The organism is Rhodococcus sp. KRD197 (genome assembly GCF_017168235.1).
Classification (GTDB): domain Bacteria; phylum Actinomycetota; class Actinomycetes; order Mycobacteriales; family Mycobacteriaceae; genus Rhodococcoides.
In genome coordinates, this window is record NZ_JABFAO010000002.1 from 55,930 (window position 1) to 112,481 (window position 56,552).

At 64.2% G+C, this 56,552-nt stretch carries 58 protein-coding genes and 1 riboswitch (2 of these 59 only partly in view); of the genes, 30 read left to right on the forward strand and 28 right to left on the reverse strand.

The annotated features are described in order from the left end of the window. Window positions 1-91: riboswitch (TPP riboswitch) on the reverse strand; it reaches 9 nt to the left of the window's first position. A 67-nt stretch (window positions 92-158) separates the two neighbouring features. Further along, window positions 159-461 carry a hypothetical protein gene (locus tag J1M86_RS02520; RefSeq protein ID WP_075837867.1) on the forward strand — a complete coding sequence of 101 codons (303 nt, stop codon included), beginning with the start codon at window positions 159-161 and terminating at the stop codon, window positions 459-461. Window positions 462-484: 23 nt separating this feature from the next. On the opposite strand, the gene J1M86_RS02525 is transcribed toward J1M86_RS02520, so the two are convergent. The 3 genes from J1M86_RS02525 to J1M86_RS02535 are packed head-to-tail and all read right to left on the reverse strand — an operon-like array spanning window position 485 to window position 3,685. Continuing rightward, window positions 485-1,795: an alpha-amylase family glycosyl hydrolase gene (locus tag J1M86_RS02525; protein WP_075837868.1), complete on the reverse strand. Its 1,311-nt coding sequence runs from the start codon at window positions 1,793-1,795 to the stop codon at window positions 485-487. Next, window positions 1,792-2,952, reverse strand: coding sequence for an alpha-hydroxy-acid oxidizing protein (locus J1M86_RS02530; protein WP_075837901.1), 1,161 nt, complete (start codon window positions 2,950-2,952; stop codon window positions 1,792-1,794). Before J1M86_RS02530 ends, J1M86_RS02525 begins: the two co-directional genes overlap by 4 nt. Window positions 2,953-2,983: 31 nt before the next feature. After that, entirely contained in the window at window positions 2,984-3,685 is a 702-nt protein-coding gene (locus J1M86_RS02535) for a type 1 glutamine amidotransferase (RefSeq protein WP_206508714.1), read from the reverse strand. A 52-nt stretch (window positions 3,686-3,737) separates the two neighbouring features. On the opposite strand from J1M86_RS02535, the gene J1M86_RS26785 reads away from it, so the two are divergent. Continuing rightward, the gene (locus tag J1M86_RS26785) at window positions 3,738-5,621 is read left to right on the forward strand and encodes a helicase-related protein (RefSeq protein WP_307786509.1); all 1,884 of its coding nucleotides are present in this window, start codon (window positions 3,738-3,740) and stop codon (window positions 5,619-5,621) included. Between the two features lie 73 nt (window positions 5,622-5,694). On the opposite strand, the gene J1M86_RS02545 is transcribed toward J1M86_RS26785, so the two are convergent. Beyond that, window positions 5,695-6,030: a hypothetical protein gene (locus J1M86_RS02545; protein ID WP_206508715.1), complete on the reverse strand. Its 336-nt coding sequence runs from the start codon at window positions 6,028-6,030 to the stop codon at window positions 5,695-5,697. Between J1M86_RS02545 and J1M86_RS02550 the strand changes: the two genes are divergently transcribed. Together J1M86_RS02550 and J1M86_RS02555 are read left to right on the forward strand one after the other, a co-directional pair. Further along, on the forward strand, window positions 6,025-6,762 hold the full coding sequence (locus J1M86_RS02550) for a nuclear transport factor 2 family protein (RefSeq protein ID WP_206508716.1): 738 nt from the start codon (window positions 6,025-6,027) through the stop codon (window positions 6,760-6,762). The genes J1M86_RS02545 and J1M86_RS02550 overlap by 6 nt on opposite strands. Before the next feature lie 25 nt (window positions 6,763-6,787). Then, window positions 6,788-7,891, forward strand: a complete 1,104-nt coding sequence (locus J1M86_RS02555; protein ID WP_206508717.1) for a S1C family serine protease — start codon at window positions 6,788-6,790, stop codon at window positions 7,889-7,891. Window positions 7,892-7,901: 10 nt separating this feature from the next. Here the strand turns inward: J1M86_RS02555 and J1M86_RS02560 are convergent, their stop codons facing one another. Beyond that, entirely contained in the window at window positions 7,902-8,282 is a 381-nt protein-coding gene (locus tag J1M86_RS02560; RefSeq protein WP_075837871.1) for a VOC family protein, read from the reverse strand. A gap of 91 nt (window positions 8,283-8,373) precedes the next feature. On the opposite strand from J1M86_RS02560, the gene J1M86_RS02565 reads away from it, so the two are divergent. The 5 genes from J1M86_RS02565 (at window position 8,374) to J1M86_RS02585 (ending at window position 11,903) form a co-directional block, all read left to right on the forward strand. Further along, complete coding sequence (locus J1M86_RS02565) at window positions 8,374-9,354, forward strand: LLM class F420-dependent oxidoreductase (protein WP_187346687.1); 981 nt, start codon at window positions 8,374-8,376, stop codon at window positions 9,352-9,354. An 81-nt stretch (window positions 9,355-9,435) separates the two neighbouring features. Continuing rightward, the gene (locus J1M86_RS02570; protein WP_274611661.1) at window positions 9,436-10,050 is read left to right on the forward strand and encodes an AIM24 family protein; all 615 of its coding nucleotides are present in this window, start codon (window positions 9,436-9,438) and stop codon (window positions 10,048-10,050) included. A gap of 1 nt (window position 10,051) precedes the next feature. Then, the gene (locus J1M86_RS02575; RefSeq protein ID WP_206508718.1) at window positions 10,052-10,729 is read left to right on the forward strand and encodes an AIM24 family protein; all 678 of its coding nucleotides are present in this window, start codon (window positions 10,052-10,054) and stop codon (window positions 10,727-10,729) included. A gap of 12 nt (window positions 10,730-10,741) precedes the next feature. Further along, window positions 10,742-11,485 (forward strand): AIM24 family protein, encoded by a 744-nt coding sequence (locus J1M86_RS02580; protein ID WP_206508719.1) that lies wholly within the window; start codon window positions 10,742-10,744, stop codon window positions 11,483-11,485. Between the two features lie 40 nt (window positions 11,486-11,525). Continuing rightward, entirely contained in the window at window positions 11,526-11,903 is a 378-nt protein-coding gene (locus J1M86_RS02585) for a hypothetical protein (RefSeq protein WP_075837875.1), read from the forward strand. Here the strand turns inward: J1M86_RS02585 and J1M86_RS02590 are convergent. Next, window positions 11,884-13,053 (reverse strand): macrolide family glycosyltransferase, encoded by a 1,170-nt coding sequence (locus J1M86_RS02590; protein ID WP_075837876.1) that lies wholly within the window; start codon window positions 13,051-13,053, stop codon window positions 11,884-11,886. The genes J1M86_RS02585 and J1M86_RS02590 overlap by 20 nt on opposite strands. 267 nt (window positions 13,054-13,320) lie before the next feature. Between J1M86_RS02590 and J1M86_RS26970 the strand changes: the two genes are divergently transcribed. The 5 genes from J1M86_RS26970 to argG all read left to right on the forward strand — a co-directional run bounded on the left by J1M86_RS26970 (window position 13,321) and on the right by argG (window position 19,638). After that, window positions 13,321-13,470 (forward strand): hypothetical protein, encoded by a 150-nt coding sequence (locus tag J1M86_RS26970; RefSeq protein ID WP_206508720.1) that lies wholly within the window; start codon window positions 13,321-13,323, stop codon window positions 13,468-13,470. Between the two features lie 628 nt (window positions 13,471-14,098). After that, window positions 14,099-14,686, forward strand: coding sequence for a GNAT family N-acetyltransferase (locus J1M86_RS02600; RefSeq protein ID WP_206508721.1), 588 nt, complete (start codon window positions 14,099-14,101; stop codon window positions 14,684-14,686). Between the two features lie 58 nt (window positions 14,687-14,744). Beyond that, on the forward strand, window positions 14,745-17,120 hold the full coding sequence (locus tag J1M86_RS02605) for a lysylphosphatidylglycerol synthase transmembrane domain-containing protein (RefSeq protein ID WP_206509115.1): 2,376 nt from the start codon (window positions 14,745-14,747) through the stop codon (window positions 17,118-17,120). Beyond that, window positions 17,120-18,202, forward strand: a complete 1,083-nt coding sequence (locus tag J1M86_RS02610) for a DNA alkylation repair protein (RefSeq protein WP_206508722.1) — start codon at window positions 17,120-17,122, stop codon at window positions 18,200-18,202. Before J1M86_RS02605 ends, J1M86_RS02610 begins: the two co-directional genes overlap by 1 nt. Window positions 18,203-18,219: 17 nt before the next feature. After that, window positions 18,220-19,638 (forward strand): argininosuccinate synthase, encoded by a 1,419-nt coding sequence (argG, locus tag J1M86_RS02615; protein WP_206508723.1) that lies wholly within the window; start codon window positions 18,220-18,222, stop codon window positions 19,636-19,638. A 12-nt stretch (window positions 19,639-19,650) separates the two neighbouring features. Here the strand turns inward: argG and J1M86_RS02620 are convergent, their stop codons facing one another. The 10 genes from J1M86_RS02620 to J1M86_RS02665 form a co-directional block, all read right to left on the reverse strand. Beyond that, window positions 19,651-19,944, reverse strand: a complete 294-nt coding sequence (locus J1M86_RS02620; protein WP_075839278.1) for a putative quinol monooxygenase — start codon at window positions 19,942-19,944, stop codon at window positions 19,651-19,653. A gap of 90 nt (window positions 19,945-20,034) precedes the next feature. Further along, window positions 20,035-21,096, reverse strand: coding sequence for a phenylacetaldoxime dehydratase family protein (locus J1M86_RS02625; RefSeq protein ID WP_206508724.1), 1,062 nt, complete (start codon window positions 21,094-21,096; stop codon window positions 20,035-20,037). Between the two features lie 59 nt (window positions 21,097-21,155). Beyond that, window positions 21,156-22,391 carry a GTP-binding protein gene (locus J1M86_RS02630; RefSeq protein WP_075839280.1) on the reverse strand — a complete coding sequence of 412 codons (1,236 nt, stop codon included), beginning with the start codon at window positions 22,389-22,391 and terminating at the stop codon, window positions 21,156-21,158. Between the two features lie 119 nt (window positions 22,392-22,510). Further along, window positions 22,511-23,164, reverse strand: a complete 654-nt coding sequence (gene nthB / locus J1M86_RS02635; protein ID WP_075839281.1) for a nitrile hydratase subunit beta — start codon at window positions 23,162-23,164, stop codon at window positions 22,511-22,513. 50 nt (window positions 23,165-23,214) lie between these two features. Then, window positions 23,215-23,844: a nitrile hydratase subunit alpha gene (gene nthA / locus J1M86_RS02640; RefSeq protein WP_206508725.1), complete on the reverse strand. Its 630-nt coding sequence runs from the start codon at window positions 23,842-23,844 to the stop codon at window positions 23,215-23,217. Between the two features lie 49 nt (window positions 23,845-23,893). After that, a complete protein-coding gene (locus tag J1M86_RS02645) occupies window positions 23,894-25,456 on the reverse strand; it encodes an amidase (protein WP_206508726.1) in 1,563 nt (520 codons plus the stop codon). A 336-nt stretch (window positions 25,457-25,792) separates the two neighbouring features. Continuing rightward, entirely contained in the window at window positions 25,793-27,190 is a 1,398-nt protein-coding gene (locus J1M86_RS02650; RefSeq protein ID WP_075839283.1) for an ABC transporter substrate-binding protein, read from the reverse strand. A gap of 42 nt (window positions 27,191-27,232) precedes the next feature. Further along, entirely contained in the window at window positions 27,233-27,613 is a 381-nt protein-coding gene (locus J1M86_RS02655; RefSeq protein WP_075839333.1) for a helix-turn-helix transcriptional regulator, read from the reverse strand. A 93-nt stretch (window positions 27,614-27,706) separates the two neighbouring features. Continuing rightward, entirely contained in the window at window positions 27,707-28,531 is an 825-nt protein-coding gene (locus J1M86_RS02660; protein ID WP_206508727.1) for a spermidine synthase, read from the reverse strand. A gap of 12 nt (window positions 28,532-28,543) precedes the next feature. Next, complete coding sequence (locus tag J1M86_RS02665) at window positions 28,544-29,224, reverse strand: TetR/AcrR family transcriptional regulator (protein ID WP_206508728.1); 681 nt, start codon at window positions 29,222-29,224, stop codon at window positions 28,544-28,546. 206 nt (window positions 29,225-29,430) lie between these two features. Between J1M86_RS02665 and J1M86_RS02670 the strand changes: the two genes are divergently transcribed. From J1M86_RS02670 to atzF, 5 genes are read left to right on the forward strand one after another with little or no spacing between them, the layout of a single operon-like run. Beyond that, window positions 29,431-30,981, forward strand: coding sequence for an amino acid permease (locus tag J1M86_RS02670; RefSeq protein ID WP_206508729.1), 1,551 nt, complete (start codon window positions 29,431-29,433; stop codon window positions 30,979-30,981). Between the two features lie 3 nt (window positions 30,982-30,984). Continuing rightward, complete coding sequence (locus tag J1M86_RS02675; protein WP_206508730.1) at window positions 30,985-31,782, forward strand: urea amidolyase associated protein UAAP1; 798 nt, start codon at window positions 30,985-30,987, stop codon at window positions 31,780-31,782. Next, window positions 31,779-32,402, forward strand: a complete 624-nt coding sequence (locus tag J1M86_RS02680) for an urea amidolyase associated protein UAAP2 (protein ID WP_206508731.1) — start codon at window positions 31,779-31,781, stop codon at window positions 32,400-32,402. The genes J1M86_RS02675 and J1M86_RS02680 overlap by 4 nt, the downstream gene beginning before the upstream one ends. Beyond that, window positions 32,399-34,408: a 5-oxoprolinase/urea amidolyase family protein gene (locus tag J1M86_RS02685; protein ID WP_206508732.1), complete on the forward strand. Its 2,010-nt coding sequence runs from the start codon at window positions 32,399-32,401 to the stop codon at window positions 34,406-34,408. Before J1M86_RS02680 ends, J1M86_RS02685 begins: the two co-directional genes overlap by 4 nt. Then, window positions 34,395-36,101: an allophanate hydrolase gene (gene atzF / locus J1M86_RS02690; RefSeq protein ID WP_206508733.1), complete on the forward strand. Its 1,707-nt coding sequence runs from the start codon at window positions 34,395-34,397 to the stop codon at window positions 36,099-36,101. The genes J1M86_RS02685 and atzF overlap by 14 nt, the downstream gene beginning before the upstream one ends. 76 nt (window positions 36,102-36,177) lie before the next feature. Here the strand turns inward: atzF and J1M86_RS02695 are convergent, their stop codons facing one another. Then, window positions 36,178-37,053, reverse strand: coding sequence for an SGNH/GDSL hydrolase family protein (locus J1M86_RS02695; protein ID WP_206508734.1), 876 nt, complete (start codon window positions 37,051-37,053; stop codon window positions 36,178-36,180). Window positions 37,054-37,294: 241 nt separating this feature from the next. On the opposite strand from J1M86_RS02695, the gene J1M86_RS02700 reads away from it, so the two are divergent. The 4 genes from J1M86_RS02700 (at window position 37,295) to J1M86_RS02715 (ending at window position 40,997) form a co-directional block, all read left to right on the forward strand. After that, window positions 37,295-38,134, forward strand: coding sequence for an MBL fold metallo-hydrolase (locus J1M86_RS02700; protein ID WP_075839286.1), 840 nt, complete (start codon window positions 37,295-37,297; stop codon window positions 38,132-38,134). A 2-nt stretch (window positions 38,135-38,136) separates the two neighbouring features. Further along, window positions 38,137-39,771: an alpha/beta-hydrolase family protein gene (locus J1M86_RS02705; protein WP_206508735.1), complete on the forward strand. Its 1,635-nt coding sequence runs from the start codon at window positions 38,137-38,139 to the stop codon at window positions 39,769-39,771. Window positions 39,772-39,800: 29 nt separating this feature from the next. Then, complete coding sequence (locus tag J1M86_RS02710) at window positions 39,801-39,965, forward strand: hypothetical protein (RefSeq protein ID WP_187346748.1); 165 nt, start codon at window positions 39,801-39,803, stop codon at window positions 39,963-39,965. 75 nt (window positions 39,966-40,040) lie between these two features. Next, window positions 40,041-40,997, forward strand: coding sequence for an NAD(P)/FAD-dependent oxidoreductase (locus J1M86_RS02715; RefSeq protein ID WP_206508736.1), 957 nt, complete (start codon window positions 40,041-40,043; stop codon window positions 40,995-40,997). 10 nt (window positions 40,998-41,007) lie between these two features. Here J1M86_RS02715 and J1M86_RS02720 read toward each other — a convergent pair whose 3' ends face one another. Together J1M86_RS02720 and hadA are read right to left on the reverse strand one after the other, a co-directional pair. Further along, entirely contained in the window at window positions 41,008-41,730 is a 723-nt protein-coding gene (locus tag J1M86_RS02720; protein WP_206508737.1) for a Clp protease N-terminal domain-containing protein, read from the reverse strand. Between the two features lie 55 nt (window positions 41,731-41,785). After that, entirely contained in the window at window positions 41,786-42,325 is a 540-nt protein-coding gene (hadA, locus tag J1M86_RS02725) for a (3R)-hydroxyacyl-ACP dehydratase subunit HadA (RefSeq protein WP_075839288.1), read from the reverse strand. 183 nt (window positions 42,326-42,508) lie between these two features. On the opposite strand from hadA, the gene J1M86_RS02730 reads away from it, so the two are divergent. Continuing rightward, entirely contained in the window at window positions 42,509-44,728 is a 2,220-nt protein-coding gene (locus J1M86_RS02730) for a bifunctional diguanylate cyclase/phosphodiesterase (protein ID WP_206508738.1), read from the forward strand. Between the two features lie 12 nt (window positions 44,729-44,740). Here the strand turns inward: J1M86_RS02730 and J1M86_RS02735 are convergent, their stop codons facing one another. The 8 genes from J1M86_RS02735 to J1M86_RS02770 form a co-directional block, all read right to left on the reverse strand. Beyond that, entirely contained in the window at window positions 44,741-45,418 is a 678-nt protein-coding gene (locus J1M86_RS02735; RefSeq protein WP_075839289.1) for a response regulator, read from the reverse strand. Continuing rightward, window positions 45,415-47,919, reverse strand: a complete 2,505-nt coding sequence (locus tag J1M86_RS02740; protein WP_206508739.1) for a sensor histidine kinase KdpD — start codon at window positions 47,917-47,919, stop codon at window positions 45,415-45,417. The genes J1M86_RS02735 and J1M86_RS02740 overlap by 4 nt, the downstream gene beginning before the upstream one ends. Before the next feature lie 13 nt (window positions 47,920-47,932). Next, window positions 47,933-48,571, reverse strand: a complete 639-nt coding sequence (locus tag J1M86_RS02745) for a potassium-transporting ATPase subunit C (protein WP_075839291.1) — start codon at window positions 48,569-48,571, stop codon at window positions 47,933-47,935. 1 nt (window position 48,572) lies between these two features. Beyond that, window positions 48,573-50,567, reverse strand: a complete 1,995-nt coding sequence (gene kdpB, locus J1M86_RS02750) for a potassium-transporting ATPase subunit KdpB (protein ID WP_206508740.1) — start codon at window positions 50,565-50,567, stop codon at window positions 48,573-48,575. Further along, the gene (kdpA, locus tag J1M86_RS02755) at window positions 50,564-52,249 is read right to left on the reverse strand and encodes a potassium-transporting ATPase subunit KdpA (RefSeq protein ID WP_206508741.1); all 1,686 of its coding nucleotides are present in this window, start codon (window positions 52,247-52,249) and stop codon (window positions 50,564-50,566) included. The genes kdpB and kdpA overlap by 4 nt, the downstream gene beginning before the upstream one ends. Before the next feature lie 5 nt (window positions 52,250-52,254). Further along, window positions 52,255-52,377, reverse strand: a complete 123-nt coding sequence (locus J1M86_RS02760) for a potassium-transporting ATPase subunit F (protein ID WP_083667721.1) — start codon at window positions 52,375-52,377, stop codon at window positions 52,255-52,257. Window positions 52,378-52,587: 210 nt separating this feature from the next. Next, complete coding sequence (locus J1M86_RS02765; RefSeq protein ID WP_075839337.1) at window positions 52,588-53,037, reverse strand: hypothetical protein; 450 nt, start codon at window positions 53,035-53,037, stop codon at window positions 52,588-52,590. A 7-nt stretch (window positions 53,038-53,044) separates the two neighbouring features. Then, a complete protein-coding gene (locus tag J1M86_RS02770) occupies window positions 53,045-53,593 on the reverse strand; it encodes an RNA polymerase sigma factor (protein WP_206508742.1) in 549 nt (182 codons plus the stop codon). A gap of 163 nt (window positions 53,594-53,756) precedes the next feature. On the opposite strand from J1M86_RS02770, the gene J1M86_RS02775 reads away from it, so the two are divergent. From J1M86_RS02775 to J1M86_RS02800, 6 genes are read left to right on the forward strand one after another with little or no spacing between them, the layout of a single operon-like run. Continuing rightward, window positions 53,757-54,236, forward strand: a complete 480-nt coding sequence (locus tag J1M86_RS02775; RefSeq protein WP_075839338.1) for an Asp23/Gls24 family envelope stress response protein — start codon at window positions 53,757-53,759, stop codon at window positions 54,234-54,236. After that, the gene (locus J1M86_RS02780; protein ID WP_075839293.1) at window positions 54,233-54,544 is read left to right on the forward strand and encodes a hypothetical protein; all 312 of its coding nucleotides are present in this window, start codon (window positions 54,233-54,235) and stop codon (window positions 54,542-54,544) included. The genes J1M86_RS02775 and J1M86_RS02780 overlap by 4 nt, the downstream gene beginning before the upstream one ends. After that, window positions 54,541-54,765 carry a hypothetical protein gene (locus J1M86_RS02785; RefSeq protein ID WP_075839294.1) on the forward strand — a complete coding sequence of 75 codons (225 nt, stop codon included), beginning with the start codon at window positions 54,541-54,543 and terminating at the stop codon, window positions 54,763-54,765. The genes J1M86_RS02780 and J1M86_RS02785 overlap by 4 nt, the downstream gene beginning before the upstream one ends. 18 nt (window positions 54,766-54,783) lie before the next feature. Then, window positions 54,784-54,966, forward strand: a complete 183-nt coding sequence (locus J1M86_RS02790) for a DUF2273 domain-containing protein (protein WP_075839295.1) — start codon at window positions 54,784-54,786, stop codon at window positions 54,964-54,966. Continuing rightward, a complete protein-coding gene (locus J1M86_RS02795) occupies window positions 54,956-55,297 on the forward strand; it encodes an Asp23/Gls24 family envelope stress response protein (protein ID WP_075839296.1) in 342 nt (113 codons plus the stop codon). The genes J1M86_RS02790 and J1M86_RS02795 overlap by 11 nt, the downstream gene beginning before the upstream one ends. Further along, entirely contained in the window at window positions 55,294-56,184 is an 891-nt protein-coding gene (locus J1M86_RS02800; protein WP_075839297.1) for a hypothetical protein, read from the forward strand. Before J1M86_RS02795 ends, J1M86_RS02800 begins: the two co-directional genes overlap by 4 nt. Here J1M86_RS02800 and J1M86_RS02805 read toward each other — a convergent pair whose 3' ends face one another. Continuing rightward, window positions 56,185-56,552, reverse strand: the 3' end of a protein-coding gene (locus J1M86_RS02805) for an iron-siderophore ABC transporter substrate-binding protein (RefSeq protein ID WP_307786510.1). It continues 634 nt past the right edge of the window; 368 of the gene's 1,002 nt are visible here — the last part of the coding sequence; the start codon falls outside the window, past its right edge; its stop codon occupies window positions 56,185-56,187.

Sequence of the window (56,552 nt, forward strand, 5' to 3'; positions counted from 1 at the left end):
TGCAGACATCCCTACGCTGGTGTTGACCAGATCAGGTTCGACGGGTGTGTTCTCAGCCGCTTCATGAAAAGCGGCACCCCGTGTCAACGACGAGTGTACCTATCGGGCTCTGTACCTCTATCTAGCGCTAGCAGTAGAGATGGATATAGGCTCCTACGATGCGCGAGCGAGAGTACGTCGAATACTGGTTGGACGAGAACGTCGTGCTCGTCCTCGACAACCGCATCGTCGAAATCTTCGACGCGACACAGCAGACCGTCTCGGGCCGACCCCGCTGGCACGTCGCGCACATCGGAGTCGACGCGAAGCCCCGTGGCGGCGGACTACGCGTCAAGATCGGTGCACGGTTGTCCGACGGCTCGATCTCGTACCTCGGAGGTCAAGCGGTGTTCGACGTGCCGCAGGACAAGGTCCCGCACGTGCTGGCGTTCTTCGACCGCGCGAAGCAAGCCAGAGGCTGACCCTCGATCCGGTTGCCGGGCAGCTACTTCCTACCGAAGACAGCCCAGCCGTGCGGCGGCACGGTGACGCGGCCACCCTCGACGGTCGCTTGACCAGCCAGTACGTCGCCGCCGAGCGAGTAATCGATGGGGTCGTCACCGAGATCGAGCACGACGTGGACATGATCGTCACCGGCGTAGGCGCGGTACACCAACGCGGTATTGGTCAGCTCGAGAGTCTCGGTGCGTGCGTAGTGCAGCCAGGGATTGCGCCTGCGTAGACCGATCAACTCCTGATGCAGGTGATACGTCGGCCACCCCTCCGGTGCGAGTTCCTCCTTGGTCATGGGGAACTCGGGACGAACGTCGTCGTCGCCACCGACGCGCTCCTCCTTGACACCACGGAAGCCCTGCTCGTCGCCGTAGTAGATCATCGGGGTGCCCCCGGTGGTGAAGAGAACGACCAGTGCGTGCGCGTGGTGCCGTTCGTCGGCGATGGTGCTCGCGATGCGGTTGACGTCGTGATTGCCGACGAATGTGGCGGGCACGAACGTCTCCAGCCAGTCGTTGTGCCGACCCAGTGCGTGGGAGAGTTCGAAGAAGTTCGCCTCCGAGATAGCGCTCCATGTCGCTTTCCACAGCTCGTACTGCGTCACCGAGTCCACCGTGCTGTGCTGAACGAACTGCGCGTAGTCGCCATGGATGACTTCACCGAGAAAATATGCCTCGGGATGCTGCTGCCGCACACGGGGGATCACCGAGGCCCAGAACTCCGTCGGCACAGCGTATGCCGCGTCCAGACGCCACCCGTCGGCACCGCGGCCCAGCCAATGCGACATGACGTCGGCGACGTACTGCTGGACATCGGCATTGCCGTGGTTCAGCGTCACGAGGTGCTCGTGTCCCTCGAAGCTTCGATGCGTGGGGCGCTCGCCCGAGAAGTCCAGATGGAACCACTGTGCCGCGTCCGAACCGGGGCCTGATTCCAGCGCCTGTCGGTACTTCGAGAATCCTTGCGCCACATGGTTGAAGACACCGTCGAGCATGATCTTCAGTCCGCGGCCGTGAGCGGCCTCGACGAGGGTATCGAAGTCTGCGTCGGTACCGAGCCGCGTATCGATATGAAGGTAGTCGACGGTTTCGTATCCATGCCCCTCCGAGGCGAAGATCGGCCCCAGCGCGATCCCCGAGGCTCCGAGTTCGACTGCGTAGTCCAGCCATTCGACGACCTTGAGCAGTCGATGCTCCTCCGCCAGTGATGTTCCGTCCCAATCATGGACAGGTGCCCCGGCGAAACCGAGCGGGTAGACATGCCACCAGATCGAGTGGGCGACCCAGGATGGAGTTGCGCTCATGCGGAGATCACCGACTCGCGTCCCAGTTCTGCAGCGCCGGTGTGACCGGACAGGCTGGTGACGAGATCGAATTCGGCAAGGATGCAGCGCAAGACGTGCTCCACGCCCGACTGGCCGCCGAGCGCGAGACCGTAGAGGAAAGGTCGGCCCAGCAGCACTGCATCGGCGCCGAGTGCGAGCGCTTTCGCCATGTCCGCACCTGTTCTGACGCCGGAGTCGAACAGCACGGTCAACCGATCGCCGACGGCATCGACGATACCGGGCAGGGCATCCAATGATGCTCGTGCGCCGTCGATCTGGCGGCCACCATGATTGGACACCACGATACCGTCGACTCCATGCTCTGCCGCGGCACGTGCGTCCACCTCGGTGCAGATTCCCTTCAGCACGATCGGACCGTCCCAGTGCTCGCGCAGAAAGCCGAGCTGCGACCAGTTCAATCCGGGATTGGGGAACATCTTCGCCCAATGCATCGCGGCAGCAACGGGGTTGGCCTCGACCGACTGCTCGAGCCCGGCCAGGAACGCCGGGTCGGTGAGGTAGTTCTCGATTCCGAGATTCGCCAGGAAGGGCAGGTAACCGCGATCGAGATCGGCGGGTCGCCAGCCGAGCATCGTGGTGTCCAGGGTCAGGACCAGCGTGGTGAAGCCGGATTTCTTCGCGCGGTCCAGAAAGCTGAGCAGCACCGATTCATCGGTGGGCCAATACAACTGGTACCACCGCGGGGCATCGCCACCGGCCTCGGCGATCTGCTCGAACGAGTGCGAGGCCTGGGTGGAGTGAATGTACGGCACCCCCAGTGACGCCGCTGCGCGTGCGGAGGCGAGCTCGCCCTCCGGGTGCGCCAAAGTCTGAACTCCCACCGGTGCGATCAGCAACGGCGCGGGCATCTCGGTGCCGAGAACTGTGGTGGAGTGATCACGTTCGGCGGCGCTGCGAAGCATCCGAGGAGCAATGCGCCAGCGGTCGAAAGCATCCCGATTGGCGCGAGCGGTGGACCCGCTGCCCGCGCTCGCCACGATGTACCCCAGCGCCTCCGGCGTCAGCGTGGCAGCCGCCTGCTCCTCGAGCTTCGCAAGATTCGTCGTGATCTGCGGCCGCTGATCGGTGAACATGCCCTGCGCGTAGATGCCGATCTGGTGGTCACTGAAGTTCATGACCTCCACCGTAATAGCAGAGCCGGTCCGATCAGCGCGATTGACGCCCGATCCACGCGTCGAGCAGGGCGCTGCAGCGGGCACGCGCGTCCCGTTCGCCTGCCTCGAGGTCTTCCCGAATCGCCGCGACCAGCTGACGATCGTGTTCGACACCGTCGCGTGCCCACGCGTGCGCCCAGGAGTCGAAGGTATCGACGTCGATCTCGGGGTGGAACTGCACTCCCAGGTGGGGACCTGCCGTGAAGGCCTGCTGGCCGGCATCGTTGCGAGCGATCACCGTTGCGCTGTCGGGGGCTACGAAGGTGTCGCCGTGGAACTGCATCCACGGACCGCTGCCGACCAACTCGGGGCAGTCGGACTCGATGTCTGTCATTCCGTGTTCCGGCCAGTCGGACTTGGTGACGGTTCCGCCGAGGATCTGCGCGAGCAGTTGGCCGCCGAAGCAGACGCCGAGAATGGGTACGTCGAGGCCGATGGCGCGTTCGAGGTAGGCGGTTTCGGGGCCGACCCATGGATTGAGGTCGTAGGCCGCATCGGGGGAGCCCATGACCACGACCATCGCGGCGTCGCCGAGTGGTGGTGGCGTCGATGCGGATGCGTAGTCGAAGGAGTGCACCTGCAACTGAAATCCGCGTTGCTGAAGTTCGGGTATGAACGTGCCGATGTTGCGGTAGCCCAGGGCCGGATCTCGGTCGTGGACCAGTACGACGGCTCTGCTGTTCGTCTCGGACACGGCACTCCCTCCGGTTCTGCTGCGCACGGTAACCGCAGACTACGGTGTGTCCGTGCCACCTCGTCGACGCAAGCCCACCACTAGGAAACCGGCACGCAAGAAACCTGTCCGCAAGACTGCCTCACCCGATCTGCGGCCACCGGATCCCGGTGAGCGCGTCTGGGTACTCGACGTCCCATTCGAGGACCGCAGTCTCGCCTCGGCGTCGGGCGCGCGGTGGTACCCCGGGCCGCGAGTGTTCGCCTACTACGGAACCGAGCTGCCCGACGGTCTTGTCTCGTTCGAGTCGATGCCCTACAGCCTGCAGCGCTGGATCGAGGACGACTGCAACGAAAGCTGGCGGCCCGAGACAGTTCATGAACGGTCGATGACTCCTCGCGAGACGCAGCTGGAATCGGTGCGCCGTCAGCTGGGTGCCATGGCCGCCGGCTTCCCGTATTTTGCGCAGATGGACTCGACGGGGCTCGGGAAGACACTGGCCGTCTGCGAGGCCGTCCGCCAGATGGATGACGACACGACGAACACAGTCCTCGTCGTCGCTCCCAAGGGCGCACTTCCTGGCTGGAGGCGCACCATTGCCGACTCAGAGGCCGATCTCGATCCGGCCGACCGCAGGCGCTGGTTGCTGGTGACGTATCAGTCGACGAAGAAGCTGCTGACGGTTCCGGAGGACATCGACCTGGGCAAGCGCAAGAAGACCCAGAACAAGCGGACCATCGCGCTCGGTGAACTCCGCTTCGACATCGACGTCGTCATCGCCGACGAGTCGCACGCGCTGATGAACATCGAATCGCAGCAGTCACAGATCGTATGGCGATATCAGGAGGCTGCGCGGGCGGTGGTGTGGATGTCGGCGACGCCGGGGTACCAGCCGATGCACTTCGCTTACATGGCACGGGCCATCGAACAGAGCCGCGGCACCACGATCATCGGCGACGAGGACACCCTCGGTTACGCCGTCACGACCAAGTGGGCGACGTTTCTGCAAGCGGAGGAGTTCGCGCTGAAGGAAGGCAAGGCTGCCGGCCTGAAGACCTGGAGGTGGGAGCCCGAGGACGCCGCCCGACGCGAACGCGACATCGGTGCCATCCACGGTTGGCTGGCGGGCGGGTCCGTGCCGTGGTCGATCTCCCGGCCATCACCGCCGACGCCCCGGGAGCCTCTCGGCCAGGAGCTGACCGCGGCTCAGAAGCGTCTGTACAACTCGGCGTGGGTGGACTATCGGCGAGAATTGGGCCTGCCGCTGTGGAAATCCGTCGGCGGTAGGCGCGTACTGCAGAAGAATCCCAGTACGCGCGCCGCTGCCCTTCGTTTCCGGCAGAAGTGCTCGTATCTTCGGATCCCGGCGACTGCCGACCAGGTTCGAGCCTGGATCCGCGAGGGCAATCAGGTGTTCGTCTCGATGTTCTACCGCGAGTCCGTCGCTGCGCTGGCCGAGACGTTGCGCGAGGAGGGTCTCGTCGTCGCTGTCGTCGACGGCAGCATGAGCAGTAGTGATCAGGAACTGGAAATTCGACGGTTCCAGACCGGCGCGGCCCCGGTGATCGTCTCCACCACGACGAGTGCGATCAACCTCCACACCAACGAGCTGCTACTGCCGGACAAGCATCATCAGGTCACTCCGCAGGCTCCGCTCCAGTCCGTGTCGACCGCGGCCCCGCGCGTGACGCTCATTCATGATCCGCGGTGGACTCCCATCGACATCCGCCAGATCGAGGGCCGCGCGAACAGGATCGACAACGACCACAACCACACCACTTCGACCTGCTACTACGGCTACGCCGAGGGCACCGTCGAGGAGGAGATGGTGTTGACGGGTATCGAGCGGATCGCCGATCTGGGCTCCATCGTCGGACAGTCGGACCTCATCGATCCGGAAGCCTTCCTCGCTGCACGAGCGGACGACCGGAATGGGAACATACGTTCGATATCGTGATAGTCTCGCAAAGCCGTCCGAGAGCGACCACTCGCGGACGGTCCAAACAAGATGCGGACGGTCCAAACAAGATTCAGGGCGGTAGCGACCATGGCGGGTGCCGAGGATGTCGACGCCAGATGCCGCCGGTGACTTCTCGTCGACCCTGCATCGATCGGGCGATCGATGGATCGAGAGCGCGCCCTCGCGGTGCGCCCGCGGTCATGCCCTCGGCCCGCGAACCGTGCTGGTCGGTTCGAGGGCATGCTCCTGCGGCCGCGGACATCACCGCACCCACGTGTGCCGCAGGTGCGAGGACGTCACGTTCACTCCGCCCCTCGGCCCCGCCTGCTCCGACGCGAGTTTCGACTCCCGAGCGAGCGACCGGCCGACGTGAGGTCCGCGTAACGGTAGCGTCGAGGTCGTGCACACCCCTGAGGAGTTGCTTGCAGCCGCCCAAGGCTCACCCGCCGCTGTCGCGGTGCACGATCGTCGGGCGTGGGTAGACCTGTATGCGGACGCCGGCGAGGTCAATGATCCCGTCGGATCACGGCCACACCGCGGCCGCGAAGCCATCGAACGTTTCTACGACACCTTCATCGCGCCGAACACCATCGAATTCCACATCGAGAGCGAGGCCGTTTCCGGCATGTCCGTGGTACGCGACCTCAACCTCGTAACCGTCATGTCCACCGGCGCGAGGCTCGAGGTGCCGATGCATCTTCGCTACGACTTCGTCGAGGAGAACGGAACGCTGAAAATTGCCCGACTCGCTGCGCATTGGGAACTCGCGACGATGATCGGGCAGCTGCTGCGCGCAGGCATTCCTGGGCTCGTCGCGTCCGCGAAGCTCACTCCGCAGCTGATCGGAAATCAGGGTCTGAGCGGCGCGATGGGATTTCTGGGCGGATTCCGTGGCGTCGGGAGAAAGGGCAAGACCGTCGCCGAGCATGAGCTGCGCGCATTGCACCGGCCCGCCGATGGAGCGGATGTTTCCGCCGAGGAGCTGCGCCGCGCACGCTTCAAGAAGTGGATCGCAGCAGGCAGAACAGTGAGTGTTTCCGCCGAATTCGACTCCGGCCCGGGCATCGTGTTCGTCGAATTCACCCAACGCGCCCTGCAGGTCGAGACCATCACGGTATTCAGAACGCACCCGGTGTGAATCGGTGACGGCATAATCGACTGACATGCAGGCAGTCGGTCGGTACGCATTCGTTCTTGCGCTGACTTTCGCTGCGTCCGCGCTGGCCGCACCCCTGGGTCCAGGAGTCCTGGACGCGCCCGAACAAACCCCGCCGGCAACTGCCCCACCCGTCGCTCTGCCGCCACCGCCACCGCCGGCACCACTGACCCTCGAACAACTCTCCGCCCAAATCGATCCGACTATTGTCACCCTCTCCGCCGAGTTCGGGCTCTACGGCGTCGCGGGCACCGGCTTCGTCGTCGACCCCGACGGGTTGGTGCTCACCAACTTCCACGTTGTCGAGGAGGCGACCGACATCACGGCCGTACATCAGGGCAACGGACTCATCTACGACGCGTCGGTGCTGGGCTACGACAGAACGCGCGATCTCGCCGTGCTGCAGTTGGCCAACGCCTCGAACCTCCAGGTCGCGGCGATCGGCACCTCGGCGAACGTGGCGGTGGGCGATCCGGTGACCGCCGTCGGGAACGCCGATGGCGCGGGCGCCCTGGTGCCTGCACCGGGCAAGATCGTTGCTCTCGATCGGTCGGTGCTGGCGCAGAGCTCGGTGAACGGCTCGCGCAACGAACTGACCGGGATGATCCAGATCGATGCCGATGTGCGGTCCGGTGATTCAGGTGGCCCACTCGTCGATGCGTGGGGGAGCGTCATCGGCGTCGACGCTGCCGGTCTGTCCGAAGAGGCCCGCCAGACCCAGGCGCCCGAGGCGTACGCCATCCCCATCGACGACGCCATGGCTGTTTTCGAGCAGGTACGCACGGGCCGCTCGGGAGGCACCGTCCACGTCGGTCCGACGCCCTATCTCGGTATCGGAGTGCGCGACGTTTCGGCCTTCCGCGCAAGCGGGCCGACCCAGGGCGCAGTGATCGCGTCCGTCGCATCCGACTCACCGGCAGAACGCTCAGGTCTCCTGAGGGGCGATGTGATCGTCTCGTTCGACGGTCGCGCTGTCCGCAACTCGGACGAGCTGACCGGAGAGATGATCGGACGTCGCCCCGGCGACCGCATCGATCTCGAATGGGTCAGTGAGCAGGGCGTACTTCAGCAGCGCACGGTCACTCTCGAACAAGGCTCGCCCACCGCCTGAGGGTGCACCTTCACGCTTGCAGCACGGACAGCACGTTGCCCGCCGGATCGGTGAACCAGGCGATCAGCGGACCACCCTTGCGGAAGATGCCCCGCTCGTCGGTACCCATCTCCGGATACTGCTGACAATGCACCCCTTTCGCATTCAATGCATCCACCGCCGCGTCGATGTCCGCGACGGGAAAATTGAGAACAGTGTGCTGGGCCGGCTTGTGGTGCTCACGCGGGTAGATCAACACCTCACACCCTTCGCCGAGTTGCAGATGCAGCAGTCCCATCTCGCCGTCGACGACGGTGAGTCCAAGGGTGTCCGCGTAGAAGGCTCGGGCGGCGTCGATGTCATCGACCCCGAAGCCCGAGAACGGCGGTCGAGTGAGCTCGAGTGTCGGCATGACTGTGATTGTTCACCCGCCGATCGGCGGCTGCAACGGAATCCGGATGTTCGAGATGGCAGACTTCGCGGACGGGAGTAGCGTTTGAACGGTGACTATTCGTCTCGGTTACCAGATGCCCAATTTCAGCTACTCAGGCCCTGTCGCAGAGCTGTTTCCCAAGGTCATCGCGCAAGCGCGCGAGGCCGAAGCAGCCGGATTCGACACTGCATTCGTCATGGACCACTTCTACCAACTACCCGGGATCGGCAAGCCCGACGAACCGATGCTTGAGGCGTACTCGGCACTGTCCGCGTTGGCCACCGCCACCGACACCATCCAGCTGTCGGCACTCGTCACCGGGAACACCTACCGAAACCCGGCGATCCTCGCCAAGACAGTCACCACCCTCGACGTCGTCAGCGGCGGACGCGCGATCCTCGGCATCGGCGCAGGATGGTTCGAGCTCGAGCACACCAGTTTCGGCCTCGAATTCGGTACGTTCACCGATCGTTTCGAACGCCTCGACGAGGCGCTGCAGATCATCGAACCGATGCTGCGCGGGCAGCGTCCCACCTTCGACGGCCTGTGGTACCAGGTCGAGGAGGCCATCAACGAGCCGCGCCTGCGTGACGACCTCCCGATCATGCTCGGCGGCGGTGGTGAAAAGAAGACCTTCGGTCTCGCTGCGCAGTTCGCCGATCACCTCAACATCATTTGCAACGCAAGCGAACTGCCTCGCAAGGTCGAGGCCGTGCAAGCGCGCTGCGAGGAAGTCGACCGCGACCCGAAGGATCTCGAAACCAGCTTCCTCGCGTTCGTCATCATCGACGAGGACGGCGACAAAGCACGCACGCTCCAGAACGACTACCTGCTCTCGAACGGTATCGACTTGTCGAATCTGTCCGAGGACGAGAAGACCGCCGCTACCGACCGGGCTTTCTGCGGAACGCCGGACGACGTCGCCGAACAGGTGCAGACGCGTGTGCTCGACCACGGCATCGACGGAGTCATCATCAACCTGGTCACCAACGGCCACGAGCCCGGCATCGTCGAACTCGCAGGAAAGGCACTGCGCCCACTGATCCAGTAGGACCGGAGGTCCAGTTGCACTGCAGGTCCAGTTGCACTGACACGGGGGGACTGTGCGTGGCATAGTCTTCCCGTGGCTCAGCTGACAACCAACGGGCACCGCGTGCTCGTCGCGAATCTCACTGGCGATTCGCTGCGCGCGATCTCCGGATCGATGGTCGCGTACGAGGGCGACGTCGCCTTCAAGAACGCCGGCATGGGCGGGGGTGGGGGCCTGCGTGCCGCGCTCAAACAAAAGGTCACCGGCGAATCCCTCTCCCTCATGGAGGTTTCCGGGAAAGGCATCGTTTACTTCGCCGTCGATGCGCAGGACATCACCATCGTCGAATTGGCGAACGACTCGATGCACGTCGAGGCTTCGCAGTTGCTCGCCCTCACCGGTCAGATCAAGACCGAAGTCAAGTTCTCGGGGCTTCGCGGAGCATCCTCGGGTCAGGGATTGTTCACCACCATCGTCAGCGGAACGGGTTCGGTGGCACTGCTCTCTGCGGGTGGTCCGCTCATCGCCCTGGCGGTGGACCCGCAATATCCCCTCGTCGTCGATCCCGATGCATTCGTCGCGCATCGCGGATCACTGAATCAGAGCTTCGTCACCGACGTCACCTGGCGATCGGCTATCGGCGGCGGAAGCGGCGAGGCGTTCTCGCTACGGTTCGACGGCCAAGGCGTCGTCTACATCCAACCCGAGGAGCGTTGACGTGCCACTCGAAGCGGTGAACGGCAAGGTCGTGAAATCGACGCTCGCACCCGGACAGAACGTGTTGGCGCGCAAGGGCGCAATGTTGTACTACACCGGCGACGTCCACTTCATCCCGCATTCGATGGGCGGGTCCGCTGCCGGAATGCCCAGTTTTGGTGGCGTCGCCGGGATGGCGGGTCGGATGATGTCCGGCGAACACGTAGCGATGATGGCGGCCGAGGGTCAGGGTGAGGTGTTCTACGGTCACGCTGGGCTCTACGTCGAGGTGATTCATCTCGACGGCTCATCCATGCTCACCGTCGAAGCCGATCGACTCCTGGTGCACGACGGCTACTTGCAGAGCTCGATCGTCGCACTCACCTCCCAGGGTGGAGTACGCGGCGCCGTCCGCGGCGCTATGACGGGGCAGGGGTTGTTCACGACGCAGTTGACCGGGCAGGGAAGCGTCGCAGTCCTCTCGCACGGCGGCGCAATCCCACTTCAGGTCGGGCCGCAGCACCCCCAGGTCGTCGTCGATCCGCAGGCGTACGTCTGCCACATCGGCAATATCAGCGTCGACATCTCGGCGAACGTCGGTTGGCGTGACGCCGTAGGGCGTGGCAGCGGCGAAGCGATCCAGCTGAAGATGACGGGTACGGGCACCGTGTGGGTCCAGGCCTCCGAGCAGAAGTTCTGACAGGAGCATCACATGGGCCTCGAAATCCACACCCCGTATACCCTGCCGGTCGACGACAACGTCCCCGGCAACGACTACGCATTCTGCGTCGAACTCGCCGGTCAGCCATGGTTCACATCCAAGGGCGCGATGATCGCCTACTACGGCAATGTACGGTTCGAGCCACTCGGTCAGACATCGATGCCGGCCATCGTCGCCGCGCGCTTCTCGTCGCCGCTGTACTCGAACGACTGGGTCCTCGCGCAGGGCCAGGGCAAGCTGATCCTCGGTGATCGCGGATTCAACATCAACTCGTACGACCTGGACGACGGCAACCTGACCATCCGGGCATCGAACCTGCTCGCATTCCAGCCGACCCTGGATCTGAAGCAGTCCATCGTCCCCGGATTTCTGACGCTGCTGGGCACCGGCAAGTTTCTGGCCTCATCCAACGGGCCCGTGATGTTCGCCGAACCACCACTGCGCATCGACCCGGAGGCTCTCGTAGGGTGGGCCGACTGCCCGTCCCCGTCACACCACTTCGACGCCGGCTGGATGCAGAATTTCCTCGGCGCGGCCCGCGGGTTCCTCGGCGCCAACAGCGGGGAGGAACGCCAGTTCGACTTCACCGGCGCCGGGACCGTCCTGATCCAGTCGAGTGAGAAGGTACTCGACGACGGTCACCTGCTCCGGCACATCGAGTCGCAAACCGTCACCCTCGGGCAGAACAGCCTCAGGGCGCTCCACAACAGCATCGGGTCGCAGTTGCAGCAGTGACCCCAGTGCTTCCGGGAGCGAACAGGCGCACACTGGAGAGATGACCAACAATGGACCGTTCAATATCGACCCCGAGGACTTCGATCGCTTCGCCAAGGAAGCGAGCGACGGACTGCGGGACGTAGTCGATCAGGTAGGCAAGATCATCGGTGGGTCCGGAGCCGTCGGCCCGTGGGGCGCGTTCTTCGGGGAAGCGGCCACACCGCGCGCCAAGCCGGCGCCCGAACCGGAGACCACCGGCGAGAAGGGTGACGGCGTGTGGGCCATCTACACCGTCGACGAGGACGGATCTGCCCACATCGACCAGGTCTACAGTTCCGAGCTCGATGCCCTGCGCGCCCACAAGGACAACGTCGACCCCACGCGTCGGCTGCGTTTCCTGCCCTACGGCGTCAGCGTCAGCGCGCTCGAAGGCTAGCCTCGACCTGGTCTGCTGCTTTGTCGACGCCGCCGTGTTCGCGTACCTCGGCGCCGACTGTGGCCAGGCGCGCCGCAATCTCGGCCGACCCGGCCACGTGCTCCACCGCGTTGCGCAGACTCTCCGACGTGACGTCCTCGGATGCGAGCTGAACCCCGACCCCGAGTTCCTCGAGCGCGTTGGCATTACCGAATTGATCGACCGCCTGGGGGATTGCGACGGTCGGCACACCGAACCACAGTGCCTCGGTACACCCGCCCATCCCGGCATGCGTGACGAAGGCCGCTGCCGCCTCGAGTACGGCAAGTTGCGGCACCCTGGTGTGGATCTCGATATTGGCCGGGACGTTGCCCAGCGCCGGTATGTCGACGCGGTCGCCGACGGATATCACCACATGCCACGCCGAGCCGTCGAAGGCGTCGATGCAGGTGCGGTAAAAATCGGGGCGATCGTTGAAGCCGGTTCCGAACGAGACGTACAGGACGCGGGCATCGGTGCGCGGGGGCGTCCAACTGCGGTCTGTCAGACGCGCCGGATCGATGCAAGGGCCCACGAAGGCGACCGTGCGGGGCACCGCGTCGGCGTTCGGCTGCAGCACGCGCGGGATCAACGAGATGACGCTCTCGGGGTAGGTGATCCATTGCCACGGGTCGGCGTCAATGCCGTTTTCCCGTAGCCACTCCGAGTAGGCGGCGTGATAATTCCTACCGGCCTCGGATTCACGCAACGGAACGATCACCTCGGCGAGATCGCTCTCGTATCCCTCCCAGGCGACCATGGCGGGAGAGAGCTGCACGGCGTTCACTGCATATCGCCGGCCGAGAACGGGTGCTGCGAGGCCGCCGATATCGTAGAGCAGCAGGTCCGGGCGGTCGGTGTCGTAGAAGTCGGTGAGCACATCGAAGCAGGCGCGTGCCTCGTCGAGGAACACCCGCATCGCATCCGCCGGATCGTCCGGCCAGTCCTGCTCGCCCTGCGGGAGGATCGAGTGAAACCGCACGGCCTCGGCGCCCGTGGGTTCGACGAGATGGGCCAGCGAGTCTCCCACTGCGTACGTGACGCGATGGCCTCGTCGCACCAGCTCCGCGATCAGCGCCAGCGATGGATAGATGTGACTCGGCGCTGTCGTCCCGATCATCGCGATGTGCATTTCCCGACGCTAACCCGACGCCGAATTCCGATCCAGCGAATTACCGTCGCTCGTTCGCAAGGAGGTCCGGCAGGCCAGGGAAGCGTTCGTTTTCGCGGTCCACCTGAAATATCGGCCCCGACTCGTGCAGGACTCGAAAGTGATGCGTCAGAGTCGATTTTGATACGCAAAGGTCGAACCCGGCATGTTGCATACCGATGGGTTTGTTAGGGGTTGTAACTTTTGAAGTTGTCACCGCAGCATCGAATCCGCTCTGCAGCAGGGTGGTTGTTCACCGAGCATTCCTGCCCACTGCGGAATCCAAGCCAGTTCAGCCGATTTGAAACCGGTAACATTTGCTGGTCCCCCAACACCGTTGCACACGGTGCGATCCTTTTTCGATGGGTCGCTGCAACCAATTTCATCGTCACCGCATGAAGGCGTCACCCGTCTTGCGTGTGAGCCAGGCGACCCTCGCGCTATCGGCAATCGCGCTGGCAGTGTTCTACCTGTGGGATCTGCTTTCCTTGAGACTTCAACATCAACCGACGTGGTGCATCGATCACTATGGAACCCCTACCCGCTTCGACTATCTACTTCCCGGCAACGCGGAGAGGCTAGGGGCCGGTGTTACGGACTTCTGGGGGTGGCTACCCCCAGGCGTGAGCTGTACGTTCACCGACGTAGTGACCAAAGAGAGCGAACAGTGGCACCGGCCGCCGAGCGATCATACGTCGTCGTATTCCTTGTGGTGTTGATTCTGGTCTCATCTGCCGGCGTCTTGTTCGCCGGTCGGAAGCGCGTCTGAACATCACCTAAGTTTTGTTCAGCGACTTCGAGTGACTGCGTGGGCGGAGCCCACCGATGTCCTGATAGCACCCGCTGATCCCGACACCACCACGTTGCGAACACGATTTCACGAAGTCGCGTCGAGGAAGCGAGCGGTTCTTGCACCCTCTCAGCTCGGAAGACTCAGCCCGCACTACATGCACAACCTCGCGGTCTGATCCTGGTCCGAAGATCCACTTCCAAGGAGGTGAGATCCACTTCCCGTATCGTCCCTGATGTGACCTTTCTGCACCCGGTAACGCTCAGGGACGACTTCGTGACGCTCGAGCCGCTGAGCCACGAGCATCTCGAGGGCCTGTGCGACGCCGCTCGCGACGGTGACTTGTGGAATCTTTGGTACACCGCTGTTCCGAGGCCCGAGGAGATGGCGGCCGAGATCGACCGACGCCTCGGGTTGCTCGAGGCACAATCGATGCTTCCGTTCACTCTGCGCCGCAACGACACCGGACAGATCATCGGCATGACTACGTTCATGAACGCCGATGCAGCCAACCGTCGCGTGGAGATCGGTTCCACCTGGAATGCGGCGTCGGCGCACCGCAGTGGCACCAACACTGCCAGCAAGTTGCTTCTTCTCGGCTACGCCTTCGAGGAATTGAACTGCATTGCAGTGGAATTCCGAACGCACTGGATGAACATGCAATCCCGAACCGCCATCGCGAACCTGGGCGCGAAGCAGGACGGCGTATTGCGCAACCACCAGCGCATGCCCGACGGCTCCCTGCGTGACACGGTCGTGTACTCGATCGTCGACTCGGAGTGGCCGGCGGTACGAAACGAGCTTCGCCGGCGTCTGGCGCGCTAGGTTGACTCCCAGCGTTGGCCGACGCATCTCGAGGCCGCACCGAAAGATCCGTCAAACGATACGAGTCGACGGGCGGGAAATCCCGGTGACGGGCCGGCTGCTGCAACCGCCCATCCGCCGCACGAGCGACATTCTGCGAGTAGTCCTGTCGGCCCTGTTGGTGGCGGCAGTCATCGCAGGGTCCCTCATCACCCGCAATCAATGGGCTGCGCTGGAAAGCTCCGTATCGGGCATCGTCGGGGTGCTCAGCCCGGATCAATCCGACCTGGTCTACCTTCTCTACGGCGTGGCGATTCTGGCCCTTCCGTTCGCCATTCTGATCGGATTGATCGCCGGCCGTAAGTGGAAGCTGCTCGCTGGTTACGCGGCGGCGGGCCTGCTCGCTGTGCTCGCGTTGTCGATCACCGGCACCGGTATCTCCACCCCCGAGTGGAATCTGGACGTGCCGGAGCGACTGGATACCTTCCTCGCACAGTTCCTCGACGATTCGCGCTGGATCGCGATGCTCGCCGCGATTCTCACGGTGTCGGGCCCCTGGCTTCCCGCTCGCTGGCGTCGTGCCTGGTGGTTCCTGCTTCTCGCATTCGTGCCGATGCACCTTTTCGTCAGCACCGTCGTTCCGGCACGGTCGCTGCTGGGATTGGCGGTCGGCTGGTTCATCGGCGCGTTGATCGTGCTCGTCGTCGGCACACCGGCTCTGGAAGTCCCATTGGACGGCGCTGTCCGGCTACTGGCAAAGCGTGGTCATCCCGTCACCTCCTTCACCGTTCTCAAACCGGCCGGACCGGGACCGCTGGTGCTCTCCGCTACCGCCGAGGGCCCGGAACCGGAGATCGTCGTCGAAATGTACGGGCAGAACCAACGCAGCGGCGGGGTGATCAAGCAGGGTTGGCGATGGCTGACATTTCGTGGCAGCGAAAGCGTGCCGATTCACGCCTCGATGCGGCGAGCCGTCGAGCACAGGGCTCTGATGGGCATCGCGATCGGTGAGCTGGGTATCGCAAGCAGTACACCCCTCGCGGTCTCCGTCCTGGACCGCGGCTGGGCACTGTTCGCACACAGTGCACCGCGCGGAAAGGCCGTCGACGAGTCCTCCGAGGATTCGCTGGCGGTGACCATCTGGCACGGCTTGCAGACACTGCACGAGAGACAGATTTCGCACGGCGATCTGCGGAGCGCCGAGATCTGGGACGACAACGGCACCGCATTGTTCGGGGGTTTCGCTTTCGCCGAGCTCGGGGCCTCGGACGCGCAGATGCAGTCCGATGTTGCGCAGCTACTCATCTCCACCTCGACGCTGTTCGGGGTCGAACGCGCCGTGCGCATCGCTATCGAGACCCTCGGTGAGGACACCGTCGTCACCGCCGCCGGACGGTTGACCAAAGCCGCCATCCCGACGCGGGTCCTCAAATCCGTTCCCGACGGCACCGCCACCATGAAGGCCGTGCGCGAGGAGGTCCTGAACCAGACCGACACCCTGAAGATCGAGCTGGAACAGGTCACGCGATTCTCCCGCTATCAGATCATCCAGCTCGTCCTGCTGATTGCGCTCGTCTACGTCGCATATCCGTTCATCAGTGCGGTACCGACATTCTTGACCGAGCTCCGCACCGCCAACTGGTGGTGGGCACTGCTGGGCCTTGCAGTGTCTGCGCTGACTTATATCGGTGCCGCGGCAGCACTGTGGGCCTGCGCGTTCGGCAAGGTCAGCTTTTTCAATCTGGTGATCATGCAGGTGGCCAACACTTTTGCCGCGACGACGACCCCGGCGGGCGTGGGTGGCCTGGCGCTGAGTGTGCGCTTCCTGCAGAAGAGTGGCCTCGGAGCCGTCCGGGCCACTGCGGCGGTGGCGCTGGAGCAGTCGGTGCAGGTGATCACCCACGTCAGCCTGCTGATCATGTTCTCCATCGTCGCGGGCACATCCTCGGGGCTCGAGCGCTACGTGCCAGACCCGACGGTGCTGTATCTGATCGCTGGCGTTGCGCTGGGAGCCGTCGGGGCGGCGCTGTTCCTGCCGATCCTGCGTCGGTGGCTACGCGACGCGATACGACCGCAGCTCAAGGAGGTGCTCGGTGAACTCGCTCAGCTCGCGATGGACCCGAAGCGCTTCTCGATCATCATTCTCGGCTGTGCGGCAACAACTCTCGGAGCCGCGCTAGCACTGTGGGCCAGTGTCCAAGCGTTCGGCGGCGGGACGACGTTCATCACCGTGACCGTCGTGACCATGATCGGTGGCACCCTCGCCGCGGCAGCCCCGACCCCGGGAGGCGTCGGTGCCGTCGAGGCGGCCCTGATCGGCGGACTCGCCGCGTTCGGTCTTCCCGCGAGTGTCGCGGTACCGTCGGTGCTTCTCTACCGTGTCCTGACGTGCTGGCTTCCGGTGTTCTTGGGCTGGCCGATTCTGAGATGGATGACCAAGAAGGACATGGTCTGATGCCGACTGCAGACGAGCTGCTCGGCGCGAATGTCGTCCACAATCTGGTCGACTGCCTCGGCGGCGACTTGCCGGCGACCTCCGCTACGGCAGGCGAGTTCGACGGCCTGAGCCTGAGTGATCGCGCCCGCATCGTCCGCGACGCCTTACTCGCCGAACTACCGGCGGACTACCCGCAGTTCGAGGCCGCTATCGAAGCCGCACTGACGAACGACGAGTTCACCGGTTGGATGATCTGGCCGATCAGCGAGGCACTCGCGGTACGTGCGACTTCGGAGGGTGTAGCCGAATTCGACTCCGGGCTAGCCCTTCTCGCCCGGCTGACCTCTCGCCTGACGGGTGAGTTCGCGATCCGGACGTTCATGGACGCCGATCTCGATCGAACCCTCGATACGGCCCTGGAGTGGACTCACCACCCGGATCCGCACGTTCGCCGACTGGCGTCCGAGGGAACCCGCCCATTTCTGCCATGGGCCAGGCGGGTCGAAGCGCTCACTGCCCGACCGGACGCCACGACCGCGATTCTCGACGCGCTCTACCGCGACGATTCCGAGTTCGTACGCCGCTCGGTTGCAAATCACCTCAACGATCTGAGTCGGACCGATCCCACACTGGTCGTGGATCGGGCTGCGGCGTGGATGGCCGATCCGGACGCACACACCACACAACTCGTCCGACGCGCACTGCGCTCGTTGATCAAGAAGGGCGATCCGGGCGCCCTGTCGCTTCTCGGTTTCGCACCGACCGAGGGTGTCGAGGCCCGAGATCTGACGGTGACGCCGAACGAGGTACCGACGGGTGGGTCCGTCACGATCCGCTTCGATCTCGCCAACACTGCGGACTCCGAGCAGTCCGTGGCCGTCGACTACGTCATCCATCACGTCCGTGCCAACGGCAAGCGAAGTCCGAAGGTGTTCAAGCTGACCACCCGCGCGCTCGCGCCCGGATCGACCACGACGATCACGCGGACGCACTCGTTCCGTCCCATCACCACGCGTCGCTACTACCCGGGCGAGCATGTGCTCGAAATTCAGGTCAACGGGTCGATCCTCGCCGATGCCGTTTTCGAGCTGACCGAGTAGACCGATACCATGCTGGCGTGACCAAGGTACTGCACGAACTTCCCGTCGGTGAGCGCATCGGCATCGCATTCTCCGGCGGCTTGGACACCTCCGTCGCGGTGGCGTGGATGCGCGAACACGGCGCTGTCCCCTATGCCTACACCGCTGACATCGGCCAGTACGACGAACCCGATCTGTCCGACGTGCCCGAGCGCGGTCTCGCGTACGGAGCCGAGCAGGCCCGCCTCGTGGACTGCCGCGAAGCACTCGTCGAGGAGGGTCTCGCCGCGCTGACGTGCGGCGCCTTCCACATCAGATCGGCCAACCAGGTTTATTTCAACACCACCCCACTCGGCCGCGCGGTCACCGGCACCCTGTTGGTGACGGCCATGCGCGAGGACGACGTCTCCATCTGGGGCGACGGATCCACCTACAAGGGCAACGACATCGAGCGGTTCTACCGTTACGGTCTGCTCGCCAACCCCAATCTGCGGATCTACAAGCCCTGGCTGGACAAGGCGTTCGTCACCGAGCTCGGTGGCCGCCACGAGATGTCCGAGTGGCTCACCCACCGCGACCTGCCCTACCGGGATTCCGCGGAAAAGGCGTACTCCACCGACGCCAACATCTGGGGCGCCACGCACGAGGCCAAGAGCCTGGAATACCTCGACACCTCGCTCGAGATCGTCTCGCCCATCATGGGTGTCCGCTTCTGGGACCCCGAGGTCGAAATCGAGACCGAGGACGTCACCGTCGAATTCGACAAGGGCCGTCCGGTCCGAGTCAACGGCAAGACCTTCGCGAGCCCCGTCGACCTGGTGATGGAAGCCAACGCCATCGGGGGTCGCCACGGCCTGGGCATGAGCGATCAGATCGAGAACCGCATCATCGAGGCCAAGAGTCGCGGCATCTACGAGGCTCCAGGCATGGCGCTGCTGCACATCACGTACGAGCGCCTCGTCAACGCCATCCACAACGAGGACACCGTCGCCTCGTACCACAACGAGGGCCGTCGACTCGGACGCCTGCTGTACGAGGGACGCTGGTTCGATCCGCAGGCGCTGATGCTGCGTGAGGGCCTGCAGCGGTGGGTCGGCAACGTGGTGAGCGGCAGCGTGACGGTGCGTCTGCGCCGTGGCCAGGACTTCACCATCGTCGACACCCAGGGCACCAATTTCAGCTACCACCCCGAGAAGCTGTCGATGGAACGCAGCCAGGGCCAGGCCTTCTTCCCCGGCGACCGAATCGGTCAGCTGACGATGCGCAACCTCGACATCGCCGATTCGCGCAGCAAGCTGGAGCAGTACGCGGCTCAGGAGCAGCACACCGCGTGGGCAGACCTCATCGGTGACGTCACCCAGGGCGGCGCGGAAGCGATCTCGGCCTCCACGAGCGACGGCGCCGGAGTCAATTCCGAGGCACTCGATCACGCGGCCATCGAGTCCGGCACCGACTGACGCAAGGGAACGTCAGACGCTGGAGATCGTGTACTTGGTCAGCGCGGGTGCGCCTGCGAGGAGTGGGCCGAGGTCGGTGATCTTGCCTTCGCCGGCCCGGAACTCGCGGTACTTCGCGTCGGCTTCGGCGGAATCCCAGCGCTCGTAGGCGATCCAGTGAGCCTCGTTGTCGGCGTCGACGAGCACGTCGACACCTTGGCAGCCGTCGAACGCACGAGTCTCGGTGAGGACCCGAGCGAGGACGACCTTCGCGTCGTCGAGCTTGGCGGGATCGAAGGTCAGATCGAGCATTGCGATGATCGCCATGTGTATCTCCAGATCGGTTGAGGGTTACCCGGCCCACCCTAATCGCGCGCATATGCCAATTTCGATCTCCAGGCTTGTGTCGGTTGAGGCTCAGTTCCGGAGCGCGGCGTCGCGCATCATGCCGGTGGCGGGGTGGCAGTTGATGTATTCGAAGAGCTGGTTCGCTTGATCGGAGACCGACACCTCATGGTAGAGCCGCAGTTTCTCGAGTTCGGCGACGACTTTGAAGAACGTGGTGAAGATGCGCAGGTGAGTGGGATGCGATTCCGCCCAGCGTTCGAGCTTCTCCAACGAGTGCCAGTGGCCGATGTTGTAGGTCTCGTCGAGAGGCGTCCCGTCGAGTTCGATGTTTCGGACCAGGCGGTTGCTGTAGCAGCCGACCTCGCTGCCATTGTCGCGTAGGAAGTCCATTCCGGCGTGCAGGGTCGGTTGTATCTCGCCCAAGTACAGGTCGCGCTCGGCCGGTCCCGCTTCTCTCCAGTCCTGACCGGAGCGGATGAGGGCGATGTTGTCGTGGCCGGCGACGACGACCCGGCCCCCTGCCTCCGGGTCACCGGAGATAATCTGCAGGGTGTCCGCACTGCCGGGTTGCATCCACTCGGTCTGGGCGAGAGGGAATCGTTCGCGCATCGAACCCCAGTAACCGTGCTCATTGATGTCGCCGCTGGTGCTGTCCATCAAAGCACCGACACCGGGGAGTTGGTCCTTGAAGGCGTAAAGAGTCTCGAACTGATCCACTCGAGGTGCCACGACTTCGCGGAAGTACCCGATACTCTCACTCAACCGCTCTTCCGAGTCCCACCAATTCTCTACGTCGGGGGATCGGAGCCAGTTCGTGAATGTCGAGGAATCGCGCCAGTATCCGACGACGATGTAGTTGTCGTAACCCTCGTTGTCGACATGGTGGGTCAGATCGTGGTGTTCGGGGCCGTCCAGGGCATCGAGGCTGGCAACGATATGCCCGACAGCGGTGAGTGCATGCGCACGCTGCCCGTCGCCCTTCGACTGGACTCCGAGGTACCCCATGGTGATCTGCTCTATCTCCTTGTCGGCTCGGCCGACGAACATCGGGAACGGCGGTTGGTACGAGTCCGGGACCCGCCGGGAGATATGGCGCGGGCACTGCAGATGTGTGTCGATTGCTGATTCCACAGGGGTTTCCTTCTATCTCGATTGCGGGTGGGCGAATCCAACTGAGTTCTGCGGGACCGTCACACGGTCTGCGCGATGTTGGTTTGCCCCACATGGCTGGCGACGTCGTCACTGTGACCGGGCCCGAGTGGGTCGGACCAGCTCGTCCAGATGTCGGGTCCGAGCTCTATCTCCTCGGTTGTGAGCAGGCATGCGTCGAGCTGCTCGCGCAAGAGGTCCGGATTGATTCCTTGGCCGATGAAGACCAGTTCTTGTCGGCAGTCGCCGACTGGGTTCTCCCACTTGTCCAATATCCCCTGGCGTCGATAATCATCGGTGGGCCAATAGCTTTCAGGTAGAAATTTCCACCAGCGGCCAATGTAGCCGTGCCGTATGCGATGGCCGGCTTGAGAAATGCTGCCGGTTTCGGTGAACCGAGCCGCGTTCCAGTAGTAACCTTTGGCGCGCAATAGATTTCCGTTCGTCCACTCGGTGGCGAGGAAATCGTGTATCCGTTCTGGATGAAAGGGAGCGCGTTCCCGGTAGACGACGGAACTGATTCCGTATTCTTCGGTTTCGGGCGTGTGCTGGCCTTGCAGTTCCTGCAGCCATCCAGGAGCAGTTGCAGCTTTTTCCAGTGAGAACAGTTTCGTGTCCATGATGGAGTCGAGATCGACATTCCCGAAAGACATAGGGATGATGTGTGCGGATGCGTTCAGTGAACGCAGAACCCCGTTCAGTTCGGTGAGTTCGCGTTTGTCGACGAGGTCGACTTTGCCGATGAGGATGACGTCTGCGAATTCGACTTGATCTACGAGCAGGTCGGAGATGTCTCGTTGGTCTTCCGGTGCGTCGGCGGCGACCGTGCCGCCGGTGCGGTAGTCACGTAGAAAGCTGGCGGCGTCGACGACGGTGACCATCGTGTCCAGTCGGGCGACATCGTCGAGGGCCTTGCCTGTCGGATCGATGAAGGTGAATGTTTCTGCGACCGGGAGGGGTTCGGAGATTCCGGATGATTCGATGAGCAGGTAGTCGAATCGACCGTCAGCCGCGAGGATCCCGATTTCTGCCAGGAGATCCTCTCGAAGTGTGCAGCAGATGCAGCCGTTGGTCATCTCGACCAGCTTCTCCTGCGAGCGGCTCAGGCTGATCTCGCGTTCGACTTCGGCGCTGTCGATGTTGATCTCGCTCATGTCGTTGACGATGACTGCGACGCGGCGGCCCTCTCTGTTTCGGAGGACCTCGTTGAGAAGTGTTGTTTTGCCGGCACCGAGAAATCCGGAAAGCACCGTGACGGGGAGTCGTGTGTCGTTCATGACAGGTTCACGTTCCTTCTCGTTGTAGAAGCCTCGACGAAGCGGGTGAAGTGAAGCCGGTGGCGGCCACGTGCCCCTGGAGGGTCCGGGTGGCCGCCACCGGAGTCGGTGTGCGTGGCTCAGGCTGCTGGTTCGAGGTAACCCTCGAACAGGTCGACCATCACGGCGTCGGCGTCGGTGTCGGTGCCGAAAAGTTCTTCTGCGGTGAATTCGACGTGGTAGGTGGGTTCGGCTCCTCCGTCGGTGCGACCGTGTCCGATGGCGTCGGGGAACGGCCACTTGTCGGTGGTGCGATGACGGACGACTCCGGTTCGTCCGCGGCAGATCGCCGGCATACGGATGTGACCGGCGAAGTGGTCGTCACGAACGCGGACGGTGTCACCGACGGAGAAGACGTGGTTGTCGGTGCGTGCAGGTCGTCCTTGCGATGTAGCCGGTAGCGACAAGGGGAATGGTCCACCGGCGAAGGCTTCGAGTTCGTCCTTGGTCAGTACACCGGTTTCGACCATCAAGGTGGCCACGCCGATGGCGTATCGCTCGTAGTACGGGGTGACGAGATAGTGCACCGGTGCGATGCGTTCGACGACGTGGCGTACTTCGTCGACACTGAACTTGCCCAGTTCGGCGACGCCGAGGAAGAACAGGCTGTACGGCAGGTGTTCCCAGTCGGCATGGAAGGTCTCCGGGTGGGGCAGGCCGTGTTCGTATTCGTTGATCGTGTGGTCGACGGCACCGAATCCTTGTTTGCCGGCGAGATCGTGTACTCCGTCCATGGGAGTCGATTCCTTTCTACGAGTCCAGTTTTGGAGATGAGCGCGAAGTGTCAGGGGACCTGGGGGAGAGCGACGCCGATGAGGCAGTCCTTGGTGACGATCTCCTGCAGTTGCTCGACGGTCCATCCCTCGGTGCCGGCAGGACGGACGGGGATGACGAGGTACCGGGTTTCGGCGGAGGTGTCGACGACGCGGATCTTGACGTCGTCGGGCAGCGTGGTGCCGAGCTCGGCCAGGACCTTTCTGGGTTCGCGTACCACGCGGGCCCGGTACTCGAAGCTCTTGTACCAAGTCGGAGGTAGCCCGAGGATCGGCCAGGCGGTGCACGAGCACAGCGAGCACACGATGACGTTCTTGAGGGTGGGTGTGTCCTCGAGTGCGACGATGTACTCGCCCTGCGGACCGAGCCATCCGTACTGTCCGACAGCCGCTGTGCCGTCGGTCAAGAGCAATTCACGGAACTCCGGGTCCGTCCACGCACGAGCAACCAGTTCGGCGCCCCTGCGTGGGGTGAAGTCCTCCTCGAACGTCTTCTTCCACCCTTCGACGTAGCCCTCGGGCACAAGGCCTTTGGAGTCGAGAGCCCGGTAGAGCGCCCAGGCGCGGTCGCCTGCCGGTGCCTGATCCGGAACGCCGGGGGCGTGGGTGGTGCGCTTCTCGTGAACGGTGGTGATGGACATGGTGAATCCTTTCCTGTCGGGGCTGCGAACGTTGGGATGAAGTCGGTGGTTACCGAGAGGCAAGTACGGCGTGGCCTCGCGCAGCATCGGGCGTGGGGAATCCGCCCTGGAGTTGCTCGAAGGTGTGGCCTACGCGCAGCACGGTGGCGTCGTCGAAGTGCTTGCCGATTATCATCATTCCGACGGGTAGACCATCGACAAGACCTGCCGGCACCGACAGTGCCGGATGCCCGGTCACATCCATCGGTGCAGTGTTGGCGATCATGCCGAGCGCTTTGGTCAGGTAGGTGGCCCGGTCGATACCGGGTTCGGGCAGTTGGGTTGCGGTGTACGGCAGGGTGGGCATCACCAGCACGTCGAAGGAATCGAGAGCAGTGTCGTAGGCGGCGCGGGCTGTCGGTACGAGGTTGCGCGCTTTGCCGTAGCTCGACGCCCCCAGCGTCGTCACTCCGTGATGACCACAGAGCGCAACGAGTTTGACCGTATCGGCCAGCGCGTCCGCGTGCTCGATTCGTCGGCCGGCGAAGTATGCCATCTGTTCCGGGTCGTACAGCCCGTCTGCGTTGAGGCCGTATCCGTTGCCGTCGAGCATCTGGTACGCGGCACCGTCGGTGGCGATGACGTTCCAGACGTGGAATGCATGTCGATGCCACGGGATACTCACCTCGTCGACTACCGCCCCTGCTTCGGTCAGGCGGTACGCTGCCGCTCGGACCGCGGCATCGACTTGTGGTTGCGAGGCGTCATGGCCGAAACCCTCTGTGACGATACCGATTCGCAGACCCTCGACACCGGCATCGAGACCATGGGTGTAGTCATGGGCGGTCACATCTGCGGGTTGCCGTGGGTCGTTGCCGTCGGTGCCGGCGATCACGGACAACATCAACGCTGCGTCCGCGACGGTGCGGGTGATCGGGCCGACGTGGTCGATGGTGCGCTCGATCGGAAATGCGCCGGTGTAGGGGACGAGGCCGAACGTCGGCTTGTGCCCGACCACCCCGCAAAAGGCCGCCGGGATGCGGATGGACCCGCCCTGATCACCACCGATAGCGATATCGACATCCCCGTTGGCGACCAGAGCTCCACTGCCGCCGGACGATCCGCCGGCCTCACGGGTTGGGTCCCAGGGGTTGCGCACCGTCCCGGAGGCGGAGGTGAAACTCGACCCGGAGAAACACAGGTCCTCGCACACAGATTTTCCTGCTATCTCGGCTCCGGAGTCGAGCAGTCGAGTGACGACAGTGGCATCGAGGGAGGGGATGAACCCTTCCAGGGTGCGGGAGCCGTTCATCATCGGCACACCGGCTACTGCGACATTGTCTTTGATGGCGACTCGCATTCCGGCGAGGCGATCATCGACGGGCTCGGACGAGGTGATATTCGTCGTCACGTACCAGCCACCGAACTGATTGTCGGATTCGGCCGGAGTGCGGTGCTCGCGATCAGGTGCGGTGGGTGTGATGGCGGCGTACAGCTCGTCCACTTCGTCGTAGGACCCGAGCGCGCCGTCGACCAAGCCGGCGAACTCCTCACGGTCCGACGCGGTCAGATTGATTCCGAAATGCTTTGCCGCCGAGCCGATGGCGTCCGAATCCGGGCGTAAAACTGTCATGTGATCTCCTGGTTGAAGCAGCAGGGTAGGTGCGGGAACTCCGATGCAACTGACGGTAGAACAGGGTGCGACAATGCGTCAATAGGTGTCGACATATCGACTGGTTAACAATATGTTTCCGGCGCATCACACGAGGCCGAATCGGCGCAGATCCTCGTAAAACGTTGCAGCAGAACGGCAAACGTAGCGCCGAGCACACTCGGACCCGGGCCACGCCGCCGCTCCGCGCCTGGCGTCGATCCGGCACTTCTGTGCTCGTCGTCACACCCGACGATATGCGCGCCTGCGCAACGTGTCAATAAGTAGCGACACATCAACCTCTGGAAGGTGGCGCAGCTACCGTGGCCGAAAGATGCCCCGATGCGATTCCGCCAGGACGATGGCCGGCCCAGTTGCTTGCCCGTCGACGCGAGCCGCATTCGACTCCGTCATCAGACGCCGACGCAACGTCTCTTTGTCTGGTTCGCTGCCACTCGCGGCGAGTATTCGCCCGTACGCAGCAATGGCCTCGTACGTGGTCTCGGACAACGAACTCATCGGCGGCATAGGGCCGGCATGCAGGGTGTTGTATCGGTCTTCGAGGTCACGGTGAGTGTCGGTCGTGCCCTGGAAATAAGCGAATGCCGCCCATACTCCGTCAGCGGCGGACACGCCGATCAACTGCTGGGTTGCTTCGTCGAGCACCAGAGCCAACGTGCGTGTTTTCGATCGCAATCCTGCTTCGAAGCACTGTTGCTCGAACATGACCTCGTCATGGCCGACCAGGGACGACAAGATCAACTCCGCGCCGGAGTCTTCGATGGCACCGATAGTGGACGAAAAGTCTCGGGTGCCCAGCGGCAGATATGTATCGCCGAGTACCGAACCGTTGTTCTCCGCTGCAACCCGGCGCGCTGCCCAGTGCGCCCCGTAGGACCAGGAGTATCGGTGGCCAACGAAAAACCAAGTCCGGCTCCCGGTCTCGGACATCAGAGTCGGCATCCCGACACGCGCTTGAGCGAGCGGGCGTTCACCCAACCGCACGATTCCTGGACTCGGTCGCCCGCCTTCGTTGAGTACCGTGTGCACCAACAGCACGTCGGTGCTCTGCAAGGCGGAGGCGGCAGCGTTGAACGTGGCCGAGGTGACGCACGCGAAAATGATGCGGCACCCACTGCGGAGCAACCTGCGGGTAGCGGCAGCACCCGCCAGCGAGTCGGAGGCATCATCGCCGATCAACAACTCCATCGGAACACCGTTGACGCCGCCGTCGGCATTTATTTCATCGACGGCCAACTGCGCCAACGTCTCCGTGGCTTGCGCGAACACCGCAGCGGATCCGGACTTGCTCACCAACAGACCGATACGGTGGCGGTCCGGCCGCAGCGGTTCGGGCGGACCGTAACCACGCTTGTGCGCGAGCCACGCCACCCCGTCTTGATCCAAACTGGACTGCAGCACCAACCGCGTGCCGGTGCCGTCGGCGTGAAATCGTAGCGTCAAGCGGCCGCGCCACGGTTGGTGATGAACTATTGCCACCGATTTGCCGATGCGCACCGCGGCTACATGACCCAACAACGCGATCGGCGCACCGGAGGTACTATCTCCGCCCACTGGCAACGACACCGACACTGCAGCACCGACCACCAGCCGGGTGCACTCGAGGTCGAGAAGATCACCATCGAGAAACTTCTGAAAGGCAACCGCGGGCGGATGGGCGACGAAGATCTGCGCTGTCACTGACAAGTCGGACATCACGCCACCGCCATCATGACGGTTGGGGACGAACTTCCGATCTCACGCGCGTCGGCGAGCCCCGGCTTCCGACTCGGCACCGTCGGCCTGGCCAGTGCCGGGTGAATCGTTCGATGTTTGCGCCGCCACCAGCGAACGCTCGAGAACATCACGTAGAAACTGTAGAGCGTCGTTGGCAGGGCCCGCCGGGTCGATCGAGAAAAACCTGTTACGCCCTGCGCGCCGCTCGACCAATACCCCCGACGTCTTGAGCGCCTTCAAATGCGCCGACACGGTCGTGCGTCCCACCGAGGAGATATGTTCGCTGATGAATCCTGCGCTGCACTCTCCGTGAGAGGCCAAGGTATCCAGGATTTCGCGGCGGACCTGGTCGGCGAGGGCAGCGAACACCAGCTCCCGACTCTGCTGATCACCAACGTCCATCGCATATCCTTGCCTCATTGTGGACCGCACCCAAATAGGTCGATTGGCATCAACATATCGCATACCGTGAGTTCTCGAAACCCACATCCAAGATCAGGGCAAGTCGACAAGCACCTTCGCATCGCGGGCGAACTCACGCACCCGTTCGTCCGTCCAGACCTGGGCGGGCACTGCGCCGCCGAGCAGTTCGCGTGTCAGCGCCGGATCCCCACCGAGGGGCACATCACTTCCTGCGATGACCACGTTGCCGTACCGGCGACCTTTGAGCATTGCCGGGTCGGCGATCATCACCGTGTGCGGAAAGATGCTGCCGATCGTGGCGGCTTCGCGTTTGGTCGTGACGAGGTCGCGGGTGTCGCCACAGTTGACGACGTACATACCGCCGGGGGCGAGGACGCGTCGGACGTGCTCGGTGAACTCGACGGTCAGCAGCGGCGGCGGTGTCACGGCGCCGGCGAAGACGTCCCGGACGATCAGGTCTCGGCTGTCCTCGGTCAACGTTTCGGTGACCTCACGGGCGTCGCCGACGCGGATGCGCAGCAGCGGCGCGCGCGGTAGATCGAACCACTCCCGGACGAGTTCGGCCAGCCTGCCGTCGAGTTCGACGACCACCTGCCGTGCGTCGGGGTACTCGGCTGCGAAGCAGCGGGCGAGAGTGCATGCGCCGCCGCCGAGGTGCAGCGCGCGGAGTTTGTCGCTCGCGAACGGGTGATGACGAACGAGCCCGGCCATCCACCGCATGTACTCGAAGTCCAGTTGGGTGGGGTCGTCGATGTCGATGTGCGAGCTCGGTACGCCGTTGACGAGGATCGTCCAGCCGTCGGCGGTCAGGGTGTCGCGAACCAGTTCACATGTGCCGGTATCGGTGTCGTAGACCCCGGCGACGGGCCCCGATGACTGCTGCTTCTTCTTAGCCATCGGGTAGCTCGCTCACCGGTCCAGTATGGCGGTTCCGCGTTCGAGAAGGATTTCGGCTCCCGCGCGCACGGCGGCGATCGGTCCGGTGAACCCGAGAACCCGCACGGCGGCCTCGGCGATGACACTCGCGTAGTCGGCTCCTTCGGCATCACGGCCGTACTCGGTATCTGCTCGCGTGTTCACCACGCTCTCGACGAGCCGGAAGGGGAGATCCAAGACTCCCGGCACGGTTGATGCGGGTTCGGCGACGACTTCTGTGGCGATGGACCGGTACAGGTCCATCAACGCATACCGGTGGGCTCGGAATGTCGAGAAACGGTCCTCGCGCAGTTCCGGCAGGAGGTACAACGCACCGAGGTTCCATTTCGAGCGGCAGAGCTGGTCGGCGTCACACCACGCGAGGGCGTACATCTTCTCTACGGCCGGGGCATCGGAGTCGCGTACGGCGCGGCCCACCGCCAGGGGTTCGTCGACGGTTCCGCTCAGCAGCGAGTCCAGGAGCTCGTCCTTGTTGGCGAAGTGGTGATAGAGCGATGCCTGCCGCATGCCGACTGCGTCGGCGATCATCCGGGTGGAGGTGTTGGTGTAGCCGCGGGTGGTGAACAGTTCTGCGGCGGCGTCCCGTATCTCGTCTCGGGCGGTCTCACCCGGCCGCTTCTTCGTGCTCAACCTCGGTCGGCCTGCAGTGGTCATGCTGTACATCCTGGCATCGAATCGACTCGTGTGAAATTTCTGTCACTTGATTGAAATACAGGAAACACGGTTGTTTCACGAGTGCCGTCGTTCGATACATGCACGACACCCGAAAGGCATCACGGACGGGAAAACTATCGAGTGACAGAAACCCCGCACCGGCAGCGCAGACGGGCGGTCACTCTTCCTCTCATCAGGAGCCAGACATGAGCTCGACTACCCTGCCCGCACCCGAGGGCCCCACCAGCCCAACAATTTCAAGCCGCGATCACTCCGACCTTGCCGAGCTCGGCTACGAACAGCAGCTGCACCGCAAACTCGGCAAGTTCGCCTCGTTCGCCGCCGGATTCTCGTTCGTATCGATCCTGACCACCATCTTCCAGCTCTTCGCCCTCGGTTTCAGCTTCGGCGGACCCGCCTTCTTCTTCACCTGGCCCCTGGTGTTCCTCGGCCAGTTCATGGTTGCCCTCAACTTCGCGGAACTCGCAGCGCGATACCCGATTTCGGGCGCGATCTACCAGTGGTCGCGTCGCATGGGCGGGGAGATCGTCGGCTGGTTCGCAGGGTGGTTCATGATCATCGCGCAGATCGTGACCGCATCCGCTGCCGCCATCGCATTGCAGGTGGTCCTGCCCAGCATCTGGAGCGGCTTCCAACTCGTCGGCGACGACCCCGCCCTCACCTCACCCAGTGGAGCCACCAACGCCGTCATCCTCGGATCGGTGCTGCTGGTCATGACGACCAGCATCAACTCGATCGGCGTCAACTGGATGGCGCGCATCAACAGCATCGGCGTCACCTGCGAAATCGTCGGCGTCATCGCACTGGTGCTCGTGTTCTTCACCCACGCCCAGCGCGGTCCGCAGGTGGTACTCGACACCGGCGCTCCCGGTGCGGAATCCGGCTACATCTGGGCCTGGATCGTCTCGGGACTGATGGCCGCGTACGTCATGGTCGGATTCGGTTCGGCCGGTGAGCTCGCCGAGGAAACTCACAACCCGCGACGCGTCGCACCGCGCACCATCCGCCTCGCATTGTCCGCTTCCGCTCTGGGCGGCGGGTTGATGATCGTCGGCGCACTCATGGCGGCACCCTCACTGACCGACGGTAATCTCGCGACGCTGGGCCTGCCGTACGTCATCGACTCCATCCTGACCTCGCCGTGGGGAACTGTTCTGCTGGTCGATGTGGCAATCGCAGTCTTCATCTGCACCTTGGCAATTCAGACGGCGGCAACCCGCCTGATGTTCTCGATGGCCCGCGACGGACGGTTGCCGGGGTCGAAGCTGCTGTGCACGGTCAACCCCAGAACCGGAACGCCCATCGCGCCCGCCGTTCTCATCGGACTCGCCTGCATCGCAGTTCTGGCCGTCAACGTCGGCAACGCCGCCCTGTTCACCACACTCACCAGCGTGTGCATCGTGCTGATCTATCTCGCATACCTCATGGTCACCGTGCCGCTGCTGGTGCAGCGACTCAAAGGCTGGCCGAACGGCGGCATTGCGTTCGACGCCGAAGGAAACAAACTCTTCACCCTCGGACGTCTCGGAGTTCCCGTCAACCTCGTCGCAGTCCTCTACGGCGGGCTGATGGTGATCAACCTGTCCTGGCCGCGCGCCGAGATCTTCAACCCCACCGGAGAATTCCCGCTGCTTCAGTGGGCAGCGCCGCTCACCGTCCTCGCTGTTGTCATCGCCGGCATCGCCTGCTTTCCTCGCGGCAAGACCCATCCGCGTCCAGTCAACCTAGGAGCGTAAAGCATGAGTACCGCAACCACTCTCGCCGCGAAGGAACACGCACGCGCACAGGCCGCAGCAGTCGATGCGCCCGTCGCCCCTGATGGAATCGATGAACTCACCTGGGCCGAAACGGTCCCCGGCGGCCGCTACACCTCCAATGTGCTCGCCCGCGGAACTCGTCTACGACTACGCGACGTCGACGGCTCTGCTTGCGCCAACATCCTGCTCTACCGCGCCGATGCACCGTGGGAACGACTCAACGCCGCCGACACCGTAAAGGTTCCGTGGCAGGCGTACCTCGCTACCGGCCACCCCCTGCTCTCCGACCAGGGCCGCGTACTCGCCACCATCGTCGCCGACAGCTCCGGCCACCACGACGCCTTCTGCGGAACCACCTCGCAGGCCGCCAACGAGAACAAGTACGGCAGCGGCGCTCTGCATTCCGGATCCCCGGCCGGACGTGAACTGTTCACCGTGGCCGCGGCGAAACACGGCCTGTCGCAGCGTGACCTGCCCTCGCCGATCTCCTTATTCCAGGGAGTACACGTCGAATCCGACGGGGCCCTGGTCAGCACCGGATCCGCCGGCGCAGGTGCCGAGATCGATCTACTGATCCATCTGCCTGTCATCGTGCTACTCGCGAACACCGCGCACCCGCTCGATCCCTCACCGGAGTTCGCCACCACTGCAGTAGAGATTCTCGCCTGGGACGCAACCGAGGAACTACGGACGCTGCCCAACACCGAACCCGAATATCAGCGCGCAGTGCAAAACACCGAAAGCGCCTGGAAAGCTGCTGATCCGAAAGGCATTCGATGAGCACCACACTCGAACACACCATCATCCGAGACGAACTCGCCGACGCCCGGGCCCCGTGGTCTGCCGTCGTGCGAGCCGGCGACGTGCTGACGATGATCGACCTGCACGGCAATCAGGCAGTCGACACCTTGCTCTACGCCGCCCACGATCACAGCATCCGATACAGCGCGTCGGCCACCGTCACCGCTCAGCGCAATCTGTTTCTCACCACCGGGACCGTGCTGCGCAGCGACGACTCGACACCGCTGATGACGATCGTCGCCGACGAGGTGGGCAATCACGACACCGTCGGCGGGGCCTGCTCACAGGAGTCGAACACGTTGCGCTACGGCCACCACACCAAACATCAACACGCCTGTGTGGAGAACTTCCTCATCGAGGGCGCGAAGTGGGGGCTCGGCAAACGCGATCTCGTCTCCAACATCAACTTCTTCATGAACGTGCCCGTGGACCCCGACGGCACCCTCGGCATCGTCGACGGTTTGTCCGCACCGGGCAAGTCTCTGTCGCTGCGAGCCGAGACGGACACCCTCGTGCTCGTTTCGAACTGCCCGCAGATCAACAACCCCTGCAACGGTTTCGACCCCACGGCAGTGCGGATGGTCGTGACGCGGTCATGAGCACCACCAAGATGGCCGTGGTTCGGCCAGGGATACTGACCACCGTGCAGGACTGGCCGGGACGTATCGGCTACTGGAAAGTGGGTGTGCCGCCATCCGGGCCGATGGACGACCTGTCCTTCAGGCTGGGCAATGTCGCACTCGGAAACCCGGAAGGCGCAGCAGGACTCGAATCGGCGATGTCCGGTCCGGCCCTGACCTTCGACGCCGACACCTACGTGTGCGTCACCGGGGCCGACGTACCGGTGACGATCGACGGGCACAGCGCCGAGCAGTGGCGTCCACTCCTCGTCCCCGCCGGAGCAACCCTCGACGTCGGCACGAGCAACGGAGCCGGGTTGCGCGTCTACGTCACCATCCAGGGATCGATGGAGATCGACGACTACCTGGGTAGCGCAGCGACATTCACCCTCGGTAAGTTCGGCGGACTCCGCGGCGGAACCCTCACAGAGGGAGACATCATCGAGATCGTCGGTGCCGCCGACCCGTCGAATCTCCGCTCTGTCCCGATGGAGCACCGGCCCGTGCTGACGTCGAAGTGGGAGGTCGCCGTCACCGAGGGTCCGCACGGCGCACCGGACTTCTTCACCCGCGCCGATATGGAAACCCTGTTCGCCACCGACTACGAGGTTCACTTCAACTCCGACCGCACCGGTGTGCGACTGATCGGTCCCAAGCCCGAGTGGGCGCGCCAGGACGGCGGCGAAGCCGGTCTGCACCCGTCGAACATTCACGACAACGCGTACTCCGTCGGCGCACTCGATTTCACCGGTGACACTCCGATTCTGCTGGGCCCGGACGGCCCGAGTCTCGGCGGCTTCGTCTGTCCTGTCACCGTCGTCGCCGCCGAGCGCTGGAAGCTCGGACAACTCAAAGCCGGTGACACCATCCGCTTCGTCCCCATCAGAGCGGCGAACGCCGCTGCACTGGGCGCACTCGGCGTCGAGCGTCGGGCGTCGTTTCCTGTTGTGTTCTCGAGCGGAGGCGACGGTGACGACGGTGTCATCGCGCGCCGCGAAGCCGAGACAGCGGTGACCTACCGCAGATCCGGTGACGACAACGTCCTGGTGGAGTACGGCGATATGACGCTGGATCTGGCGTTGCGCGCACGAGCGCACGCGCTGCACGAACGAATCGAGGCAATTGCGCCGACCGGCCTGCTGGATCTGACCCCGGGCATCAGGTCACTGCAGGTCAAGGTCGATCCGGACGTGCTGCCGATTTCGACGCTGATGGGACTGCTCGCCGAGGTCGAGGACGATCTACCCGCGGCCTCGGAACTGGTGGTGACGTCACGAACCGTGCGGATGCCGCTGTCCTGGGACGACCCGTCCACTCGCGAGGCGATCCAGCGATACATGCACGGCGTGCGCGCGGACGCCCCGTGGTGCCCGTGGAACATCGAGTTCATCCGCCGTATGAACGGACTCGACACTGTCGCAGACGTATTCGACACCGTGTTCGCTGCCGACTACATGGTTCTGGGGTTGGGCGATGTCTATCTCGGCGCACCCGTCGCGACTCCACTCGACCCACGCCACCGGCTGGTGACCACCAAATACAACCCGGCACGCACCTGGACGCCGGAGAACGCCGTCGGGATCGGCGGCGCATACCTGTGCATCTACGGCATGGAAGGCCCCGGCGGATATCAGTTCGTGGGCCGCACCACGCAGGTGTGGAACCATCGTTACCCCGAGCGAAGCGGTTCGTTCGAGGCCGAAAGTCCCTGGCTGTTGCGGTTCTTCGACCGCATCTCCTGGTATCCGGTGGAACCGGAGGAACTGATGGACCTGCGCGCCGATACCGCAGCCGGCCGCGATGGGGGTGTGGAGATCACCGACGGCGAGTTCTCCCTCGCCGAGCACGACAACTTCCTCGCCGACAATCACGACTCGATCGAAGAGTTCCGCGCGATGCAGGCTATAGCGTTCGACGCCGAACGCACAGCATGGTCCGCGGCCGGCGAATTCACCACGAAGGGCGATACCGATGCAGCAGTATGACGTGATGGAGCGGGTTCGGCAGGCTTACAAAGAGATTGTCGAGGTCGATCGGCCCGAGGTGTGGATCACGCTGCGCGAGGAGGCCGATGTACTCGCCGAGGCCGAGGCACTGGATCCGTCGCTTCCGTTAGCGGGGTTACTTGTCGCCGTCAAGGACAATGTCGATGTCGCCGGTCTTCCGACAACGGCTGCATGCCCCGACTTCGCCTACACGCCTGACGCATCCGCGACTGCGGTTGCACGCCTCGTCGAGCAAGGCGCCCTGATACTCGGCAAGACCAACCTGGACCAGTTTGCGACCGGTCTGGTCGGAACCCGCAGTCCGTACGGCGCGGTTCGCTGCGCCTGGGACCCGGAGCTCGTTTCCGGTGGTTCGAGTTCCGGTTCCGCTGTTGCCGTCTCACTAGGCATAGTGGACATCGGAATCGGCACCGACACAGCGGGCTCCGGACGGGTACCTGCCGCGTTTCACAATCTCGTCGGGATCAAGACGACTCTCGGTGTGGTTCCCACGACGGGAGTGGTGCCCGCCTGCGCCGACTACGATTGCGTCACCGTGCTCGCCCGCGATCTCGATACCGCAGCGGCAGCGACTCGCGTGATGATCGGGTACGACGAACTCGACGTTCGCAGCCGCACATGGCCGGCCGATGTCACACTCGCCCCGGCACGAGCGCCGCGACTCGCCGTGCCCAGGCCAGAGGACCTCACCGCACTGAGCCCGGAGTACCGCGATGCGTTCGACAGGACCGTCGCTGCACTCGTATCCAAGGGCATCGATCATGCCGAGGTGGACATTTCGGTTCTTCTCGACGCCGCGACGCTGCTCTACGACGGAGCAATCGTGGCGGGGCGGTATTCGGCTGTCGGGGAGTTCCTCGCCACCGAGCCCGCGTCCGCCGACCCGACGGTGGCGCGGATCGTCGGCGGGGCGGCCGAGCCGTCGGCGCATCGGTATGTCGACGACCTCGCCACCATTGCGGCCGGAAAGCGTTGCACTGCACAGCTTCTGGAAGGTTTCGACGGGTTACTTCTGCCTACCACCACCGAACACCCGTCCATCGCTGCTGTACAGGCAGATCCGCTGGGCATCAACCGGCGCCTCGGTACGTTCACCAACTTCTGCAACCTGCTGGACATGGCGGCCGTCGCCGTCCCGGGGGCGCCTACAGCTGCGGGCGATCCATTCGGGGTCATGGTGGTGGTACCGGCATTCGCCGATCAGGTGGCCGTCGATATCTGCGCACGTATCGTCGACGCGGATGCACCGGTGCTGGTGGACGAGGGCACCGAAGTACTGGTCGTCGGCGCGCATCTATCCGGCTTCCCGGTACACCATCAACTCGACGGTGCGCGTTTCACCGGGCACGTGCACACCTCCGACGCCTATCGAATGGTGGATCTGGGCACCACGCCGCCGAAACCGGGCCTCGTCCGACACGGCGATGGACTCGGTGCGCCCATTGCCGGTGAGCTGTACCGGATGTCCGCCGCCGCACTGGGAACGTTTCTCGCCGGGCTGCCCGTACCGATGGGCCTGACCAAGATCGAACTCGCCGACGGGCGCTGGGTCACCGGGTTCTGCTGCGCTCTCGACGCCGCGCAGAACAGCGAGGACATCACCGAGTTCGGTGGGTGGCGTGCGTATACGGCCGCCAGGCGACCGAACCCCGCACCCCTTTTGCAGACCTAGGTGCCGAGCTCGGACGTGAACGGGGCTTGCAGGTCGGCAAGAACGGTGCGAGGTTCAGCGTGGGGCGGGTCATACATCAGTTCAGCGACGCCGCGATCTCCTGGGCGAACGCGGCCATCCCGGCTGCTGTCGGGTGCAGAGGCGCTGCGGGGTTCGCCGGTATGACCCCTTCGAGGTAACGCTCGGCGGGCTCGGCGCAGCCATCGTGGCCGATGCTGATCTCGCGAACATCGACGAACCTCGCGCCGTGTTCCTCCGCTTCCCGCGCGAGCGCATCGTTCATCTTGTCTACGCTCGCCTGCAGGTAGTCGGCATCGCGGGCCCAGACGGGCTGGGTTCCGTAGCAGCCGCCGGGCTGCACGTAGGTGCCGTACCCGACGACGAGGACCTCCGCGTTCGGTGCGCGCTCACCGATCGCGGCGAACACCTCACCCCACCTCGGCGCCGCTGCCTCGATCGCTTCGGCGACGATGTCGGTGCCGCCGGCGGTAAGCGTGTCCGCGCAGGAGACACCTACTGGTTCGGCTGAGAAGTTGATGCAGTTGCGCGCCGTCGAAACCAGTTGGACGTCGTTACCGCCGATGGTGATGGTCACCAGATCCGTCTCGGGGGAGAGGGCGTCGATCTGTAATGGAACCGGTCCGCTGCCGGTCGGCTGCTCGACGGAGGTGACATGCTCCGAACGTGCACTCGAGCACGAAACGTCGACGAACGACGCCGTCTCGATCAACCCGGACAGCACGTGCGGATAGTTCGAGTTCGATCGCAGGCATCCGGGTGTTCCGGCCGAATCGGGGATCAGCGGACCCGCTGCTGCGGAATCACCCAGGGCGACGTAGTCGATGGGTGTGGGTTGTTCCAGAGGTTGCTCCAGAGGCTGCGCCTCGGTTGCCGCCGAGCAGCTCATCGAAGCCGCTAGTGCCAGTACACCCACACCTATGAATCGACGCATGAAACTCACGCTACGCGAGCACAAGAGTCTTCGGAGCTGCCCTTGCGACCCGATTCGCCGGTACCCTCGAACAGGTTCACCACGTACACATACGAAGGGCGCACGTTTCATGATCACCAATTTCGTCAATCTCATTCTCGGCAGCATCGGATCCATCTCGGCTGGCAGCAGCGGCTTCGAACTCGCACCGGGAGTACTTCCCTTCGGTCTCTAGATCGACCAGTTCAGGGCGGCTGAATTCATGGGCGACGATCTACCCATCTGCGTCACCTGCGGCGTTCAGTACGCACTCGACGCCGCAGGTGAGCGCCCGATCCACTGCATGATCTGCGAGGAAGAGCGCCAGTACGTCGGTTACGACGGGCAACAGTGGACATCACTGTCGTTGCTCCGGGAGCAGGGTCGCCGCGTGGACGTTCGGGAGGAAGTGCCCGGGCTGTGGGGGCTTGCCACGGCACCTGCCCTCGGTATCGGCCAACGTGCGCTCCTCGTCCCCGGAGAGGGCGGCACGGTCATGTGGGATTCGATCTCCTACATCGACGACGACGCAATCGCACGGGTCACCGAACTCGGCGGCATCTCCGCCATCGCGCTCTCGCATCCCCACTTCTTCAGTTCGATGGTCGAATGGTCGCGCGCATTCGGCGACGTACCCATCTACGTTCACGAGCGTGACGCATCGTGGGTCACCAGGAACGAGAACGTCGTGCTGTGGTCGGGTCCGCGACACGAGATCGTTCCTGGACGGACCCTGATCAACGCGGGCGTTCATTTCGCCGGCGGCACCGTCATGCACTGGGATTCGGGGTTGGACGGTCGCGGCGCCCTCTGCGCGAGCGACATCTTCACCGTCGTCGCCGACCGACGCTGGGTCGGGTTCATGTACAGCTACCCGAATCTGATCCCCGAACACCCCGACACCATCACCAAGGCCCTCGAACTGATCGCGCCCTACCGCTTCGAAGCGCTGTACGGAGGTTGGTGGGACCGAGTCATCACCGAGGACGCCCACGCTCGTGTGATCGCCTCGGCACAGCGGTATCTCGATCACATCGGTGCAGATCAGCGCTCTACTATGTGACGATGCACAAGCTGCGGCAGTTCGTTTCACGGCTCGAGCCAGTCGGATTGTTCGTCGGCATCATCTTCTTCGCGTTCTCGATGACACCATCCCTGCTGCCCCGCGCCTGGTATCTGCAGGGCGTCGCGACCGGCATCAGCATGGCCACCGGATACGGCGTCGGATGCCTGCTGGTGTGGGTGGCGCACTGGTTCGGCATTCGCCCGAACTTCTCGCCGAAGACCAGGCGATACGGCCGGTGGGGTGTCGCGGCGACCGCAGCTGTCGTCGTTCCTCTGTTCTTGATTCTCGGCTCGTGGTGGCAGCGCATCGTTCGACAACTCGTGGACGTGGAGGATCCCGGCCGTGTGCTCTACCTGGGCGTTCTTGCCGTTGCGATTCTCATCGCCCTATTGCTGTTGGCCATGGCACGTGGTTTGCGCTGGTGCGCCCGGTATCTCACCACCAAGTTCACCCGGATCGTCCCACTACCCGTTGCGAAGGCAGTCGCAGTCGGCCTCGTTGCTCTGTTGACGCTGTTCGTGATCAACGGCGCCGTCAACAATGTTCTCATCGCGGCTGTCTCGAGCTCCTCCGAAATCGCCGACAAGGGCAACCATCCCGGAGTCGAACAACCCATGTCTCCGGAGAACTCAGGTTCGCCGGAGTCCAACGAGGCCTGGGACACACTGGGTATGGAGGGCAGGCGCTTCGTCTCCTCGGGTCCCACTGCCGAACAGATCGAGCAGTTCACCGGTGAACCCGCACCCACACCCATTCGCGTCTATGCCGGAGCGGAGGGTGAGGACTCGATCGAGGCCACCGCCGATCGGGTGGTCGAGGAGCTCGAACGCACAGGCGCTTTCGACCGCGCAGTTCTCGCCGTCGCCACCACCACCGGGCGCGGGTGGGTCAACGAATCCGTCGCCGGTTCGCTCGAGTACATGTACGGCGGTGACACCGCGATCGCCTCGATGCAGTACTCGTTCCTGCCCAGTCCGATAGCGTTCCTCGCCGACCGGGAGTCACCTCGCAGGGCTGGTCGGGCACTGTTCGACCGCGTCTACGACGCCGTGCAGGACCGCCCGGAAGAGGCGCGCCCCAAGCTGGTGTCCTTCGGGGAGAGCCTCGGCGCCTACGGCGGACAGGACGCCTTCGGTGGTGCGCGAGACATGGTCGCGCGAACGGACGGCGCTCTGTGGGTGGGCAATCCGAACTTCACGAGGCAGTGGGCCGAGATCACCGCTGATCGTGACGCGGGCTCGCGCGAGATTCTCCCGATCATCGACGACGGCATGTATGTGCGCTTCGCCGGCCGCCCGAGCGATCTCGATCTCGGCACCCCGTGGGAGCAGCCCAGGGTGATCTACTGGCAACACGCGTCCGATCCGATCACGTGGTGGTCGTCGAGTCTGATCCTGCATCGACCGGACTGGCTGCGTGAGCCGCGCGGCGTCGATGTCGATCCCGGAGTGCGATGGTTCCCGTTCGTCACGTTCTGGCAGACCACGTTCGACATGGTGTTCTCCACAGATGTACCGCAGGGCTACGGCCACAACTACGGCGAGGATGCCGTCGAGCTGTGGGCCGCGATACTGCAGCCCGACGGTTGGACCGAGCAGGACACCGAGCGGCTGCGCGAGATCGTCGCGGGTTGAGTCTCGCCCGTCCGGGGTATCGGGAGGTCATGACAGATGACAAGCACACCGACCCGAAAACCACCGATGTCGGCACCGCACCCGAGGGCGCCGACGCCGATGTCCAGTCCGACCCGGCCTCGGGTGGAAATACGAGCGAATGGACCGACGAGGGCGGCGCGACCGCCGAGGGTCCCGCTACCGACACCGAATAGCACCACACCTCGCTCGGGTTTGCTATTTCGGCAAATAACATTGCCATAGGGCATTGCGGGCACCACAGTTGTCTCATGACAACGACACCCGAATACGACGTGATCATCATCGGCGGCGGCGCTGCCGGCCTGGCCTCGGCTGTGACACTCGCCCGGGCCCGCCGACGCGTCCTCGTCGTCGATGCAGGCGCGCCGCGCAACGCACCCGCCGAGCACGCACACAACTACCTCGGACTCGAGGGTGTGCCACCGCTGGAACTGCTGCAGAAAGGACGCGAGGAAGCTGCGTCGTACGGCGCCGAACTCCGCGAAGGTTTCGCGGCGAAGGTATCGGGTTCGATCGACAGCTTCGCCGTCACGCTCGCTGACGACGCCGAGATAACTGCGCGTCGACTTCTGATCACCACCGGATTGACCGACGAGCTACCCGACATCCCCGGCCTGGCCGAGCGGTGGGGCCGCGACGTGCTGCACTGCCCCTTCTGTCACGGATGGGAAGTCCGCAACGACACCGTCGGCATCATCGGAAGTCCCTTCGGCGTGCATCAGGCGCTGATGTGGCGGCAGTGGACCGACAGCGTCGTGCTCTTCGCCGGAGACTTCGAACCCACCGAGGAGGAGTACGAGAAACTGGCGGCGCGAGATATCGGCGTCGTGACAGACAAGATCGCGGGACTTGCTGTCCACGAGGACGCGCTGACCGGAGTGCAATTGGTCTCGGGCACAACAGTTCCGCTGCAGGCCGTGGTCACCAAGCCGACATTTCGGGCCAATGCGAGCATTCTGTCCGACCTGGGTCTCGACGTCACCGAGGCGATGATGGGCGAGGTACCCATGGGCGCGACATTCGTCGCGACGGACGAAAAGGGGGCCACTTCGGTTGCCGGTGTCCACGCCGCCGGGAACGTTGCCGCCCCCATGGAGAACCTCATCGGCTCCGCAGCGGCAGGTGTGCGCGTGGCCGGCGGCATCATCGCGGACCTCATCGATGCGGACGTGAAGCTGGCAGTGCAGGAGCGAGCACGCGCCTAGGGCTTCAAGGTCAGGGCTCGAGGAAGGGCGCGAGAGCCTCGATGAGCTCGCGCTCCACGGTTGCCTTCTCGACCCCGAGTTCGGCGAGCACACCGGCACCGTTCTCGTGTTCGAGCAGAGCAAGCAGCAGGTGTTCGGTCCCGATGTAGTTGTGGCCCAACCGAAGAGCCTCCCGAAAAGTGAGCTCCAAGACCTTCTTGGCATCGGCGTCGTAGGGTACGAGCCCCGGTACTTCGGCGGCCTTCTCGGGCAATCTCGGCGCGATCGCCTCGCGGACCACGCTCTCGGTTCGCCCCGAGGAGAGCAGGAATCTCGTACCCAGCGAATCCTTCTCGCTCAGCAATCCGAGGACGAGGTGCTCGGGAGCGATCGCGTCGTTGCCCGCCGCCTGGGCCTCGACCTGCGACGCCACCACCACGTTCTTCGCGCGCGTGGTGAATCGCCGGAATCCCTGGCTCGGATCGAGGTCCGACTCCGCCCCTTTCGGCACGAAACGCTTCTGCGCTGCCTGCTTGCTGACGCCCATACTTCGGCCGATCTCGGTCCACGACGCGCCGGAGCGACGGGCCTGGTCCACGAAGTGGCCGATCAGGTGATCGGCAAGATCACCGAGCGAATCGGCCGCGAGGACGGCGTCGGACAGTTGCTCGAGTTCGTCGTCGTGCACCTTCTTGATGGCGTCGATCAGATCGTCGAGACGGACGGGGAGGGCGGCTTTCGCTGGCTCGGTCATTCGTCAACCATAAGTTGACGAAGAACTAGCGTCAACCCTGAGTTGACGATCGAGGTCAGGGCGTCGGCGAGCCCACCGTGCCGGCCATCATGATCTGCTCCACGTAGTGCATGAAGTTCTCGGGCGTCGACACCTCGGCGGACGCAGCGAGAGTGGTCATCGCGGTAAGAATCGGCTGATCTCGCTGATCGAATATGTCGTTCTCCACCACGATCAGATCCGCGCCCACCGCTCTGCGCGCCGACACCACCGACACCTCACAGCTGAGCCGATCGCCCGCATGCAGCGGCCGGTGAAAGGTGAACTTCTGATCGACCTGCAGTATCTGCGGCATCGAATAGCAGCTCAACGTCTCCTCGAACAGGCGACGCTGGGCGACGAACGCGATGAGAGACATGAAGGTGGGCGGAGCGATGATCGAGTCGTAACCGAGATCCCGCGCAGCCTCGGTGTCGTAGTGAGCCGGGTGAAAATTGTGTACGGCCTTGGCGAACTCTTCCACCTTCGCCTTGCCGACCTCGTACACATCGTCGATGCGATAACTGCGTCCGACCATGGCGCGTACCTGCCCTGGCACATCGTCCGTTTCACTCATGTGTCGGATTTTACGCGCCCGGCGACACCCCACAGCGCAGGCAATATCGCGGGTGCCGAACAGCAGCGCTACACGCGTTCGGCAGCAGTTCTACAGTAATCTGAACGTTCTACAGTAATCTGCACGGGGGCGAGCTTGACGAGCGGTTCGTGAACAACTGTGAGCAGGCGAGGAGGGCCTTCGATGGACGCGAAGGCCCCGCTGTTGGGCAGAATGCCCTACGGAGTTCTGCGTACCGTCGGGCTCGCGGCCGTGGTCATTGCCGCCGGTATCCTCTTCTACCTCGGCAGCGCACCGATACGCACCGTGGTCCTCGGGGGGTTCGCCGTCGGTTCGATCCTCGCGATCGGCGTCGGCATACGGCGATACACCCCCACCGATGCCACCTCCTGGTGGTGCCTGTTCGCTGCCGCCATATTCTTTCTTGTGGGAGTCGGCCTACGCAGCGATCCGACCATCTACCCCACCGACATCTCCGCGGTCTCCAATGTCTTCACCCTCGCCGGCTACGCGGCGATCGGAACCGCACTCGCCCGCTGGATCCTCGAACGGCGCTCACGCGACGACATCACCCCGCTCATCGATGCGGCCTTGATCGCGCTCGGAACCTTCTTCCTGTCCTGGATCCTGTTCATCTCGCCGCTCCTCGACAGCGACGTGGGAATGCTGGCAGCGGTGACGAACGGTACCTATCCGGCCGTCGACGCCGGCATGATCACCTTGATCACCTACTTGCTCGTCTCCGCCGAACGTCGCAATCGGTCGCTGAGCCTGCTTCTGGTGGCGCTTCTGTTCGTCTTCGCCGGTGACGTCGCGTACGCATACTTCCTTTCCAGCGAACAATCGCCGACTGCGGGACTGCTCGACGGCATCTACCTCCTCGCGTACGCATCGCTCGCGCTCGCAGCGCTCGATCCACACATGGCCGCCATGTCGCAGCCGAGACACCTCGCTCCGCGCAGCCGCAGCCGCATCGCGTTCCTCGTCGTTCTGCTGGCGGTGTGCGCGGCGATACCGTTGCTCGGTACGGCCGTGTCCACCAGCGATATGGCCGTCCGGTCGACATTGCTCTCGGTCATCCTCATCGGCATCTTCCTACGCGGGGAGCGAGCGATGAGTCTGATGGAACACAGCGAGGACGACGCCCGCTATCGGGCCGCTCACGACGTGTTGACCGGACTACCGAATCGCACGATGCTGCGCGAGCAGTTTCATCGCTTGGACTCCGAGGACACGCCAGGGCGGATCTTCGTCCTGTTCGTCGACCTCGACAACTTCAAGATGGTCAACGACTCCTACGGACACCGCGTCGGCGACGAGATGCTCGCCGCCGCCGCACACCGCATCCGCGCGACCGTGCGTCCGTCGGACACCGTCGTTCGGTATGCAGGAGACGAGTTCGTCGTCATCGGTCGCTGCACCCGACCGGACGTGGAGGAACTGGCGCGGTCCCTGGTCACGCGATTGTCGGAACCTTTCGTGCTCAGCGCCGCCAGTGCCTACATCACGGCCTCGATCGGTATCGCTGCGGCGGGAAACAGAGCGGGCGCCCTCGACGACCTCATACGCGAGGCAGACACCGCGATGTACCACGCGAAATCGCAGGGCGCGGCCCGGTCCGCCTTCTTCGACGAGTCGCTGCGAGCGTCGTCGACGGCGGCGATACAGACCGCAACTGCTCTCCGCGGAGCAGCCAAACGCGGCGAGCTGGTGGTGCACTACCAGCCGATCGTCATGACCTCGACACGTGAGACCGTGGTCTACGAGGCCCTTGTCCGCTGGCAGCACGGCGGCAGACTGCGCGGCCCCGGCGAGTTCGTCGCCATCGCAGAATCGACGAACCTCATCGGCGAGATCGGTGAAGAAGTACTGCGCACTGCACTCGACGACCTGACGGCGTTACGCGCAGCCGGTCAGGAAGTAACCATGTCCGTCAACGTCTCACCGGTGCAACTGCGCGACGACTCGCTACCGGACCTCGTCGCCCACCTCCTCGCGGAGCGGGGTCTGCGAGGCGAGGATCTCGCCCTCGAAGTCACCGAAACAGCCCTGATCGACGACATGTTCACGGCCAAGACCATCTTGGACCGGCTCGCCGCGATGAACGTGCTCATCGTGCTCGACGACTTCGGCGTCGGATACTCCTCGCTCAGCCGGTTACGTGAACTACCGATCGGGCTGCTGAAGATCGACCGATCCTTCGTCGCCGAGATCGGCACATCGCCGACGGCCGATTCGCTCGTCACCGCCATCGCGTCCATGGCCCGTGCACTGCCGGTGTCCATCGTCGCCGAGGGTGTCGAAACCGAAGAGCAGGCATGCGCGATCGAAACGCTGCGCTGCCGATTCGCCCAGGGCTATCTGTACGGCAAGCCCGCGCCGCTGCGGCATTGGCTGAAGTAGGGCGAATACTTCTCACACGAGCCGATATCCCATGCCCGTCTCGGTGAGCAGGTGACGCGGATGCGACGGGTCGTCCTCGAGCTTCTGCCTGAGCTGACCCATGTAGATACGCAGGTAGTGCGTTTCGCGTTCGTGCTGCGGGCCCCACACCCCCTTGAGCAACTCACGCTGCGAAACGAGCTTTCCCCGATTGCGCGCCAGGAGCTCGAGCACACCCCACTCGATCCGAGTCAGATGCACGCTCTGCCCATTCCTCGTCACACTCTTCGCCGACAGATCGACAGTGAACGAATCTGTCACCACCACGGCCTCGTCGACCGCACCGGGTGCGCGCCGCAGCGCGGCACGAAGCCGAGCAAGCAACTCGTCCATCCCGAATGGCTTGGTAACGAAATCGTCCGCTCCAGCGTCGAGCGCGTCGACGGTGTCCGCAGAGTCGGTTCGCGCCGAAAGCACAACGACGGGAACGTCCGTCCATCCACGCAAGCCGCCGATGACATCGAGACCGTCCATATCGGGTAGACCGAGATCGAGCAGGACCAGCTCGGGATGGAAGTTCGCGGCGACGCGGAGAGCTTCGGCACCGGTGGCTGCGGTGGCCACGTCGTACCCGCGGACGTTCAGATTGATCCGCAGTGCGCGCACGATCTGCGGCTCGTCGTCGACGACGAGGATTCTCACCTTGCTCACGACTCGGCCACCGGCCCCGCAGTCTGTTCACGCGGGGCGGCCAGGTCGATCGTGACCGTCAATCCGCCACCCGGGGTCTCGGACGCGTCGACACTTCCGCCCATCGCCTCGACGAATCCGCGGACGACAGAGAGGCCGAGTCCGACACCGACGGTGGCGTTTCGGTCGCCGAGACGTTGAAACGCGTCGAACATGGACTGCTCGGCGTCTCTGTCGACACCGGGACCGCGGTCGGCGACGGTGATCGAAGCACGGTCGCCGCGGCTGAGCGCCCCGATGCGGATATCGCTACCGAGACCGTGCCGCACGCTGTTGTCCACGAGATTGGCCAGCACACGCTCGAGCAATCCGAAGTCGGCGAGCACCTGGACGTCACCGACGTCGACGGAAACCTGGGCAACCGAACTACTGGTCTGGGTCGAACTGCTCGACAGTGCTCGCTGCACGGCATCCTCCACGTAGATCGGTGTCAGCGTCGGACGGACGACACCAGCCTGGAGACGGGACGAATCGAGCAGATTCCCGACCAATGCTGTGAGCTGATCCGCTGACTCGTCGATCGTTGCCAACAGCTCTGCGGTGTCCTCGGCCGAGAACTCGACGTCGGTGCTGCGCAGCGAGGACGACGCCGCCTTCACTGCGGCGAGGGGAGTGCGAAGATCGTGGCTGACGGCGGAGAGCAACGCACGGCGAAGCTCGTCCGCCTCGGCGAGCGCGTTCGCTCTACTGGCCTCGAGGATCAGGCGAGACTGACGCACCAGCCCGGCCGCTTGATTGGCGACCGCGGTCAGCACCCGCCGATCGCGGGCGCGCGACCGCGGCCCGGCCAGCAGCATCGTGAATTGCCCGTCCGGGACATCGATTCGCGTGTCCGCATCGTCCTCGGTGCGCGGAGGATCGACTCCGACTGTGCAGACAGGCAGACCGGTGGCCTCCTCCACGAGCGAGACTGCGCGCTGGTTGTACGTTTCGCGGACTCGACCCAGCAACGATTCGAGATCCGCGCCGCGCAACACGGACCCGGCGAAGAGCGTCAACAGCTCGGCCTCTCGCGACGCCGATTTGGCTTCGCGGGCACGCCGCGCTGCGTTGTCCACCAGCACCGCGACCGCGACAGCCACCGCGAGCAGCACCACTGCTACGCCGTAGTTCTCCGGCTCCGCGACGGTAAGGCTGTAGCGGGGTTCGGTGAAGAAGAAGTTGAGCGCGAACCCGGAGATGAGCGCGGACAACGCCGCCGGCGCCACACCCCCGAGCAGGGCAACGCACAACACGACCATGAAGAACAGCGCACTTTCGCCACCCGAGTTCAGCCGCGGTCCGACCAGGGCAAGCAGTGCTGCGGCCGCACCGGGAACCGCCACCGCAGCGACCCACGCCGCGATGCGCCGGCTGCCGTGCCCGACCTGCCAGTTCCATCGCCGCGCCCGCTCACTGTGGGTGACCATGTGTACATCGATACTGCCCGAGTCGGCTACCACGGCGGCGCCGATACCCTCGTCGAAGATTCGGGCCGCTCGCGAACGCCTCGACGTCCCGATCACCAGCTGCGTTGCGTTGACGCCGCGGGCGAAGTCGAGAAGTGTTGTGGGAACGTCGTCGCCGACGACGCTGTGCAGGGTGGCGCCGAGAGCGGCCGCGACGGTGCGCACGGAGCCCATCTGCGGCGCGGATACGCCCGCGAGTCCGTCGCCGCGTACGACGTGCAACACCATCAGCTCGGCGCTGGACCGCGACGCGATGCGGCTGGCTCGCCGAACCAGGGTTTCGGACTCCGGTCCGCCGGTCACCGCAACGACGACTCGTTCGCGGGCCTCCCAAGTCTCGGTGATTCGATTGTCGTTGCGGTACTGCACCAGAGCCGCATCGACCTGGTCCGCGATCCACAACAGCGACAACTCACGTAGGGCGGTGAGATTGCCGCGCCGAAAGAAGTTGTTCGAAGCCGCATCGATCTTCTCGAACGCATAGATGTTGCCGTGAGCAAGCCTGCGCCGCAGCGCTTCCGGAGTGATGTCCACCAGTTCCACCTGGGCGGCGCCACGCACCACCCGATCCGGAACCGTTTCGCGTTGCACTACGCCGGTGATCTGATGGACGACGTCACCGAGTGACTCCAGATGCTGAACGTTGACAGTGGAGATGACGTCGATGCCTGCTCCGAGCAGCTCTTCGACGTCCTGCCAACGCTTCTCGTGCGTGGAGCCAGGGGTGTTGGTGTGCGCCAACTCGTCGACGAGAACCACCTGCGGTGCCCGGGCGATCACCGCGGCCACGTCGAGTTCGAAGTTGACAGTGCCTCGATACTCCATTCGAGCGGGTGGAATCAGCTCGAGACCCTCCAGTGCCGCTGCCGTCCGTGCACGCCCGTGCGTTTCCACCAACGCGGCCACCACATCGCACCCACGTTCCTTGCGGCGGTGCGCCTCACCGAGCATCGCCAGAGTCTTCCCGACGCCCGGAGCCGCGCCGAGGTAGATGCGCAGCTCACCTCGTTCCACTGGGGAGCCTCTCCTATTCGGTCGTGCAAGCCGGCGGCGTCAGCCCGAGGGCAACGTTCAACTCGGGAACACCTACCCGCGGCGCCCCGAGTACACCGTACTGCGGGCCCTCGGTGTGCTCACGAACCAGCGCTTGGACGGACTCGACAGTCATACCGTTGACCCGGGCGACCCGGTCCACCTGCACGGCCGCGTAGGCGGGACTGATGTGCGGGTCGACACCGGAACCGGAACCCGTCACCGCATCGACCGGCACATCGGCCGGGTCGATCGACTCTCGTTCCGCCACGAACGCCCGCCGCTGCTGCACGAACGCAGCGAGCACCTCACTACTCGGGCCCAGATTGGTGGGCAGCGCAGCAGACGGGTCGCCCGGGGCGAACGCATCGAGGTCGGCCGCGGAGCCCGTCACTCGGGGATGGAAGTACGGATCAGGGTCACCGACCGGCACCTGGGGATCGACGCCGATCAAAGCACTGCCGACGACGCACCCGTCGGCGGTGCGCAGTGCCGACCCTTCGGCGGTGTGGGTGTCGAGCCGCGAGATCGCCCAGACGGCCGCGGGGTACCCGATGCCGAGGAGGACGGTGAAGACGGCCAATACGGTGATGCCCGCAAGCATCTGTCTGGCGAAGCTCTGCACGAAACGCATGTCAGCCTATCCCTGGTACGAGTCGGACAATTTGGTCGATTGCTCTGATGCCGAGGAACGGGGTCACTACTCCGCCGATCCCGTAGACAAGCAGGTTGCGCCGCAACAGCGCTGCGGCGGACGCGGCACGGTAGCGGACTCCTCGCAACGCGAGCGGTATCAGACCGACGATCACGACCGCGTTGAAGATGACCGCGGACAGAATCGCCGATTCCGGCGTCGCCAGTCCCATGATGTTGAGCGCATCGAGCTGCGGATAGAGCGGGGTGAACATGGCGGGGAGAATCGCGAAGTACTTGGCGAGGTCGTTTGCCAACGAGAAAGTGGTCAGCGCGCCGCGTGTGATGAGCAATTGCTTGCCGATCTCGACGATCTCGATGAGTTTCGTGGGGTCCGAGTCGAGATCGACCATGTTGCCCGCTTCCTTCGCTGCGGACGTTCCGGTGTTCATCGCGACACCGACATCTGCCTGCGCCAGCGCGGGTGCATCGTTGGTGCCGTCACCGGTCATCGCAACCAGCCGACCACCCTCCTGCTCGCGACGAATCAGCGCGATCTTGTCCTCGGGGGTGGCCTCGGCAAGAACGTCGTCGACGCCGGCCTCGGCCGCGATGGCTTTCGCGGTCAGCGGGTTGTCGCCGGTCACCATCACGGTTCTGATACCCATGGCCCGCAACTGCGCGAAACGTTCCGCGATGTGTGGTTTGACCACATCGGAGAGCTCGACGACTCCGAGCACCCGGGCCGGGGCTCCATCGACCGATTCGGCGACGACCAGTGGTGTACCGCCGGCCTGGGCGATATCGCGCACCGTGTCGTTCACGGCGGACAGCTCCGAGTTGCTCCCGCCCTCGCGGATCCAGGCGGCGACGGCGTCGGCGGCTCCCTTGCGAATTCTTCGATCGGCGACGTCGATACCGCTCATGCGGGTCTGCGCGGTGAAGGGGACGAAATCGCCGGGCTCGTCAGTCTCGCCGGGTGTGTTGACACCGTCCACCAGTTCCACGATGCTGCGGCCTTCGGGCGTGGTGTCGGCCAAGGACGCCAGACGCGCTGCGGCCGCCAACTCTGCGGCGCCGATCCCAGGCGCGGGATGCATTGCCGTCGCACGTCGGTTTCCGAAGGTGATGGTGCCGGTCTTGTCCATCAGCAAGGTGTCGATGTCTCCGGCGGCCTCGACGGCGCGTCCCGACTTTGCCAGTACATTGCGCTGCACCAACCGATCCATGCCGGCGATACCGATCGCGGACAGCAATGCCCCGATAGTGGTGGGAATCAGGCACACCAGCAGCGCAATGAGCCTGATCGGGTTCTGCTCCTGCCCGGCGTAGGCGCTCATGGGTCCGATTGCGACGACGGCGAGGAGAAAGACGATCGTCAACGACGCCAGAAGAATGTTCAGTGCGATCTCGTTGGGAGTCTTCTGCCGCGACGCCCCCTCGACGAGACCGATCATCCGGTCGACGAAGGTTTCGCCTTGCGCCGAGGTGATGCGAACCACGATCTCGTCGGACAACACTGTCGTCCCACCGGTCACGGCAGATCTGTCGCCGCCGGATTCTCTTACCACGGGTGCGGATTCACCGGTTATCGCGGACTCGTCGACGCTTGCTATTCCCTCCACCACGTCGCCGTCGCCCGGAATGATCTCCCCGGCGCGAACAACCACCTCGTCGCCGACCTTCAAATCGGACCCGCTGACCTCGGAGATGGATCCGTCTTCGTTGCGGCGTCGGGCACGACTGTCCTGTTTGACCTTTCGCAGGCTGGCGGCCTGGGCCTTGCCGCGCCCCTCCGCAACCGATTCGGCAAGATTGGCGAACAGCACGGTGAACCACAACCACCCGGCGATCGACCAGGAGAACATCGACGGTTCCAACGCCGCGAGGATCGTGGTGAGGAGTGAGCCCAGGAAGACCACGAACATGACGGGGTTGCGCACCAGGTGGCGTGGGTCGAGTTTTCGGAATGCGTCGATGATCGACGTGGCGTTCATTGCAAGCCCTCTGCTATCGGTCCCAGCGCGAGCGCCGGGAAGAATGTGAGCGCCGCGACGAGTACCGCTGTCCCCAGCAGTAATCCGCCGAACAGCGGGCCGGCGGTGGGTAGTGTCCCAGCGTCGGTGGCCGTGCGCCTGGACCTGACGAGCGACCCGGCTAGGGCGAGTACGAAGATGATGGGCAGGAAGCGGCCGAACAGCATTGCCAGTCCCAGCGAGGTCTGGAACCAATCGCTCGTAGCAGTCAGACCGCCGAAGGCGCTGCCGTTGTTGTTCCCAGCGGAGGCGTAGGCGTAGAGCACCTCGGTGAACCCGTGAGCAGAACTCGGTGTGCCAGGATCTCCGGAATTGCCTTGGTAGTCGACGGTCGAGTTCAGCAGGACGGTGACAGAGGTTCCGATCAGCACGAGTGCGGGCATCACCAGGACCGACAGTGCCGCCATGGTGATTTCGCGACGGCCCAGCTTCTTGCCGAGCAACTCCGGAGTCCGGCCGACGAGGAGTCCACCGACGAACACCGCGATGATCGCCAGCACCAGCAGGCCGTACAACCCGCTTCCCACTCCGCCCGGAGCGATCTCGCCGAACAGAATGTTCAGCACTACAGCGCCGCCCCCGATGGGGGACAGGCTGTCGTGCGCGGCATTGACTGCACCGGTCGACGTTCCGGTCGTCGAGACCGCGAACAGCGCGGACGCGGGAATGCCGAAGCGAACTTCCTTGCCCTCCATCATCGCGCCTGCCGCACGAGCCGCGATACCGGTGGTTGCCGACTCGGCCGCCAGGGTGATCGCGAGGGAACCGCTCCACAGCACCGCCATCACCCCGAGCAGGGTCAGACCCTGCTTGCGGTTGCCGGTCATGGTCCCGAACGTGCGCGTCAGGCACACCGGGATCAGCAGCAGGGCAGAGATCTGCACGATGTTCGATAGCGGTGTCGGGTTCTCGAACGGGTGCGCCGAGTTGGCGGCGAGAATGCCGCCGCCATTGGTTCCGAGCACCTTGATTGCTTCCTGAGATGCCACCGGTGCCAACGCGTTCGCGGTTGCGGAACCGTCGAGACCCGTGGATTGGAAATTCGTCGCGAAGGATTGCACCACGCCCTGGGTCAGCAGGACCAGGGCGATGACGAACGACAGGGGCAGCAGGATGCGCAAGGTTCCACGGGTCAGGTCGACCCAGAAGTTGCCGATCTCGCCACCGGCACGCACCCGCGCGAATCCGCGAACGAGCGCGATCGCCACCGACATTCCGACGGCGGCCGACAGGAAGTTCTGCACGGCCAGCCCAGCCGACTGAGTCAGATTCGACATGGTCGTCTCGGGTACGTAGGACTGCCAGTTGGTGTTGGTCACGAACGAAACGGCGGTGTTGAACGCAGTCGAAGGATTCACCCCGTCCCGACCGCCGTCGAGTGGCAGCGCACCTTGAACACGTTGCAGCGTATAGAGAAACAGAACACTGACGACAGAGAAGGCGAGGACGCTGGAAGCGTAACCGACCCACGTCTGTTCGGTCCTCGCGTCGATGCGACACGTGCGGTAGAGCAGTGATTCCAGGCGACTGTGATGGGAGGTGTCATAAACCCGGGCCATGTAGTCACCGAGTGGAACGTAGGCGGCGGCGAGCACTGCGATCACAACACAGATCTGCATGCCCGCGACAAGTGCAGGAGTCATCGCGCTCAGAACCTCTCGGGGTCGAGCAGTGCGACGAGCAGGTACAGCACCACGAGTGCGGCAACGACCACCAGCACGACGTTCACCGCGCCCGTCACGAGTGCACCAGCTTCACCACCAGGGCGCATGCCCCGAACCCGACGATCGTGATGGTGAGATAGGCAAGATCAGCCATGCGAGTCTCGGTCTCCCTCGAATTCGACAGAGGGCCGCCCGGCGGGCGGTCCGAGATACGAGCATCGGCCTCGACGCCGCCCCGCGGAGGATTCCTTACGGGTTCATTACGCTCCGGCCGGTCATTCTTGACGGAAGGCTTATGCCCCGGACATCGCCACCGTTCAAACCTCGATGTCGTCCACTCGTACATCGATATCGGCGCGAACGAGATCGACCCCGAGAAGCTCGTGCACGACGGATATCGCTATCGCTGCCAGTTCGTTCCCGACTGCCTGCAGATCTTTGCCGTAGGCGCCGACGACTGCCACGGACAGTCCCGTGCACACGTGTTCGTCGAGGTACAGCGCGATGTCCGTCGGCTGGGAGTCGTGGACGCCGGAGAGCGCGCGCAGAATCGCCGTGCGGACGACATGATCGCTGACCCGGAGCGAATCGGACGCTCGGTTCGGCGGCGCAGTAGGGTAGGCGGCGTCGACCGGCCAGGTGCGTCGCGTGGTGGCGCGGACCCTGGAGATGATGGTGTTGCTGATGTCGACCCAACGAGGCTCCAGTGGTGCCTCGCGCAACTCGCGAGCGGCCCGCTCGAGGATCCGATCCGGTTCCGGCGTCATCGCCACATCACTGCCATGCCGCCAACCTCTCACTCAGAGTTGCTCGTGCTCGCAGCAGTTGTCCACGAACGGCACCTGCCGACATTCCCATGATCTGCCCGATCTCCGGATGTGTCATCCCTTCCACCTCGCGTAGCAACCAGCACGCACGTTGACGGTAGGGCAGTTCGGCGAGCACCCGACCCAGGGCGTCGAGAAAATCGTCATTGGTTGCACGCTTCTCGGGGTCGAGGTGGGCGTCGGTGCTGCGTTGCTCGAAGATCCAGTCCTCGGCGGGCGGAACAGCCCGGCGCCGACGGTGATCGACCACCTTGTGCGAGACCATCGAGAACAACCACGTCCGCAATTTCGCGTCGCCGCGAAAGGTGTCGAGTCCCTTCCACGCTGCGACGAACGCGTCCTGAACCACCTCTTCTGCAGCGCCGTGATCGGAGAGCATGTTGCGGGCGTAGCGAAACATCTCTGGGCCGTACCGAGCAACTATCTGCTCGAAGGCGTCCGCGTCGCCGAGGGCAGCGTTGTGCACGAGTACGTGATCGGATAGCCGATCGACCATCGATTCTCCGCTCTCGACTCGCACTTGTTTTCCGGACGATTCCCGTTCGACACCGTTCTACCAGCGATGTAAGTTTGTGGTGCGGATCACCACATCGTTCGCGTGCGCTTTCGTCGATGCGATACGACCTACTTGCGACACATTCGAAGACGAAAGGTCGAACATGAGCAACCAGACGTTGGACAAGTCCAAGGAAACCGCAGCCGTCTCCGACAAGACCGATGTCGCCAAGACCGAGTCCGCCCTCGTCGGCAGCACGGGCCGGACCACCATCGCCGATACCGTCGTCTCCAAAATCGCCGGCATCGCCACCCGCGAGGTTCAGGGCGTGCACGACGTCGGCGGCGGCACCTCCCGCGCCATCGGTGCACTGCGCGAGCGTATTCCGGGTGCACGGGTCAACCAGTCTCAGGGCGTGTCGGTCGAGGTCGGCGAGCGCCAGGCCGCAATCGATATCGACATAGTCGCGGAGTACGGCGTGTCCATCGCTGATCTCGCAGCCGGCATTCGCCGCAATGTCATCACCGCTGTCGAGCGCATGACAGGTCTCGAAGTGACCGAGGTCAACATCGTCGTCCACGACGTCTACCTCGACGAGGGCGACGACGACAGCCAGGAAGTCGCCGGAACGCGAGTCCAGTGACCGAGCACGCCGACACTCCCGAGCCCGGCGTCCCGGAGAGCATCGACATCTCCGAGAGCATCGCCGAGGCTGTGCTGGCGACCGACGGTGTCGCCGGTCTGCACGGCGGAATGTTCGGCGAGGCAGCCACATACCTACCCGGTCGACGCGTGGCCGGCATTCGTATCGATGAGAACGGAACCGAGGTGCACGTCACGCTGATCGCGGGTCACCCGGTTCGCGAGACTGCCGACGCGATACGCACCGCTGTCTCACCGCTCTCGCCGGGTCCGGTGCACGTCACCGTGGAGGACGTAGTCAGAGCATGACGCGTTCTCCTGAGCACACGGCCGCTCGACGCGCGGTAGCAAGGCGGCATCATCCCGACGTCGGGGGCGACCCCGAGGTCTATGTTGCCGCGCTCGCCGCCGTCGAGCGCCGGTTCGCCGGATCCCCCTCCGCCATCGAGCAGAGCAGGTGGACGCGACTGTCCCGAACCATCATTCGGTCCGTTCCGAAGTTGCGGCGTAAGCGCTACTTCGACATCTAGCCAGGAGCACTCGAACTCATGACCACCTCGACCATCGGATTGTTCGTCGGTCTGCTGTTGGCCATCGCCGCTGCAGTCGGCGGCTTCACCGGATTCTTGTTTGCCGTGGTGCTCGCCGCAGTCGGCTTCGCCGTCGGCCGCTACATCGACGGCGAACTGGATATCTCTGCATTCTCCCGCGGACGCGGACATGACCGATAGCGACCGCGGGACCCTCGACATTCGCGATCACGCCGTCGTGCGCATCGCCGAGATCGCAGCCTCGCGTGTCACCGGCGTCGAACGGATTGCAGGCGGACTGACATCGCGCACTCTGCCTCGCGCCGAAGCGTCCGTCCGCAACGGCCGTGTCCGAGCCACCATCGATGTCGCCACACTTTGGCCGACGCCGATAGCCGATGTGGCACATCGTGTTCGCCGTGCCGTCGTGGACGATATCGCGCACAGCAGCGGCCTCGATATCGAGTCCGTCGATGTTCGTATGCACTACACCCCACCCGAACGCACCCCAGAACCCAGGAGAGTCGAGTGAACCGGAAAACAGCGCCGGTCCCGAAGGCAGCGCCGAAAGCCAGTGGCGTCGCACTCGTGCTGGCGTTGCTTCTGTGCGGCGTGGCCGTCATCCTCGGTCGCGACGCTCTGATCGATCTCGGCGCCGTCAACGGCGCGAGTTGGATCGGCCCGGCGATCGATTCCGTCCTGAGCGTGACCGTGCAGTCGTGGATGTTGCCCGCCGGCGCAGCGGTCGGGGTTCTCGGCATCGTCCTGCTGCTCCTAGCGCTCGTGCCGCGCCTGCGCACGCACCGCCCGTCGGGCACCGAGGGTGTGTGGATCAAGCGTGGGGCACGTCGGCGGGTGTCCTCCCTCGGCACTGCCGCCGCTGCCGCGGATCGCGTGGTCACGGCTCTGACCGGCCTGGTCCTCATCGCGCTGGGTGCAGCGGCCGCAGCGTGGCAGCAGGATCGCCTTCCAACGTGGGCGTCCGAAGCGCGTGCAACGGTGGAGGCATGGCAACCGGGCGACTGGGATAGCGCCGGGTGGTGGCCCTGGGCATTGCTGGCTGTCGCAGTCGTGCTGTCGGTGCTCGGTCTGCGATGGCTGTACGCGCACCGACCGCGCCGTCAGCCTTCGCGGACAGCAACTTTGGACGACGAGCATGCCAGCGTCGATCTCACCTCGGCTGCGCGCAACGCTGCAGCGGAATTCGAGTCCATGCCGGGAATCGGCTCTGCCACAGCACGTGTGATGGGCAATCCATCGACTCCGGTCGTTCGTATCTCCGGCATCACGGACGACCCCGCCCCATCGACGGACGCCGTCGTGGAGAAAGCCGAACGCCTGCGCATCAGGTGCGCGTCCGCTCTCGACGGCCTTCCGGTCGAGGTCCAGGTGCTCGTGGACGTCAGGTCCGCCAAGTGATCAGCTGCCAGCCAAACGCGGAACGACGGAATCGATGGCATACGGGATGGACAGCACGGAGTTATAGCTGATTGCTCCGCGCTCGTCGAGGGACGTGGTGACGATGGCGTCCTTGCGACCGGCTTCGAGGGTTCCGAAGAGCGGGTTCTCGGCCACCACATCCACGTCTTCGTCGTCACTCAGATACAGGATCGCGTCTGCGTCGAGCATCGCCACATTCTCCGCGGACACCGGCACGTAAAAGGAATCGCCGGTGTCGTGTTCGGTGATCGCCTCGGGAACCGAAAAGCCCAGCGAGGTAAGGAATTGCCCACGCGCGTCACCGGGGAGGAACGCACTGTACTGAACGTCGCTGGCAAGCACTACCA

Excerpts from the sequence above, each read along its gene's own strand:
- J1M86_RS02520 (WP_075837867.1), top strand. The coding sequence starts at position 159 with ATGCGCGAGCGAGAGTACGTCGAATACTGGTTGGACGAGAACGTCGTG.
- J1M86_RS02525 (WP_075837868.1), bottom strand. The coding sequence starts at position 1,795 with ATGAGCGCAACTCCATCCTGGGTCGCCCACTCGATCTGGTGGCATGTC.
- J1M86_RS02530 (WP_075837901.1), bottom strand. The coding sequence starts at position 2,952 with ATGAACTTCAGTGACCACCAGATCGGCATCTACGCGCAGGGCATGTTC.
- J1M86_RS02555 (WP_206508717.1), top strand. The coding sequence starts at position 6,788 with ATGCAGGCAGTCGGTCGGTACGCATTCGTTCTTGCGCTGACTTTCGCT.
- J1M86_RS02560 (WP_075837871.1), bottom strand. The coding sequence starts at position 8,282 with ATGCCGACACTCGAGCTCACTCGACCGCCGTTCTCGGGCTTCGGGGTC.
- J1M86_RS02580 (WP_206508719.1), top strand. The coding sequence starts at position 10,742 with ATGGGCCTCGAAATCCACACCCCGTATACCCTGCCGGTCGACGACAAC.
- J1M86_RS02585 (WP_075837875.1), top strand. The coding sequence starts at position 11,526 with ATGACCAACAATGGACCGTTCAATATCGACCCCGAGGACTTCGATCGC.
- J1M86_RS02590 (WP_075837876.1), bottom strand. The coding sequence starts at position 13,053 with ATGCACATCGCGATGATCGGGACGACAGCGCCGAGTCACATCTATCCA.
- J1M86_RS02610 (WP_206508722.1), top strand. The coding sequence starts at position 17,120 with ATGCCGACTGCAGACGAGCTGCTCGGCGCGAATGTCGTCCACAATCTG.
- J1M86_RS02620 (WP_075839278.1), bottom strand. The coding sequence starts at position 19,944 with ATGGCGATCATCGCAATGCTCGATCTGACCTTCGATCCCGCCAAGCTC.
- J1M86_RS02630 (WP_075839280.1), bottom strand. The coding sequence starts at position 22,391 with ATGAACGACACACGACTCCCCGTCACGGTGCTTTCCGGATTTCTCGGT.
- nthB (WP_075839281.1), bottom strand. The coding sequence starts at position 23,164 with ATGGACGGAGTACACGATCTCGCCGGCAAACAAGGATTCGGTGCCGTC.
- nthA (WP_206508725.1), bottom strand. The coding sequence starts at position 23,844 with ATGTCCATCACCACCGTTCACGAGAAGCGCACCACCCACGCCCCCGGC.
- J1M86_RS02645 (WP_206508726.1), bottom strand. The coding sequence starts at position 25,456 with ATGACAGTTTTACGCCCGGATTCGGACGCCATCGGCTCGGCGGCAAAG.
- J1M86_RS02650 (WP_075839283.1), bottom strand. The coding sequence starts at position 27,190 with ATGTCCGACTTGTCAGTGACAGCGCAGATCTTCGTCGCCCATCCGCCC.
- J1M86_RS02655 (WP_075839333.1), bottom strand. The coding sequence starts at position 27,613 with ATGGACGTTGGTGATCAGCAGAGTCGGGAGCTGGTGTTCGCTGCCCTC.
- J1M86_RS02660 (WP_206508727.1), bottom strand. The coding sequence starts at position 28,531 with ATGGCTAAGAAGAAGCAGCAGTCATCGGGGCCCGTCGCCGGGGTCTAC.
- J1M86_RS02665 (WP_206508728.1), bottom strand. The coding sequence starts at position 29,224 with ATGACCACTGCAGGCCGACCGAGGTTGAGCACGAAGAAGCGGCCGGGT.
- J1M86_RS02670 (WP_206508729.1), top strand. The coding sequence starts at position 29,431 with ATGAGCTCGACTACCCTGCCCGCACCCGAGGGCCCCACCAGCCCAACA.
- J1M86_RS02675 (WP_206508730.1), top strand. The coding sequence starts at position 30,985 with ATGAGTACCGCAACCACTCTCGCCGCGAAGGAACACGCACGCGCACAG.
- J1M86_RS02680 (WP_206508731.1), top strand. The coding sequence starts at position 31,779 with ATGAGCACCACACTCGAACACACCATCATCCGAGACGAACTCGCCGAC.
- J1M86_RS02685 (WP_206508732.1), top strand. The coding sequence starts at position 32,399 with ATGAGCACCACCAAGATGGCCGTGGTTCGGCCAGGGATACTGACCACC.
- atzF (WP_206508733.1), top strand. The coding sequence starts at position 34,395 with ATGCAGCAGTATGACGTGATGGAGCGGGTTCGGCAGGCTTACAAAGAG.
- J1M86_RS02695 (WP_206508734.1), bottom strand. The coding sequence starts at position 37,053 with ATGCGTCGATTCATAGGTGTGGGTGTACTGGCACTAGCGGCTTCGATG.
- J1M86_RS02700 (WP_075839286.1), top strand. The coding sequence starts at position 37,295 with ATGGGCGACGATCTACCCATCTGCGTCACCTGCGGCGTTCAGTACGCA.
- J1M86_RS02705 (WP_206508735.1), top strand. The coding sequence starts at position 38,137 with ATGCACAAGCTGCGGCAGTTCGTTTCACGGCTCGAGCCAGTCGGATTG.
- J1M86_RS02710 (WP_187346748.1), top strand. The coding sequence starts at position 39,801 with ATGACAGATGACAAGCACACCGACCCGAAAACCACCGATGTCGGCACC.
- J1M86_RS02715 (WP_206508736.1), top strand. The coding sequence starts at position 40,041 with ATGACAACGACACCCGAATACGACGTGATCATCATCGGCGGCGGCGCT.
- J1M86_RS02720 (WP_206508737.1), bottom strand. The coding sequence starts at position 41,730 with ATGACCGAGCCAGCGAAAGCCGCCCTCCCCGTCCGTCTCGACGATCTG.
- hadA (WP_075839288.1), bottom strand. The coding sequence starts at position 42,325 with ATGAGTGAAACGGACGATGTGCCAGGGCAGGTACGCGCCATGGTCGGA.
- J1M86_RS02730 (WP_206508738.1), top strand. The coding sequence starts at position 42,509 with ATGGACGCGAAGGCCCCGCTGTTGGGCAGAATGCCCTACGGAGTTCTG.
- J1M86_RS02745 (WP_075839291.1), bottom strand. The coding sequence starts at position 48,571 with ATGCGTTTCGTGCAGAGCTTCGCCAGACAGATGCTTGCGGGCATCACC.
- kdpB (WP_206508740.1), bottom strand. The coding sequence starts at position 50,567 with ATGAACGCCACGTCGATCATCGACGCATTCCGAAAACTCGACCCACGC.
- kdpA (WP_206508741.1), bottom strand. The coding sequence starts at position 52,249 with ATGACTCCTGCACTTGTCGCGGGCATGCAGATCTGTGTTGTGATCGCA.
- J1M86_RS02760 (WP_083667721.1), bottom strand. The coding sequence starts at position 52,377 with ATGCGCCCTGGTGGTGAAGCTGGTGCACTCGTGACGGGCGCGGTGAAC.
- J1M86_RS02765 (WP_075839337.1), bottom strand. The coding sequence starts at position 53,037 with ATGACGCCGGAACCGGATCGGATCCTCGAGCGGGCCGCTCGCGAGTTG.
- J1M86_RS02770 (WP_206508742.1), bottom strand. The coding sequence starts at position 53,593 with ATGGTCGATCGGCTATCCGATCACGTACTCGTGCACAACGCTGCCCTC.
- J1M86_RS02775 (WP_075839338.1), top strand. The coding sequence starts at position 53,757 with ATGAGCAACCAGACGTTGGACAAGTCCAAGGAAACCGCAGCCGTCTCC.
- J1M86_RS02785 (WP_075839294.1), top strand. The coding sequence starts at position 54,541 with ATGACGCGTTCTCCTGAGCACACGGCCGCTCGACGCGCGGTAGCAAGG.
- J1M86_RS02790 (WP_075839295.1), top strand. The coding sequence starts at position 54,784 with ATGACCACCTCGACCATCGGATTGTTCGTCGGTCTGCTGTTGGCCATC.
- J1M86_RS02795 (WP_075839296.1), top strand. The coding sequence starts at position 54,956 with ATGACCGATAGCGACCGCGGGACCCTCGACATTCGCGATCACGCCGTC.